This is a genomic window from Vibrio sp. YT-18 (genome assembly GCF_033337345.1).
Taxonomy (GTDB): domain Bacteria; phylum Pseudomonadota; class Gammaproteobacteria; order Enterobacterales; family Vibrionaceae; genus Vibrio; species Vibrio alginolyticus.
In genome coordinates, this window is record NZ_JAWOQO010000002.1 from 150,025 (window position 1) to 207,695 (window position 57,671).

Annotated in this window: 61 protein-coding genes, 1 tRNA gene and 1 riboswitch (2 of these 63 only partly in view); of the genes, 44 read left to right on the top strand and 18 right to left on the bottom strand. The window is 45.1% G+C overall.

Annotated elements, in window-relative coordinates:
* Nucleotides 1–122 carry the 5' end (the start) of a terminase large subunit domain-containing protein gene (locus R7M72_RS03015; RefSeq protein ID WP_042522481.1) on the bottom strand. Its footprint begins 1,666 nt before the window's first position, so only the first 122 of its 1,788 coding nucleotides appear in the window; its start codon is at nt 120–122; its stop codon lies beyond the left edge, outside the window.
* A 165-nt stretch (nt 123–287) separates the two neighbouring features.
* On the opposite strand from R7M72_RS03015, the gene R7M72_RS03020 reads away from it, so the two are divergent.
* The 26 genes from R7M72_RS03020 to R7M72_RS03145 all read left to right on the top strand — a co-directional run bounded on the left by R7M72_RS03020 (nt 288) and on the right by R7M72_RS03145 (nt 19,679).
* Nucleotides 288–1,154, top strand: coding sequence for a GPO family capsid scaffolding protein (locus tag R7M72_RS03020; protein ID WP_042522480.1), 867 nt, complete (start codon nt 288–290; stop codon nt 1,152–1,154).
* The gene (locus R7M72_RS03025) at nt 1,154–2,176 is read left to right on the top strand and encodes a phage major capsid protein, P2 family (RefSeq protein WP_042522479.1); all 1,023 of its coding nucleotides are present in this window, start codon (nt 1,154–1,156) and stop codon (nt 2,174–2,176) included. Before R7M72_RS03020 ends, R7M72_RS03025 begins: the two co-directional genes overlap by 1 nt.
* Complete coding sequence (gene gpM, locus R7M72_RS03030; protein WP_017821172.1) at nt 2,169–2,885, top strand: phage terminase small subunit; 717 nt, start codon at nt 2,169–2,171, stop codon at nt 2,883–2,885. The genes R7M72_RS03025 and gpM overlap by 8 nt, the downstream gene beginning before the upstream one ends.
* 108 nt (nt 2,886–2,993) lie before the next feature.
* The gene (locus R7M72_RS03035; protein ID WP_042522478.1) at nt 2,994–3,458 is read left to right on the top strand and encodes a head completion/stabilization protein; all 465 of its coding nucleotides are present in this window, start codon (nt 2,994–2,996) and stop codon (nt 3,456–3,458) included.
* Nucleotides 3,455–3,943: a phage tail protein gene (locus tag R7M72_RS03040; RefSeq protein WP_042522477.1), complete on the top strand. Its 489-nt coding sequence runs from the start codon at nt 3,455–3,457 to the stop codon at nt 3,941–3,943. Before R7M72_RS03035 ends, R7M72_RS03040 begins: the two co-directional genes overlap by 4 nt.
* Nucleotides 3,936–4,595 (top strand): phage virion morphogenesis protein, encoded by a 660-nt coding sequence (locus R7M72_RS03045; RefSeq protein ID WP_042522476.1) that lies wholly within the window; start codon nt 3,936–3,938, stop codon nt 4,593–4,595. The genes R7M72_RS03040 and R7M72_RS03045 overlap by 8 nt, the downstream gene beginning before the upstream one ends.
* A 2-nt stretch (nt 4,596–4,597) precedes the next feature.
* Entirely contained in the window at nt 4,598–5,728 is a 1,131-nt protein-coding gene (locus R7M72_RS03050) for a DUF2586 domain-containing protein (RefSeq protein ID WP_042522475.1), read from the top strand.
* 3 nt (nt 5,729–5,731) lie between these two features.
* On the top strand, nt 5,732–6,184 hold the full coding sequence (locus R7M72_RS03055; RefSeq protein WP_017821175.1) for a phage protein: 453 nt from the start codon (nt 5,732–5,734) through the stop codon (nt 6,182–6,184).
* 20 nt (nt 6,185–6,204) lie between these two features.
* Nucleotides 6,205–6,411 (top strand): TraR/DksA C4-type zinc finger protein, encoded by a 207-nt coding sequence (locus R7M72_RS03060; protein WP_042522474.1) that lies wholly within the window; start codon nt 6,205–6,207, stop codon nt 6,409–6,411.
* 4 nt (nt 6,412–6,415) lie between these two features.
* Nucleotides 6,416–6,625 carry an HP1 family phage holin gene (locus R7M72_RS03065; protein WP_017635442.1) on the top strand — a complete coding sequence of 70 codons (210 nt, stop codon included), beginning with the start codon at nt 6,416–6,418 and terminating at the stop codon, nt 6,623–6,625.
* Nucleotides 6,612–7,202: a lysozyme gene (locus R7M72_RS03070; RefSeq protein ID WP_042522473.1), complete on the top strand. Its 591-nt coding sequence runs from the start codon at nt 6,612–6,614 to the stop codon at nt 7,200–7,202. The genes R7M72_RS03065 and R7M72_RS03070 overlap by 14 nt, the downstream gene beginning before the upstream one ends.
* Entirely contained in the window at nt 7,177–7,518 is a 342-nt protein-coding gene (locus tag R7M72_RS03075; RefSeq protein ID WP_052764199.1) for a hypothetical protein, read from the top strand. Before R7M72_RS03070 ends, R7M72_RS03075 begins: the two co-directional genes overlap by 26 nt.
* A gap of 22 nt (nt 7,519–7,540) precedes the next feature.
* Nucleotides 7,541–7,729: a hypothetical protein gene (locus tag R7M72_RS03080; protein ID WP_017635439.1), complete on the top strand. Its 189-nt coding sequence runs from the start codon at nt 7,541–7,543 to the stop codon at nt 7,727–7,729.
* A complete protein-coding gene (locus R7M72_RS03085; protein WP_017821180.1) occupies nt 7,722–8,003 on the top strand; it encodes a putative phage tail assembly chaperone in 282 nt (93 codons plus the stop codon). The genes R7M72_RS03080 and R7M72_RS03085 overlap by 8 nt, the downstream gene beginning before the upstream one ends.
* Nucleotides 8,004–8,035: 32 nt before the next feature.
* Nucleotides 8,036–8,188, top strand: coding sequence for a DUF6890 family protein (locus tag R7M72_RS03090; RefSeq protein ID WP_017821181.1), 153 nt, complete (start codon nt 8,036–8,038; stop codon nt 8,186–8,188).
* Between the two features lie 30 nt (nt 8,189–8,218).
* On the top strand, nt 8,219–10,198 hold the full coding sequence (locus R7M72_RS03095) for a phage tail tape measure protein (RefSeq protein WP_042522472.1): 1,980 nt from the start codon (nt 8,219–8,221) through the stop codon (nt 10,196–10,198).
* Entirely contained in the window at nt 10,188–10,529 is a 342-nt protein-coding gene (locus tag R7M72_RS03100) for a DUF2590 family protein (protein WP_017635436.1), read from the top strand. Before R7M72_RS03095 ends, R7M72_RS03100 begins: the two co-directional genes overlap by 11 nt.
* Nucleotides 10,526–11,731: a baseplate J/gp47 family protein gene (locus R7M72_RS03105; RefSeq protein WP_042522471.1), complete on the top strand. Its 1,206-nt coding sequence runs from the start codon at nt 10,526–10,528 to the stop codon at nt 11,729–11,731. Before R7M72_RS03100 ends, R7M72_RS03105 begins: the two co-directional genes overlap by 4 nt.
* Nucleotides 11,724–12,320, top strand: coding sequence for a phage tail protein (locus R7M72_RS03110; protein WP_042522470.1), 597 nt, complete (start codon nt 11,724–11,726; stop codon nt 12,318–12,320). The genes R7M72_RS03105 and R7M72_RS03110 overlap by 8 nt, the downstream gene beginning before the upstream one ends.
* Nucleotides 12,321–12,326: 6 nt before the next feature.
* On the top strand, nt 12,327–14,105 hold the full coding sequence (locus R7M72_RS03115; RefSeq protein ID WP_193837611.1) for a phage tail protein: 1,779 nt from the start codon (nt 12,327–12,329) through the stop codon (nt 14,103–14,105).
* 3 nt (nt 14,106–14,108) lie between these two features.
* Nucleotides 14,109–14,510: a hypothetical protein gene (locus R7M72_RS03120; RefSeq protein WP_042522468.1), complete on the top strand. Its 402-nt coding sequence runs from the start codon at nt 14,109–14,111 to the stop codon at nt 14,508–14,510.
* Nucleotides 14,507–15,397, top strand: a complete 891-nt coding sequence (locus tag R7M72_RS03125; protein WP_042522467.1) for a hypothetical protein — start codon at nt 14,507–14,509, stop codon at nt 15,395–15,397. Before R7M72_RS03120 ends, R7M72_RS03125 begins: the two co-directional genes overlap by 4 nt.
* The gene (locus R7M72_RS03130) at nt 15,391–15,864 is read left to right on the top strand and encodes a hypothetical protein (protein WP_042522466.1); all 474 of its coding nucleotides are present in this window, start codon (nt 15,391–15,393) and stop codon (nt 15,862–15,864) included. The genes R7M72_RS03125 and R7M72_RS03130 overlap by 7 nt, the downstream gene beginning before the upstream one ends.
* On the top strand, nt 15,861–17,501 hold the full coding sequence (locus R7M72_RS03135) for a hypothetical protein (RefSeq protein WP_318056029.1): 1,641 nt from the start codon (nt 15,861–15,863) through the stop codon (nt 17,499–17,501). The genes R7M72_RS03130 and R7M72_RS03135 overlap by 4 nt, the downstream gene beginning before the upstream one ends.
* Before the next feature lie 234 nt (nt 17,502–17,735).
* Nucleotides 17,736–18,269, top strand: a complete 534-nt coding sequence (locus tag R7M72_RS03140; RefSeq protein ID WP_042522464.1) for a hypothetical protein — start codon at nt 17,736–17,738, stop codon at nt 18,267–18,269.
* A gap of 780 nt (nt 18,270–19,049) precedes the next feature.
* A complete protein-coding gene (locus R7M72_RS03145) occupies nt 19,050–19,679 on the top strand; it encodes a DsbA family protein (protein ID WP_053304219.1) in 630 nt (209 codons plus the stop codon).
* Between the two features lie 78 nt (nt 19,680–19,757).
* Here the strand turns inward: R7M72_RS03145 and R7M72_RS03150 are convergent, their stop codons facing one another.
* Nucleotides 19,758–21,083: a Na+/H+ antiporter family protein gene (locus tag R7M72_RS03150; RefSeq protein ID WP_017821192.1), complete on the bottom strand. Its 1,326-nt coding sequence runs from the start codon at nt 21,081–21,083 to the stop codon at nt 19,758–19,760.
* Between the two features lie 28 nt (nt 21,084–21,111).
* A complete protein-coding gene (rnt, locus tag R7M72_RS03155) occupies nt 21,112–21,756 on the bottom strand; it encodes a ribonuclease T (RefSeq protein ID WP_005384888.1) in 645 nt (214 codons plus the stop codon).
* A 341-nt stretch (nt 21,757–22,097) separates the two neighbouring features.
* Between rnt and motY the strand changes: the two genes are divergently transcribed.
* On the top strand, nt 22,098–22,979 hold the full coding sequence (motY, locus tag R7M72_RS03160) for a flagellar protein MotY (RefSeq protein WP_104975503.1): 882 nt from the start codon (nt 22,098–22,100) through the stop codon (nt 22,977–22,979).
* Between the two features lie 120 nt (nt 22,980–23,099).
* Here the strand turns inward: motY and R7M72_RS03165 are convergent, their stop codons facing one another.
* From R7M72_RS03165 to R7M72_RS03215, 11 genes are all read right to left on the bottom strand, one after another.
* Nucleotides 23,100–23,534: a DUF2753 domain-containing protein gene (locus R7M72_RS03165; protein WP_005384886.1), complete on the bottom strand. Its 435-nt coding sequence runs from the start codon at nt 23,532–23,534 to the stop codon at nt 23,100–23,102.
* Between the two features lie 150 nt (nt 23,535–23,684).
* On the bottom strand, nt 23,685–24,101 hold the full coding sequence (gene gloA / locus R7M72_RS03170; protein WP_005380739.1) for a lactoylglutathione lyase: 417 nt from the start codon (nt 24,099–24,101) through the stop codon (nt 23,685–23,687).
* A gap of 32 nt (nt 24,102–24,133) precedes the next feature.
* Entirely contained in the window at nt 24,134–24,775 is a 642-nt protein-coding gene (gene nth / locus R7M72_RS03175) for an endonuclease III (RefSeq protein ID WP_005380743.1), read from the bottom strand.
* Between the two features lie 64 nt (nt 24,776–24,839).
* A complete protein-coding gene (locus R7M72_RS03180) occupies nt 24,840–25,532 on the bottom strand; it encodes an electron transport complex subunit E (protein ID WP_005380745.1) in 693 nt (230 codons plus the stop codon).
* Entirely contained in the window at nt 25,532–26,164 is a 633-nt protein-coding gene (gene rsxG / locus R7M72_RS03185) for an electron transport complex subunit RsxG (RefSeq protein ID WP_193837606.1), read from the bottom strand. Before rsxG ends, R7M72_RS03180 begins: the two co-directional genes overlap by 1 nt.
* A 7-nt stretch (nt 26,165–26,171) precedes the next feature.
* Nucleotides 26,172–27,218, bottom strand: coding sequence for an electron transport complex subunit RsxD (rsxD, locus tag R7M72_RS03190; RefSeq protein WP_318056030.1), 1,047 nt, complete (start codon nt 27,216–27,218; stop codon nt 26,172–26,174).
* A complete protein-coding gene (gene rsxC, locus R7M72_RS03195; RefSeq protein WP_104979561.1) occupies nt 27,218–29,968 on the bottom strand; it encodes an electron transport complex subunit RsxC in 2,751 nt (916 codons plus the stop codon). Before rsxC ends, rsxD begins: the two co-directional genes overlap by 1 nt.
* 8 nt (nt 29,969–29,976) lie before the next feature.
* The gene (gene rsxB / locus R7M72_RS03200; RefSeq protein WP_005380760.1) at nt 29,977–30,573 is read right to left on the bottom strand and encodes an electron transport complex subunit RsxB; all 597 of its coding nucleotides are present in this window, start codon (nt 30,571–30,573) and stop codon (nt 29,977–29,979) included.
* Nucleotides 30,574–30,576: 3 nt separating this feature from the next.
* Complete coding sequence (rsxA, locus tag R7M72_RS03205; RefSeq protein ID WP_005380762.1) at nt 30,577–31,155, bottom strand: electron transport complex subunit RsxA; 579 nt, start codon at nt 31,153–31,155, stop codon at nt 30,577–30,579.
* Between the two features lie 305 nt (nt 31,156–31,460).
* On the bottom strand, nt 31,461–33,758 hold the full coding sequence (gene pflB, locus R7M72_RS03210; RefSeq protein ID WP_065274718.1) for a formate C-acetyltransferase: 2,298 nt from the start codon (nt 33,756–33,758) through the stop codon (nt 31,461–31,463).
* Between the two features lie 350 nt (nt 33,759–34,108).
* Nucleotides 34,109–34,184, bottom strand: a tRNA-Asn gene (locus R7M72_RS03215).
* 559 nt (nt 34,185–34,743) lie between these two features.
* Between R7M72_RS03215 and uvrB the strand changes: the two genes are divergently transcribed.
* The 3 genes from uvrB (at nt 34,744) to luxU (ending at nt 38,814) form a co-directional block, all read left to right on the top strand.
* The gene (uvrB, locus tag R7M72_RS03220; RefSeq protein WP_017636056.1) at nt 34,744–36,774 is read left to right on the top strand and encodes an excinuclease ABC subunit UvrB; all 2,031 of its coding nucleotides are present in this window, start codon (nt 34,744–34,746) and stop codon (nt 36,772–36,774) included.
* 292 nt (nt 36,775–37,066) lie between these two features.
* Entirely contained in the window at nt 37,067–38,473 is a 1,407-nt protein-coding gene (gene luxO / locus R7M72_RS03225) for a quorum-sensing sigma-54 dependent transcriptional regulator LuxO (protein WP_005380768.1), read from the top strand.
* A complete protein-coding gene (gene luxU, locus R7M72_RS03230; protein ID WP_213961894.1) occupies nt 38,470–38,814 on the top strand; it encodes a quorum-sensing phosphorelay protein LuxU in 345 nt (114 codons plus the stop codon). The genes luxO and luxU overlap by 4 nt, the downstream gene beginning before the upstream one ends.
* A 138-nt stretch (nt 38,815–38,952) precedes the next feature.
* Here luxU and R7M72_RS03235 read toward each other — a convergent pair whose 3' ends face one another.
* The gene (locus R7M72_RS03235; RefSeq protein ID WP_005388931.1) at nt 38,953–39,849 is read right to left on the bottom strand and encodes a YvcK family protein; all 897 of its coding nucleotides are present in this window, start codon (nt 39,847–39,849) and stop codon (nt 38,953–38,955) included.
* Nucleotides 39,850–40,024: 175 nt separating this feature from the next.
* A riboswitch (molybdenum cofactor riboswitch) is annotated at nt 40,025–40,159 on the top strand.
* Between R7M72_RS03235 and moaA the strand changes: the two genes are divergently transcribed.
* From moaA to R7M72_RS03290, 11 genes are all read left to right on the top strand, one after another.
* Nucleotides 40,148–41,137, top strand: a complete 990-nt coding sequence (gene moaA / locus R7M72_RS03240; RefSeq protein ID WP_017636052.1) for a GTP 3',8-cyclase MoaA — start codon at nt 40,148–40,150, stop codon at nt 41,135–41,137. Its footprint overlaps the riboswitch before it by 12 nt.
* Before the next feature lie 101 nt (nt 41,138–41,238).
* The gene (gene moaB / locus R7M72_RS03245; RefSeq protein ID WP_005388935.1) at nt 41,239–41,751 is read left to right on the top strand and encodes a molybdenum cofactor biosynthesis protein B; all 513 of its coding nucleotides are present in this window, start codon (nt 41,239–41,241) and stop codon (nt 41,749–41,751) included.
* A gap of 26 nt (nt 41,752–41,777) precedes the next feature.
* On the top strand, nt 41,778–42,257 hold the full coding sequence (gene moaC, locus R7M72_RS03250; protein ID WP_005388936.1) for a cyclic pyranopterin monophosphate synthase MoaC: 480 nt from the start codon (nt 41,778–41,780) through the stop codon (nt 42,255–42,257).
* On the top strand, nt 42,254–42,511 hold the full coding sequence (gene moaD / locus R7M72_RS03255; RefSeq protein ID WP_005388938.1) for a molybdopterin synthase sulfur carrier subunit: 258 nt from the start codon (nt 42,254–42,256) through the stop codon (nt 42,509–42,511). The genes moaC and moaD overlap by 4 nt, the downstream gene beginning before the upstream one ends.
* Before the next feature lies 1 nt (nt 42,512).
* Nucleotides 42,513–42,968: a molybdopterin synthase catalytic subunit MoaE gene (gene moaE, locus R7M72_RS03260; protein ID WP_017821374.1), complete on the top strand. Its 456-nt coding sequence runs from the start codon at nt 42,513–42,515 to the stop codon at nt 42,966–42,968.
* A gap of 531 nt (nt 42,969–43,499) precedes the next feature.
* A complete protein-coding gene (locus R7M72_RS03265) occupies nt 43,500–45,176 on the top strand; it encodes an ABC transporter substrate-binding protein (RefSeq protein ID WP_017633862.1) in 1,677 nt (558 codons plus the stop codon).
* Nucleotides 45,177–45,304: 128 nt separating this feature from the next.
* The gene (gene oppB, locus R7M72_RS03270; RefSeq protein ID WP_005380786.1) at nt 45,305–46,225 is read left to right on the top strand and encodes an oligopeptide ABC transporter permease OppB; all 921 of its coding nucleotides are present in this window, start codon (nt 45,305–45,307) and stop codon (nt 46,223–46,225) included.
* Nucleotides 46,226–46,240: 15 nt separating this feature from the next.
* Complete coding sequence (gene oppC, locus R7M72_RS03275; protein ID WP_017633861.1) at nt 46,241–47,143, top strand: oligopeptide ABC transporter permease OppC; 903 nt, start codon at nt 46,241–46,243, stop codon at nt 47,141–47,143.
* A gap of 27 nt (nt 47,144–47,170) precedes the next feature.
* Nucleotides 47,171–48,142 (top strand): ABC transporter ATP-binding protein, encoded by a 972-nt coding sequence (locus R7M72_RS03280; protein WP_005380792.1) that lies wholly within the window; start codon nt 47,171–47,173, stop codon nt 48,140–48,142.
* Nucleotides 48,121–49,134 carry a murein tripeptide/oligopeptide ABC transporter ATP binding protein OppF gene (gene oppF, locus R7M72_RS03285; RefSeq protein WP_315956455.1) on the top strand — a complete coding sequence of 338 codons (1,014 nt, stop codon included), beginning with the start codon at nt 48,121–48,123 and terminating at the stop codon, nt 49,132–49,134. Before R7M72_RS03280 ends, oppF begins: the two co-directional genes overlap by 22 nt.
* A 168-nt stretch (nt 49,135–49,302) precedes the next feature.
* On the top strand, nt 49,303–50,250 hold the full coding sequence (locus R7M72_RS03290) for a glutathione S-transferase family protein (RefSeq protein WP_005380796.1): 948 nt from the start codon (nt 49,303–49,305) through the stop codon (nt 50,248–50,250).
* Between the two features lie 114 nt (nt 50,251–50,364).
* On the opposite strand, the gene R7M72_RS03295 is transcribed toward R7M72_RS03290, so the two are convergent.
* The 3 genes from R7M72_RS03295 to R7M72_RS03305 all read right to left on the bottom strand — a co-directional run bounded on the left by R7M72_RS03295 (nt 50,365) and on the right by R7M72_RS03305 (nt 54,607).
* On the bottom strand, nt 50,365–50,787 hold the full coding sequence (locus R7M72_RS03295; RefSeq protein WP_005380804.1) for a hypothetical protein: 423 nt from the start codon (nt 50,785–50,787) through the stop codon (nt 50,365–50,367).
* A 342-nt stretch (nt 50,788–51,129) separates the two neighbouring features.
* Entirely contained in the window at nt 51,130–53,274 is a 2,145-nt protein-coding gene (gene pta / locus R7M72_RS03300; protein WP_005380805.1) for a phosphate acetyltransferase, read from the bottom strand.
* A gap of 136 nt (nt 53,275–53,410) precedes the next feature.
* Nucleotides 53,411–54,607, bottom strand: coding sequence for an acetate kinase (locus R7M72_RS03305; protein ID WP_005380807.1), 1,197 nt, complete (start codon nt 54,605–54,607; stop codon nt 53,411–53,413).
* A gap of 346 nt (nt 54,608–54,953) precedes the next feature.
* On the opposite strand from R7M72_RS03305, the gene yfbV reads away from it, so the two are divergent.
* The 3 genes from yfbV to R7M72_RS03320 form a co-directional block, all read left to right on the top strand.
* Nucleotides 54,954–55,406: a terminus macrodomain insulation protein YfbV gene (gene yfbV / locus R7M72_RS03310; RefSeq protein ID WP_005380809.1), complete on the top strand. Its 453-nt coding sequence runs from the start codon at nt 54,954–54,956 to the stop codon at nt 55,404–55,406.
* Nucleotides 55,407–55,736: 330 nt separating this feature from the next.
* Nucleotides 55,737–56,702 carry an ABC transporter substrate-binding protein gene (locus R7M72_RS03315; RefSeq protein WP_053349612.1) on the top strand — a complete coding sequence of 322 codons (966 nt, stop codon included), beginning with the start codon at nt 55,737–55,739 and terminating at the stop codon, nt 56,700–56,702.
* 175 nt (nt 56,703–56,877) lie between these two features.
* On the top strand, nt 56,878–57,671 hold the 5' portion of the coding sequence (locus tag R7M72_RS03320; RefSeq protein ID WP_149192470.1) for an ABC transporter permease. The gene runs 142 nt beyond the window's last position; the window shows 794 of its 936 coding nt (coding positions 1–794); its start codon is at nt 56,878–56,880; the stop codon falls past the right edge of the window.

The window sequence follows — 57,671 nt, forward strand, 5'->3', positions numbered from 1 at the left end:
TCTGCCCAGTAATAAATGATGCGCTCATTATTCAGGTTCAGTTCGGTAGCGATTTCACGTGGCGTCCAAGCTTTCAAATAGAGTGCTCGGGCGGCTTGTCGTATTTCGGGAGAATATGCCATAAGCGCATCATACGCGCCGAAAACTTGCAGATGACTAAGTAAAGTTCGGATGAATTCGGATAGTAAATGTATCCGAATTACAAGGAATTGAAGTAGCTGAAACGACACATTCAAAGGCGTATTGTTTGCTCGAACCGTATGTGATTGACAAGTTTGAGTACAAAAATGCCAAAGATTAGTGAGTGGAAAATCATCGCGACAGAAGGACCGACCGTCGACGGGCGTAAAATAACCCGTGATTGGATTGAGCAAATGGCCGCTAGTTATTCGATGGATGAGTACACCGCACTAATTTGGCCTGAGCATCGTCGATTTTACGGTTACGGTGAAAACTGGGGCCGAGTGGTTGAAGTAAAAGCGGAGGAACAAGGCGGAAAATTACGTCTGTTCGCCAAGCTAGAGCCGAATGACTATCTGCTTGAAGCCAACCGTAAAAAACAAAAACTATTCACATCTATTGAGCCAAATCCCGACTACAAGGGGGAAGGGCGTTGCTATCTAATGGGCCTAGCTGCGACTGACTCCCCAGCCTCCACAGGAACATCGCTCCTTCAATTCTCTCGTGTTCATGGGCAAACCACCGAGATCAAAGCAAGCCATTTAGAAGAGGTGGACTTTTCAGATTGCTTTACTCGCAAAGACCGCTTTTTTGCGGCATTCAATGAATTTTTCTCTTCTGACGATGAAGAGCCAGAAACGCTATCAACAGCAGAGGGCACCAACGTGACCGAAGAACAATTAAAAGTCGCACTAAAAGAGCAGTTTTCTGCTTTCAAAGGTGAGTTTAAGCAAGAACTAAAAGAAGAGTTCAATTTGCAAAACACACCCGATCAACCAGAAACACCAGAAGTAGCAACCAAAGATGCGACGGTCGAGCAGTTTTCCGCTGCGCTGGAAGAAAAGCTAAATCCGTTGTTTGAGAAAGTGAACGGACTAGAAACTAAGTTTGCTGAACTCTCACAAGAAGTCCCTGACCAGGAACCAGATCCATCAGGTGCTAGTGAATCTTTCTCATCTAAGGAGATGTTTTAATGCTGAACGCACTATCTACCAGTTATTTACAAGAGTTTTGTACAGCGACGTTATCCGCCGCAAATGCTCCGCAAGGTACACAGTCGTTTAACTTGACGCCCCCAATGGAAACTAAGCTACGTCAAGCAATTATGGAATCGGATGCTTTCCTAGGAATGGTTTCATTGCTGCCAGTTCAGCAAATCAAAGGTCAGGTTGTTGATGTTGGTGATGATGGCCTTTCGACCGGTCGATCTGGTTCGGGACGTTTTAGCGTGGAAGTGGGCCAAAGTGGTAATACCTACGAGCTTACAAAGACAGATTCAGGAGCACACATCCTTTGGGAAACTATGACGCAATGGGCAAACTCTGGCTCTAAAGGTCACTGGTTGAGCATGATGAAAAGCGCGATTTCTCGTCGTTTTGCATTGGATATGTTGCGTGTCGGTTTTAACGGTACGTCTATCGCAACTAATACGGACCCGATTAAAAATCCATTAGGCCAGGATGTAAATAAAGGTTGGCTCACGATTGTTAAAGAGAAGAGATCTAGCCAGGTACTCGCATCAGCAAAGCTTGACCCAACAGGCACTGTGACTGATTCATACAAGAATCTTGATTCACTTACGCAAGATCTAATCAACACGACGATTGCTCCCGAACATCGTCAAGACCCAGATCTCGTTGTTTTAGTTGGGTCGAATCTAGTCGCGGCTGAGCAGCACCGCTTACTTGAGGCTGCCGATAGTCCAACAGAGCATAAAGCGGCCCAAAGCCTAGCCAAGACAATTGCTGGCAAAAAGGCTTACACACCACCATTTTTCCCGGCTGATCAACTTTGGGTTACCAATACCAAGAACCTACAGATTCTGACGCAAGAAGGCACTCAGTGGCGTAAGCAGAAAAACGATGAAGATGAGCTTCGTTTCAAGCAAAACCATATCCGTATGGAAGGTTACGCTGTGGGAAATCTTAAAAAGTTCGCGGCTATCGAATCTGTTTCAGTCGTCGAATCAGCCACTGCAGAGGTGATGAATGGCTAGTCCTTTAGCAAGGCAGCGTCGTCAGCTTCTAGAAAATCAAGTCAGTCATTCTGCATCGAAGCTGAGTGCTAGTGCAAATACCGAAAGCCTGCACATCAAGCTGATCGATTTTGAAGAAGACCGCAAATATCTAAAACAGCTCAATGCTATCGAAGACAAGGTGAAACATAAGCGTGATGTTTTGGTGCCCAAGTACAAACCGTACGTGGAAGCTTACCTAGCAAAAGGCGAAGTATTCGAGAACCCAATTTTCACCAATATGGTTATCTGGTTGTTCGATGTCAACGACATGGAAACCGCGATTGATTGGTGCTTGAAAGCCATAGCGCTTGATTTACCTACACCAGATAACTTCCGACGTGACTGGCCAACCGTGTGCGCCGATGAAGTTTTAGCTTGGGCGGAAAAAGAGTCTGGCAGAGGACACTCTATCGAGCCTTATTTCAGCGCGGTTTTTGAAAAGGTTGAGAGCGAATGGCGACTACACGAAGAAGTGCATGCTAAGTGGTACCGATTTGCTGGGTTGCACTTACTTCGAAATGAAGAAGGACAACCGCAACCGACGTCTATCGGTTGTTTAGATACCTTGGAAAAGGCCTTGTTGCTACTGCAGTGTGCTCATGAGAAGTACGCCAAAATTGGGGTGAAAACCAAAATTGGTCAGGTAGAACAACGTATTCGAGCGATTAAAGACAACAAAAACTTGTAACAGCTCCTACGCCGCCGAGCCTCGGCTGGTGAGGTAAGAGTGCCAATAGGCTAACTCAATACCGTCGACCCAGTGGCTAGAGGCTCACTTATTAAAAGAGGAATAACGATGTTTACGGGATCTTCCGGTTCGGATTATCAAGCGACAGAAATCACCAATGACGGTTTTTGGCCGAACATCAATGCCGGTGATTTTGAAAAGCGTCGCGGTATTCCTGCTGCTCAAGACTCAGAACGTATTGCTATCGCTCTAGTTAATGCTGTTTCGGAAGTGAATCAGCAACTCGAAGACTTAAAAGCTAAGTATCAGGAAGAGGGGCATGCAACTGCTGGCGATGTTCCTGCTTTTCCGAAAATGAATGATAAAAACCGTGTTGTATATCAATACGAATCAGCAGTATTTGCGAGAGCCAAAGCAGATTTGCTGCCGGACATTGCAACTGTTCATACCAAGGACAAGGGCGATCACATCGCAGACAGAAGCGTAGAGGTGCGCACTGAATTACTTTCAGAAAGTCAGCGCATTATTCGAAATATGAAAGGGCTGAACCGTTCATCGGTGGATTTGCTATGAGAACGCAATACCAAGCAGGTTACAAGCTGCGTGATCTAAACGCATTTTTAATCAGCGTTGTGGGCGACAAGATAGCCAAGCGCATGGAATGTGAAATGGGCAAGGTTGAGTTGAAACTAGAAACCAAGCACATGGGCCATGGTTTTGACCTGCTGTATCAGCGTTATGTTGCTGACTTCTACTTCGACAAATTCCCTTTCAAAGAATACGACCCAGCGGTGCTGTTCGCTAATGTTGGAGCGTGGTTGATGGACAACGATTCTGACCGTTTCCGCATCGAAGACTTAGACGACCCATACGTAGACGTAGTACTGGAAGATGAGAAAAACGCCGAAGTGTTGGTCTCTGTCATGTTTGAAGAACCCGTCAAAGTGGCTGCAGACCCCGACGGGCCAATCTATTGGAATGGTCAACGCTGGAAGATTGAAGAGTACGAGATTTGGCAGGCGGAAAGGCTATCACATGTAGTTCTCCGCAATGTATGAGATACGGGCCGATAAGCGCAGTTATTTGCGAGTTAAAGAGCAATTCGAGCTGCTAAAGCTTGAGAAAAAAGCCAGAGCCCGAGTGCTGAAAGAGCTTGGTAAATACATCACTAAAACGACCAAAAAAAACATTCGAGCACAGCGTGACCCAGACGGTAAAGCGTGGTCAAAGCGCAAAAACGGCAGGCGAAAAATGCTTAGAGGTTTCACTAAGAAGCTAAAGCATTTTCAAAAAGACAATAACCGGGTTTTGGTTGTTGGTTGGCCATCAAGACGAGGAACCGTTGCACTGGCTCACCATACAGGTGAAGCAGAGGAAAGCGGATTGCAGCAGCGATTCAAGCAAGCCAAGAAAGCGAAAGAACCAAAGAAAACCGACCCGGCAACGAGAGAGCAAGCAAAAGAGTTACGCGATTTAGGTTACAGACTTCCGCCCCAAGGCAGGCAGAAGAGAGGCAAAAAGCCAACGCTCAAATTCATTACTCAGAATATGACCGTCGCTGAAGCCGCAAAACTGATTAGTGATCTGGAAAATAAAACGCCATCACGTAAGTGGGAAGTAGATCGCCCAGAACGCCGATTGATAGGCATTAGTCCGAAACGGGCAGCAATGATTATCAAGCGGGAAATGAATCGAAATAGGAGCAACTAAACATGGCATGGCCTACCGTCATTATTAACATTCTGAACATGATGCGCGGACCGATCCCGGGCGTTGAATTTCACTTTCTGTTTGTTGTGTACGGCACAGTTGCAGGAACAGAGCGCAACCTAATTATGGTGGATAACACCACGGATTTTTCAGACAGCGCGTTCGATAACATCGACCCTGTACACATGCTTACGCTAAAAGCTGCTCAGTTAAATGGGAAACAGAACTGGACTGCCGGTGTGATCGTTTTAAACCCATCAGATAGTTGGCAGGCTGCGGTTTTTAAAGCCAATGAGACATCAAGCTTTGAAGCTGTTGTGTTGGATAAGCCAAATACTGGAGCGTCCACTCTTGAAGATGCAGTCGCATTTCGCCATGAACTTAAAGCCAAGCTTGGACGAGAAGTTTTCATGATCTGTTCCTTACCAGGAATTAATGATTCCGAGGACGGTGAAACATGGGCCGAGTGGTTAGCGCAAACGGTGAATGTGCCAAAGAACATTGCAAGTGAATACATCACCGTAGTGCCACAAGTACACGAAGGAAACTCTACAGTTGGCATTTATGCAGGTCGGTTGGCCAATCAAGAAGTATCTATTGCTGACTCACCGGCACGAGTAAAAACAGGCAGCATTCTCGGCAGTATGGCATTAGCAAAAGATAAGGATGGAAAGCCATTAGAGCTAGCAACACTTAAAGCACTAGAAGCTGCTCGAATCGCTGTACCGATGTGGTATCCGGACTATCCGGGGCAATATTGGACAACTGGACGTACGCTAGATGTCCCTGGTGGTGATTATCAAGATATTCGTCACATTCGTGTCGCCATGAAAGCAGCACGTAAAGTGCGGGTACGAGCAATTGCACGAATTGCTGATCGAGAATTCAATTCCACACCAGGCAGTGAAGCCAGCGCAAAGCTGTATTTTACTCAAGACCTCCGTGAAATGGCGGTAGTGAAAAAAATTGGTGATTACGAGTTCCCTGGTGAAATCAAACCACCTCAAGACGATGACATCACCATTACATGGGTTAATAGTGAAGAAGTTGAAATTCTACTCGCAGTTAGACCTTACGAGTGCCCAGTGAAAATCACCATCGGCATCATGCTCAATCAACGACTAGGGGAGTAAACAATGAATTCTCGTTATACAGGGCGAAGCTTCGACATAAACATGCTGGGGATTTTGGTTCATGTGGAGTCGGCTACAGCAACCATCAATGATGAGTCTGCTGTTGATAAAGAGCGCGGCATTCCCACTGGATTTACTCATGGAGCTGTGAGTTGTGATGTTGAGTATGAGCTGGACTTGAACAACTTCCGTAAGCTTCAACAAAAAGCTCGCGAAGCTGGCAGTTGGCGCGGTATTAAGCCACACGACTGTATGTTCTATGCAAATACTGGCGATGATGAAGACAAAGTAGAGCTGTTTGGTGTGAAGCTTCAAATCTCAGATTTACTTAGTGTTGATCCAAACAGCAGTGATAAAACCAAGCGCAAGCTTAAAGGCTTTGTGACGAGCCCTCACTTTGTTCGCATTAATGGCATCTCATACCTAAGTAATGATGATACCCGCGGTTTGCTTTAAGCCTATCAGAGAGAGAACGAATGCCTGACTTTATCGACCATGCTAGTAGTAACGAAACCAAGTTTACTGAAATGGCAATCGCAAACCAGCTTAAACAGTCTGTGAAGACAAGCGAACGAGAGAGTGCAAAAGAATGTCTTGAGTGTGGTGACCCTATCCCTGAAGGGCGTCAGATAGCTATAGCGGGGTGCCAGTTTTGCGCCCCTTGCCAGGCTAATTTGGAGTAACGATATGAAAGATTGGTTCGACAAATTAACCAGTGGAGTTGCTTACCTTGTGTCATTGGCAGGAATGACTTTCAGCAAGCTGACATTTGAACAGTGGTATTTCATTTTATCACTAGTGATTGGCCTTGCAGCGCTGGGATTGAACTATTGGCACAAGCGAGCAATGCAACGTATTGCTAGCGAAAAAGGAGTAGCACTGAGTGAAACTGACTAAGCGCATCATTTGTTCTGTCGTCGCTGTGATCGGCTTGGTAACAGGTGGTACGGCTGTTTATGGACCTGAATTGACGCAGCCCATTGGGCAAGTTGTGGTATCGGAACGAGACTTAGGAGCGCTGCGCATCACCCCTAAAGGACTGAAGTTGATTGGTGATGCAGAGGGATGCCGGCAGAACCCTTACGTTTGTCCGGGAGGTATTCCTACGAATGGAATTGGGAATACTCATGGTGTGCCAGATACGCCAATCACATTGGAGCAAGTCGCGATCGACTGGGTGAAAAATATTCAATCGGCCGAACGATGTGTGACCAATGCAGAAAGGATTTCAGGAGCGCAAATGAGCACGGGTCAATTTGACGCATTTACCAGCTTTGTTTTCAACTTCGGGTGTACCAAGTTTCGCAAAAATAAGGACGGCTCTGACACTCGGATTTACGCAGCAATCAAACATGGCAATTATCCCAAAGCCTGCGGTCACATTACGGAGTGGGTAAAGAGTCAGGGCGTTGTACTTAAAGGACTCGTCACTCGAAGAGGATTAGAACGTGATCGCTGCATGGAAATGGATTAAGTGGATTGGTCTTGCGGTGTTGGTGACGACCATCGCGGTGCTGAAGCTGCAGCTTCATACCGTCAAAGCAGAGAAAACCACATTAAGTGAAAAGCTCACCAAGGCAGAAGCAGACAACCAAATCAACTTAACCACCATTGAATTTTTGAAGGGTGAAAGTGAGCAAGCTAACAACATGTTAGTTCAGCGGCAACGGCAACACATAGCAGCAGAGGAAAAACTCAATGCAGACCTGGCAGCACTTAAAACAGAGCTGGCAAACGTTCAGTGCCATATCCCTGCCACTGTTACTGACCGCCTGCGCGAACCCTACTGAAACCGTCGCAACGCAGGTGTTCATGAAATTGCCACCTGCTGGAATGTTGGTGCCCTGTTCAAAACCACAAGTTCAAGGGACATGGCCAGAAGTGGTTACCGACGACATTCCCAAGCTGAAAAACGCACTGACTGAGTGTGATAACCAGATTGAAGATTATTTGCAATGGCGTGCTAAGCACGAAAACAAGAAGAGAAGTAAAAATGACTAAACCTACCTTTACATCAAAACCTGTCGTAGTCGCTATCGGTGGCACTGACTTCGTATTTACGCCAACGGTACAGGATGCAAATAACTATACCAATGACATGATGCCTAACAACAAAGTCGCGCCTGCCTATACGTACTTAACGCGTACCGTGAACCCAGAGCAAAAAGATGAGCTCACTGAGTTACTTGATAGCGTTCCTGGCTTAACTATCGAGCTTTATGCCACGGTCAGTAACGCTTCTAAAGGTGGTATCGAAATCACACTAAAAAAATAACAGATAGGGCAAAGCGGATTGAAGATAATCCTTTGGAACAAGCCTTTGCCCTTCGTCGTCATTTTTTGCCGAGTGAGCCAGACGACGAAAGAAGTTTAAGTCGCGCTATCTGGCTGGACAAACACCAGTTCGAACGCGAAGAAAGAGCGGTAATGAGTGCTATCAGCCGACTGTTTAGTCATTAACAGACATAAAGAGCGAGTGAGTATTACGCGATGAGCATGGAAAAACTGTTGATGCACATAGCGTTGGTTGATCAAGTCACCAAGCCGTTGCAGGGGATTACTAAAGAAGTACAAGCTTCGATGGATGCTGGTAAGCAAGGCATGCAAAACATGGCGGCAGGTGGTGCGGGTTTAGTCGCCACGGGCTTTGCTATTCAAAATGCGCTGATGCCAGCGATTGAAATGGATAGAAAGCTAGGCGAAGTGAAGTCGTTAGGGGTTCTGGATGAGGATCTCACTAAGCTTTCAAAGACCGCACTTTGGACATCGGCACAGTACGGGAAATCCGCCACAGATATTGTCGGCGCCTCATATGATATCAAGTCAGCATTTGGTGATATTGATGGAGACAACCTTTCTGACATCACCAAAAGCTCTGCCGTTTTAGCTGCTGCGACTAAGGCTGATACAGCAACCATTACGGATTATATGGGCACCATGTATGGTGTTTTCAAAAATCAAGCTGATGAAATTGGGGTTGGAATTTGGTCCAAACAAATTGCCGGCATGACTGCGCAGTCTGTTGAAATGTTTAAGACTACAGGCGCAGGCATGAGTAGTGCTTTCACTAGCATCGGAGCGAATGCGACCAGTGCAGGAGTTGCTATCGAAGAGCAGATGGCGATTTTAGGCACCCTTCAATCAACCATGAGTGGCAGCGAAGCGGGTACCAAATACAAAGCATTCTTGGCGGGTGTGGCCAACGCTCAAGATAAGCTCAATTTGTCGTTTACCGATAGCCAAGGTCAGATGCTGCCTATGCTAGATATTCTTGAACAATTGAAAGGTAAATATGGTGACACCTTAAGTGTTGCTGAAGCGGCTGATTTGAAAAAGGCATTCGGCTCAGAAGAAGCCGTTAGCATGATTAAGTTATTAATGGCTGATACCGAAGGACTCGCAGGCAGTATTGACCAACTTGGTCAAATCGAGGGAATGTCGAAGGCCGAGCAAATGGCCAGCACTATGACAGATCAGTGGGAACGGTTAGAAGCGGCATGGTTTGCGGTTCGTGCAGCGGTATTTGGTGCGATTCTTCCTTCAATCAATTCGGTTGTAGGCAGCATGGCTGACGGCTTAATGGTGCTTGTTGGTTGGACGGACCAATTTCCTTGGCTTGCTGAAATTCTTGGTTATGTCGCTATCGCAGGCCTGTCTCTTGGCGGGGTGATTGCAACATTGTCGCTTGCCATGGGGATCGGGCAAATGATGTCTGCTGGTTGGACGGTTACCATGACGAGTTTAAATAGCATCATGAGACTACTGCGTATTAGTACGCTGGCGAGTACTGCTGCTGCATGGCTATTTAACGCCGCGCTTTGGGCCAACCCGTTAACTTGGGTTGTCGCTGGTATAGCGCTGCTTATAGGTGGTATTGCTGCGGCAATCTATTGGTGGGACGACTTAACCTCCGCGTTTAAAGATACGGCTTGGTTTGATGTTATTGCTCATGCTATCGAAGGGCTCGTTGATTTACTCAATATGATCCCAGGTGTTGATATTGAACTGGGGAGCCAAATTGAAACGCCAGAGATGACAGCGGCCGTCCAAGCTGAACACAGTACTCCTATATCACAGAACCTAACTCCGGGTGATGCATCAGAAGTTAAGCAATTAGAACTACTTCAACCTCAAATGAGTTACGAGTCTGCGATAGCGACGAACCAAGACGTTTATGGATATAAGCCAGAGCAAATGGCGCCGTTCAAAATTGCAGAAAGCCAGGTTATTTCTCAGCCAAGCATCAACGTTGAAGCTCCAAATCTAGATAATCAATCACCTCAACCGTTTATCGAATACAAAGGGAAGCGCAACGAGCCACGATTGCCTCCTCAAGTGGTGAACAATATGAAAACAACCAATCACAGTGATGCTAGTCGAGTTCGCTCTTTTGGCGACGTGTATATCACTGCCCCTAACGGAATAACACCAGACCAATTAGCCGAGTGGGATGAGCTCAATGTGGGGTAACGACTTAACAGAACGCAAGCGCTACAACGATATCAAAGTGGTCGAGGGTGGCTGGGATATGGACGCAGGCCAACAGCCTAAAGAGTGCAGTGATTTATACAGCATCGCGCAGGACATTAAGCACGCGATCATGGAATCAGGATTGGCTCGCCAATTGGTTGCAGAAAGAAACCCAGCGTTACGCGCTGATGTAATGGTGCAAATTGAGCAACTTGCTGAGAGAGATGTAAGAGTGGTACCGGGTTCAGCGACAGCAAGAGAAACAGAAACTGGTGATATCACCTTAACCGCTAAGGCTTATGAATATGGGGAACTTGAGGTGAAAGTATGAGTAAACGACCAAGTACGGATTTTGTTCAGGTGCTAAGTGAATCGGGTGTGCCAGTTACCGAAAAGGACTTTGAAACCAAACTAAAACAAGAAGTCGTGGGGGCTGGTAGTAAGGTTTCGAATGACTCCGAAATGTCACCGTTTTGGCGTTGGGTTCGCGCTGCAGTGGTCACGCCATGTGTTTGGCTGACTAGACATCTATTGGCTCAGCACGTTATGCCCAATATGTTCGTGGCAACCGCTGAGCGTTGGGCTCTGGACCTAAAAGCATGGGAGCACAATATCGCGCCGAAAGTAGCTCAAAGAGCACAAGGCTACATCACACTAACTAAAGCAAATGCTGCTGATGCGGTGACGATTGAGAAAGGGGCGGTTATTCAAACGCTACCTATAGATGGCGTTATGTATAAAGTTCAAGTTATTGAGCCTGGAATCATCGAGGCTGGTCACCTAAAGGGTAAGGTGCTTGTCGAAGCACTTGAAGCGGGCTCCGCGTTTAACTTGCCGGCGGGGTATTTCAACATTATTCCTGAAGCGATACCGGGCATTGTTGATGCGGTGAATGAACCTGACTGGCTCTCTGTACTCGGTGCTGACGCAGAGACTGATGAAGAGTTAGCGCTTCGTATTCAAAATGCCTTTACTAGCTCTGGTGAATGGCACATCGATGATGTGTATCGCTCTATCATCGCCAGCGTAGCGGGGATCCGAAGTGATAACATCTATTTTAGAAATACAGGGGACATAACCCCTGGTTCAGCAGAAGCATTGATTTTGATGGAAGTGGGACCAACCCCGCTAACCGTTCTTGAACAGCTAAATGAGCACATAATGTCTAAAGGGCATCACGGTCATGGTGATGTACTTACCTGTAAAGCCATTCCCGATACGAAACATGAGATCACGGCGGATGTCGTCTTAGCTGAGAACTTAGACAGCGCCACCAAAGTGAATGAACTTCTTGAAGTGGAAGAGAGGATTAGAGCGGCTTTTCGAGAAACAGCAGCTTATCCAGAAATGACACGCGCGAAACCTGAGCATCGTTTTAGCTTATCTTTGCTTGGTACTGAGATACATACCAACATGACGGAAGTTGAATCGGTAAGGTTTACCGTAGACGGAAAAGTCCAAAAAGACATTATCAGCAAGCTAGAACAGCCTCGCTTGAAATCACTCACAGTTAAGGAACTCGTGGATGTCTGAGTCTCGAAATTACGACCAAAGCCGACATTCCCCTCGCTTACCCGAAATTGTGATCCCATGGTGGCAGGACGGAAGAACGACGGCGGATGAAGTCAAAGAACCTCACTTTTTATCTAAAGGCGTTTTTTCATTCTTCCGGATAGTTTGGAGCAGCCTACTATTTCCGCTTCGCCAAATGGATGCGTTGACCTGTAACGAAAAAGCATTGGAATTAATGGCATGGGATAGAGATATCAAAAGGTTTGAGAGTGAGCCACTTTCACTGTTTCGAAAGCGAGTGAAATACGCAGAAGTGAACGCCAAAGACGCAGGTAGCGTAGCGGGCTTCAAGCGGATTTTTGAAAGGTTAGGCATTGGTATCGTTAAGTTCAAAGAGCGTCAAAACGAAGTTCAGTGGGACGTTTGTACTATTGAGCTAAGTGATGGCGATATCTCGCAAAACAGCAAGTTGGTTCAAGTGCTCATAGAGCAATATGGGAGAACTTGCCGTCGATATCGATTTGAAGTCGTTTATCCCATTCAGGTGCACATTCGTACGGCCTGTTTCAGCCAGAGTCAGCAGCTATTTAGTGCAAAACTAGAGGAATAATACAGTATGAGCCAGACCATTATCCCTGCTCAGTTTGAGCGCTATTTAGTGGATAAAATTACAACGGGTAGTACGACAGACATGAACGAGTTTGTGTTTGCTCATATTCCTAACTTAGACGCTGAATCACCGATTGACCGAGCCCTAGGTCTGCCTAGTGAAGCGTATATCGTGCATCGTCAAAAAGTGGACCAGGCTGCGCGACTTAATAGTAATACATTGGTGTATTCCGTCATTCTTCAGTCAACCACACCGAGTTTTAAGTTCAATGCGATTTACCTCCATGACAAGCATGTTGAGAACTCCTGTGGCTTGATCGTGTATAAGAACACGGAAACTAAAGAAGAAAACATGACCACTATTAAGTCCGTCGCGCAGGAGTACAGTGGCGCTGCAGCGATAGCAAATATTCATGTTGAACCAGGAACTTGGCAGATAGATTTTCATGGGCGCTTAATGGGCATTGATGATGATTTACGTTTGGCGAATCTTGACCATTATGGCCATTCGGCCTTTGTTCGTGGCTGCTCGGTCGTCGCTAAAGGAAAGTCAAACACGTTTGTTGTTAGTCCCGGAGTTGTTTATGTCTCAGGGTTACGTGTTGAGCTGTCAAAAAAAGAGGTGGTGGTCAGTGATGGCATCCCATGTGGCTTGTACTTAGATGTGGTACGCCAAGGCAGCGCACTCTCTCGTTGGGAAAACATAGCGACAGTAAGAAGCTCAAAAACAGAACTCAGTAATTACGTTGATGAAAATGGTCAACAGCATTACATCGCTCGACTTGCTGGCATTGACTCCCATGGCAATGTTACTGATTGGCGCGTGTGGGATGTTATCACTCAGCAACAAGCTGAAGCTGGTGAGGATGAATACCGTAGCCTATGGAGTGCAAAGCGAGTCTTTCAGTCTGTCGCGTCATACATCAACAAGAATGTTAAGAATGCCACTAAAACAGCCTCCGGTTGGATGAGTGCAAGCGATAAGAAAAAATTAGACGGGATTCAGAGTGGGGCTCAAGTCAATGTAGCAACTAACTTGAGCGTGTCTCGCAACGCCAATTCTCAAACGGTTAATAGCTCTACGGGTAAAGATGCCACTTTAAGTGCCGCAACAACATCGAGCGCCGGGGTTATGACCGCAGCAGACAAGAAGAAGCTGGATGGCATACAAGCTGGAGCGCAAGCGAATATCGCAACTAACTTGACGGCATCTCGCAACGCCACAACTCAAACGATCAAGAGTTCTACGGGTAAAGATGCGGTTTTAAGTGCGGTGACGACATCTCATGCAGGGGTAATGACGGCAGCAGATAAGAAAAAGCTCGATGGAGTTGCCACTCAAGCTACGAAAAATCAAACAGACGCATACTTAAAGAACCGAGCTAATCATACGGGCACTCAAGCTATTTCTACTATTCGAGGTTTACAAGAAGCACTCAGTAGTAAATCAAATACAAAGCGGTCAATTTTATGGAATGGAAGAGCGCCAGGTGATACGAAGCTAAAAACGTCAGAGCCTATTACGAACTTCGATTTCTTGATAGTGACAGCTGAAGGTGGTTATGCAGCGGCGTCAGGGCTAAGTCTTAGCGCGATTGTTGATGTGCAATTAGCGATGGAGCTGGGCCAGTTTTATATCATCTTGCAGAGTGATGGCAAGTACGGGTTTACCTTGACATGTAAAGAAGTTCAATCGGTTAGAGGTGGTACTTCTCTAAAATACGATGGCGTGACCGCCTATTCAGGTGAGCATTATTTGAGAAAGATTGTGGGCGTTAAGGTGTAAGGCATGGATAAAGAGAAAATATATGGATTAGTGGGAACGGGGTGTTTTCAAGTTATCGGAGGTACCCCTCCGCATGGATGGATAGAGATCCCTTCACCACCCGAGAAGCTACCCGCTGTCTTACAATCAAATGGCATATGGACATATCCAGATGCAGTTCCTGGTCAAGAAGAGCCAGCCATTTTTGCTGAAGCAGAAAATCAATGGGTGGCACATGAAATGGTTTATGTGGATAGACAAGTCACATTACATGAAGACTCCGATCCTCGTTCTACGCTAACTGCTTCAGTTTGGAGAAGCTACCGGAGAGCGCTGCGCGACTATGTAAAGGATGGTGTAGTAACGATGGCCATTCGACCACAACGCCCTACGGAGAAATCCATGACAATTGAAGGCCGCTTATGACTTGGCACTTATCCCAATTAAACTGGCCAAGTTACTCGCAGAACATTCAAACCAAGGCTGAGTCAGTGACAGACGCAGTCGGCGCCGTAATGAATGAAGCGATTAACCGGTTAACCAACCATACAAGTGATGCCAATTACGGGCGTCACTCTTTAAGTGAAGAGGCGAGCGCTTTGCTTAAGCTGCGTAGTGAACTTCAATCCTTACTTGTCTCAGGAACCGTACTTACAGTGTCGCCATATCAGTTTCAAGTGGGGACCCGTTTGGACTCGGGGTGTTACCTCAATCCTAGTACTGCAATTAAAACGTTATCTAATAAGCTGCGGGATTACGCTGATAGGTACCGACCAAATGGCCATCTTCACGGTATTGCGATAATGGTAACGGCCTCTCAATTGAATCAATTCTCTCGGCAGCTCATTGAGCTTACATCATTGTTTCCAATGCCTGAGTGGTGCCAAGTCGCTAGGCAAAGCCATGCTTTAAATACCAATGACGTTGATAAGTTCCATCAACCTGCAGCGATCGCTCTACCACGCTTTAAGCCGATGGCTTTACTCAACGCTAACCCATTACATGATGCTTTACATTGGCAAGGTGCCCAAGTAGCTACGCTAGAGTCATTAGCAGACGATGACCATCACGTAATTGACAAGTTGCAGTTACTAGCAGCGAAACGCAATAAAAAGATGGAAGAAATCAAGGCTCAGCTCAACGCCCTGAAGAACTTGAAAGGAAGTATCTATGCGTTCTCCGTGGAGGGCAATGCGGAAAGTATAGCGACACGATTGAATCAAGCGGGAACGCCCAACAATCATCAATTTACATTAGCAAGCTTATTGCTTAGCTATGAACCTATGACGTTTTTTGAGGAGCTATTATGCTAGCTCTAGATGGTGTGCCAATTAACTTAGACTCGATGACCGTTGAAATGTCTATGGAGCTTAAAGACCAGGACATGAGTGGGCAGTCTTCTGGTACCGAGGTGGCAGAGCAAGGTGACAAAGGCAAAAAGCTTACCTTTAGTGGTCGTGTTCCATTCATTCGTATAGAAACACTGACCCAACTTTATGCGTTTGCTTCAGATAAAGATGAGTCGAATGCTAGGCGTATTTATCGAATCGGCAATGACATTGCGCTCGCACTTAAAATTCGCAATGTGAAGTTCACTGGACGTATTCAAGCAAGAGAACATGAAACTCTACAGGCTTGGAATGTATCTTTTGAGCTTCGGGAGTACAACAGTGTCGCCGAGCAAAAAGAGCAGCGGATTAAAGCGCAAAGCAAGCCAGAGCAGCGAGAGAATACTCGGTTGAAACAGGCACTCATCACCGCAGAGGAGGCGACTCAATGAAGTTAGAGAAGCGTTTGTATATAAGCGGCGAAGAAGTCAAATTGGCAAGTAACATGGTGAGCTTAAAGCTTTCTTTGGGTAGTGTGGCCATCTTTGAAATTGAAGCTACACAACCCTTGAAATTATTCGAGCCGGTGCGTTTTGATATTGGATATGAAAACAAAACGTCGCCTTGGTTTGAGGGCTATGTTGATAAAATCCAATCTACAGTCAATGGCTACCAAAAAATCACAGTAAAAGAACTGACAGGTATTTTGAGTAAACGTTGGTCTCTCAGTTTAGAGCATCCAAATGCCGAGCAAGTTATTGATGCGCTCTCTCACCTTACTGGTCTCGAGTTTTATCTACCCAATAAAGAATACATGAAGACCGCGATCCCAAACTTTGTTTGCCAGGGAACGGGTTATCAATGTTTAGAGCAGGTCGCTAAGGCTTTTTCTATTCCTGACTGTGTTTGGTTTCAACATACTGACCAGGTGGTTTATTTTGGCTCCTATCAAGATAGCCATTTCAACGACAAACCAATGCCACTACCTGAAGAGTTTACGAGTCGCCAAAATGGTAACAGTGTCACCTTTGTTCCGTTTCCTATGCTTAGACCAGGTCGGGTTGTGAATGGTAAGCGAGTCAATCGGGTTGACTTAATACAGGATGATATGACGGCGTATTGGAAAGCTGAACAGTCTGAAGTCATACCTAAAAAGCGAGAAACACTACAGCATTTTCCTGAATTAGCAGCAGGCTTTCACTTGCCAAAGTTCGGGCGAGTCGAAATGGTCAGAGACAGTGCGACGGCGGGTAAAGTATCTGACCCATTTCGGCCAAGACTCTCTGTTGATGTGCAAGTTCTAGATGAGAACTTGCAACCAGATAGTAACGTACCGGTTTATCGCTCGATTCCACTGCCAGTTAACATGAGCGGACATGAGTCCGGATTGTTAGCGTATCCATTAGAAGGGACATTGGTTGAAATTGCTTTCGCTTATGGTCGAAGCGATAGACCCATCATACGTGGCGTTTATGGACGTGAATATGCGCTTCCCTCAATAGAGCCTGGTGAACAACTACAACAGCAACGTGAAGAAGTGAGTTATCGAGTCGATGCCGCAGGAAATACAACACTGCAGACTGACCAAACTCAAAATCAGAGAGCGTTTGGTAAGTTAGACCAATTTGAACGGTATAAAGGTGAGTTTGGCCAGCATCAGCATTTTGTAAATGAGCACAGCACTGAAGAAGTGAATGGTAAGAAGCTCATTGAAGCGCTTGGCGCTATTAATTTGTTGTCAGGAGATGATCTGGTGTTAGGAAGCTTGGGTAACATGCAAACGGCTACCGCTGGAGAACTGATTGAGACCATCGGAAAATTTCGCCGAAGTATTGCCGCTGAGCACCAATGGCTTCAATCACCTAAGACTTGGATAGGCTCTAAGCAAGAGAATGTGTTGATTCTTTTATCGGAGCTAATGCAGGTGGTTAAAGAATTGGCCGACACTTTAGCAACGCATACGCACAGCGGTGTAGCACCAGGACGAGCAAGCACCAAAACACCAGTCCAAGCGAATGATATTGTTGGCCATGGGGAGGATAGTATGAAATTGAAGGGAAGACTCGAACCGATAACACAAACAAGCTAGTTGCCTAACGGGTGGGGGATAACCCACTTGGACTTTAATGTTGATAGCTTAACAATTGTTATCCATATATTAATTAGGCTTATTACCTTCTTATGCCATGTTTTTGATAGACAAAATAACCATTTTGTAGGGAGATTCGCTGGAATACTCCATTAAGAATAATAACTGTTTGAAATTATTGTTATTCTCTTTCCTATTTTTGTATTTAAAGAACCATTAATTAGGGGTAAGGGGATGACAATCAGTACTCTAGTAGTTGCAGTATTTGTAGTGGTGGGTTTGTGTCTCGCTTTTAAAAAAAGCACTCAAAATAAGAAGATCTATAAAATGTTTGAGGACTGGAATTGGTGGGTAGAAATTGTCAACGAAGACCACAAACCTTGGCTCTCTGGTAAGGTGGTTAGAAAATCGAAAAATTACCAGTTTGCTATCGTTGGTTGCTTGAAGAGAGATAGTTTAGATACGGAGTTATTGAATAATCTAGAAACTAAGTTTGGGGCATTGCCGGACTTTGTACCTTGCCAGTGTCTCATTCTAGACGCTTCAACGCTTGTGCTTGGGGGAGTCGAAGATGATAAAAAAGTTGCTGAGCTTTACCACTGTATCCCAACTAAACAATCAAGTTGCGTGAAGCTAGTTATTCAAGATTCAACCATTGTTCTTCCCGAAGACGATGAAGATCTGAACCAATTTGAGCTGCTATGGAGCTGCTCTGAAATGCAGTCCGTAGGACAAGGTGATGATGAAAGCAAGTTTAAGGCATATTAGCACACATAAAGAACTTGATTTTCACACAATCAACGCAGCCATACGGCTGCGTTTTTTTATGTTGGTCTCAAACTAAAGCTACAAGTCATATGGCGATGAACGGTTATGAACTCACGGGACACACTGAGCGGATGACAAAATCCGCACTCTCCTCACCCGCCTGCGAGGTTTTTCGATCAGTTTTTTTTCAGTTTTTGTGTACTGAAATTTAGTGGGGAGAGTTCCTAGAGTGTCTCGTAGGAAACCATATATATAGCGGGGCTTGCGAGAGAACAGAGCTACTTAGAGCCTAGACTGAGAGTGTTTTGAAAATTTCAAAGATTGAAAATATTTTCAGTAAATTCCAATTTTAACGATCTGGAAAGATCAAAATGATATTTGTAAGTGCATGAAAAATAAGTACTGTTCAGAATTTTGTGAGAAATATAGATGATCAGGTGAGCGAAGATAAGATCTGATTTAGAGGGCATAGAGCCTTACTCTATAAGGCTTTAGAGCGAATTATTAAGATAAAGCAGTTTTTCAATTTATGAGACGGTATAATTAAACTCAGATGTCAAAATCACTGTGCAGTTAACGGGACAAAACCGCTGTTTACGTGTTGATGAAGAAGAGGGGAACGAGTGAGTGCTGGACCTATATTGTTATCAGGGTTACAAGCAAAACTCGTTAACTCTTAAGCAGAAACCAAGCAATAAGATTTAAATGTGTCGCCACTTTATCGCCATTTATTATTCTTGTTTCATTTAACTAATTGATTTTATAGGTTAAAAAATTAAAGTGGATATAAAGCTTTACTACGTGCATGACCCAATGTGCAGTTGGTGTTGGGGTTACAAACCAACGCTGGATAAACTAAAACAGCAACTGCCAGGTGTGATTCAGTTTGAGTATGTGGTTGGTGGTCTTGCGCCAGATACTAATTTACCGATGCCGCCCGAGATGCAACAAAAACTCGAAGGTATTTGGAAGCAGATTGAGCGCCAGTTAGGCACTAAGTTTAACTACGATTTCTGGAAGCTTTGTACGCCAGTTAGAAGCACTTACCAATCTTGTCGTGCGGTTATTGCAGCGGGCTTTCAAGATTCTTATGAGCAGATGCTAGAAGCGATTCAGCATGCGTATTACTTACGTGCGATGCCTCCTCATGAAGAAGCCACTCACTTGCAACTAGCGAGAGAAATTGGCTTGAATGTTCAGCAATTCAAGAATGATATGGACGGCTCTTTCTTAGAGGGTGTGTTCGAAGATCAATTGAGCCTTGCAAAGAGCCTAGGTGTGAACTCTTACCCTAGCTTGGTTCTTAAAATTAACGACGCTTATTTTCCGATTGCCATCGATTACCTGTCGACAGAACCAACCTTGAAGCTGATTCGTGAGCGTATTATTGACAATATGCCAGCGCAATAACCTCAGTTATGAATAACAAAAAGCCGCTCATTGAGCGGCTTTTTCGTAACTAAATGTATATCCATCCAAACAATAGTATTAAAGCACCATTGCTGCAATCCAACCAAAGATGATTAGAGGGATATTGTAATGGATAAAGGTTGGAACGACTGTTTCCCAAATGTGCTCATGTTGACCGTCGGCATTTAGACCAGATGTAGGGCCTAATGTAGAGTCAGAAGCTGGAGAGCCTGCATCACCTAACGCAGCTGCAGTACCTACCAGTGCAATCGTTGCCATCGGCGAGAAGCCGAATGCTAGCGCAAGAGGAACATAGATAGTTGCAAGGATTGGAATCGTAGAGAACGATGAACCAATGCCCATTGTTACTAATAGACCAACGATCAGCATCAGTAGTGCAGCTAGAGGCTTATTGTCACCGATGCTGGTTGATAGCGATTGTACTAGTGTTTCAACACCGCCAGTTTGCTTCATTACTGCTGCAAAACCTGCCGCTGCAATCATGATGAAGCCAATCATTGCCATCATGTGTACACCTTTAGTGAACACGTCGTGCGTCTCTTTCCATGCGATAACGCCGCCGAAAGTGAACACCATAAAGCCAGCTAGAGCACCGATAATCATTGAACCCGTGTAAAGCTGAACACCCAAAGCAGCGACAATACCAAGTGCCGCAACTAAGATGTGCTTTTTATTGATGACGTGATCGGTTTCGTCAACGACAGTCAACTCAGTTTCTTTGTAGACACGCGGTTTACGATAGCTCACAAAGATAGCCAGTAATAGACCAAACAGCATTCCTGCACCTGGCAGTAACATGGCGGTTGGGACTTGGCTTGCAACCACGTTTTCCAAACCGTTGTCATGTAGGTTCTTTAATAGAATGTTGTTTAAGAAAATACCGCCGAAACCAACAGGTAAGATCATGTAAGGTGTGATCAAACCGAAGGTAAGAACACACGCGACCAAACGTCGGTCGAGTTTAAGTTTCGCAAATACGCCCAAAAGAGGTGGAATCAAAATTGGAATAAAGGCGATATGGACCGGAATTACGTTCTGAGATGACATAGTGACAAGAACGAGCGCGACTAACACCGCGTACTTTAACCCGGTAGTTGACGCCGAGTTTTCTTTACCATTTAAGCGCTTGATAACACTTTTGGCCAGTAGATCCGTGATGCCTGATTTTGAGATGGCAACAGCGAAAGTACCTAACATGGCGTAGCTTAGCGCGATAGTTGCACCGCCACCTAGACCACTTTCAAATGCGGCAACCGTATCCCCAAGGCTCATGCCTGCGACTAGGCCGCCTACGATGGCACTAAACGTGAGGGCAACCACCACGTTTACGCGCATCAATGCTAACACGAGCATGACGCACACTGATATAACGACAGGATTCATACTTTTCCTAATATGTTGTGTTTACTTATTATTCTTCGTCGACAAGCGGCCAACCGCCGAGGGCCTTCCATTTGTTGACAATACCGCAGAATAATTCTGCTGTTTTTTGTGTATCGTAAAGCGCAGAGTGTGCTTCACGGTTATCAAATTCCATCCCGGCTGTTTTGCATGCTTTAGCGAGAACTGTTTGGCCATAAGCAAGGCCACTTAATGTAGCCGTATCAAAAGTAGCAAAGGGATGAAAAGGGACTCTTTTTAGTTTACAGCGTTCATTTGCCGCATTTACAAAACCCAAGTCGAATGCTGCGTTATGAGCAACCATAATTGCACGTGAGCAATCTGCGGCTTTTTGTTCTTTGCGAATAAGCTTATAAATTTCCTTTAGCGCCTCTTGCTCAGAAACAGCACCTCGAAGAGGGCTGAAAGGGTCACGAATACCATTGAATTCAAGCGCTTCTTTTTCTAAGTTAGCGCCTTCAAATGGTTCCACATGAAAATGAATGGTGGAGGCCGGATGCAACACGCCATGTTCGTCCATTTTCAACGTAACGGCACAGATTTCTAAAAGTGCATCAGTTTGAGCATTGAAACCAGCGGTCTCAACGTCTACTACCACAGGGAAATAACCACGAAAGCGTTTTTTCAAGGTTAGAGCTTCATTTTCTAGTGTCATGTTGGCTTATTTTTGTGTGACGAAGGCTGCATTATTGCAGATTATACCGATGAGAAAAACCGCAATTTAAGAGAAAACCGGAATTCTATTTTGCATCCAATCAATAAGTTTGTATTGCATATTATGTAGACGTTTATTCGCCATACTTTGCATCATGTAAACCGATAAAACATGAGGAAGTAAAACGCTAAGTGGCGGTTAAGGTGATTGGAACACGGTGGCTCACATTAATGGCAGTGTGACAGATAACCCTATATTGGCGAGATTTTTGCATGCCGGTTGAAGTAATTTTATTGATGCAAATTGACGGCAACAGACTGCCGTTTAAGAGACAGTATTAGATGAAGAAATGGCTGATTACCAGTGGTGTTGTATTTTCGTTGTTTAGCACAAGCAGCTTCGCTTTGATGGGCAAACGTTATGCTGCAACTCCACAGCAATCTCAATGGGAAATGGTGGTCAATACACCACTAGAATGTCAGCTTGTACACCCCATTCCAAGCTTTGGAGATGCGGTATTTTCATCTCGTGCAAATAAAAAAATCAATTTAGACTTTGAGTTAAAAATGCGTCGTCCGATGGGAGAAACACGTAACGTCAGTCTCATTTCTATGCCGCCACCTTGGCGACCAGGTGAACACGCCGATCGAATTACAAACCTAAAGTTTTTTAAACAGTTTGATGGTTATGTCGGAGGGCAAACAGCATGGGGCATGTTGTCTGAGCTGGAAAAAGGCCGTTATCCGACTTTTAGTTACCAAGATTGGCAGAGCCGAGATCAGAGAATTGAAGTCGCATTGTCATCAGTACTGTTTCAAAACAAGTACAACGCGTTTAGCGACTGTATTTCCAACTTATTGAAATACAGTTTCGAGGACATTGCTTTTACGATTTTGCACTACGAAAGACAAGGTGATCAGTTAACCAAGGCTTCTAAAAAGCGTTTATCACAAATTGCAGATTATATCCGACATAATCAAGATATCGATCTCGTGCTGGTGGCGACGTACACAGATTCAACCGATGGTAAAAGTGCGAGTCAAAGTTTATCAGAGCGACGTGCAGAGTCACTTCGTGATTACTTTCAGTCTCTAGGGCTACCGGAAGATCGAATTCAAGTGCAAGGGTACGGCAAGCGTCGTCCTATTGCAGATAACGGTTCGCCAATAGGAAAAGACAAAAACCGCCGAGTCGTGATATCTCTAGGGCGAACCCAAGTGTGATGCATATAAAAACGCCGAAGCTGAAAGCTTCGGCGTTTTTGATTTACTGACGTTGTTAATAATATTTTAGTGGTATTTTGCCAAGCACCTTTCGGTGATTCTTGCTGTATAATTTGAATGTTAGTTTAAGCGGAATTTGGCAATGACTTCGCAATTGGTTGCGGTATCTATTTTTTCAACCTGTTTGGCAATAGCCGGATTAGGGTGACGCTTCATAAAGTCTATCAACGCCTTAGTACAGCATCCTATCGAGTCGATAAAGCTTGCACACTCTTTATTTGGGCATTGTGGGATAAGTGTTAAGACTTTCTCAGAGGCCAGTTGAAGGTATTTGAGTTCATAGTCAGTATCTCCAGCCCAACGCCAGAACTGAGCTAAGTTATGACAAGAAATCACAGAAATTAATAATCGCTCGTCCGCCTCAATTTCCACACATTCGCTGATATCTTCACTCAGGCTTAGGGCTTGCTGGTAATGAAGAATGCTGCGAACAGGGTCATCTAGTTGAAGTGCCGTATCGGCTAGAAGTGTGTGTTTTTCCCATTCACTGATCATTATCGTAATCCCGCATATCGAAGTTGCGGATAAATCTAAACGATAACTATTATCAAGTAAAGAGTTTTGTTTATAAAAGGACAGGCAGATCGCAGACCTGCCTGTAATCGGAGTTCAACTTGCAGTACAAGTGATTATTAGAAGTGCCGCTTAGCCTTCAAGACCTGCTGAAGCTTGCTTGTTTTGAATAAGCTCAATCATATAACCATCTGGGTCTTTTACGAATGCAATGTGCGTGCTTCCGCCTTTTACTGGACCTGGCTCACGAGTCACATTACCGCCCGCCGCTTTGATAGCGTCGCAAGTTGTGTAGATATCATCAACACCAATGGCGATATGACCAAAAGCAGTACCTAGGTCATACTCAGTTTTACCCCAGTTGTAAGTCAGTTCGATCACTGCACCTTGGGATTCGTCACCATAACCAAGAAACGCTAGCGTGTATTCGTACTCTTTATTTTCGTTAGTACGAAGCAGCTGCATGCCCATAACTTCAGTGTAAAACTTGATGGATTTGTCTAGATCACCTACGCGAAGCATAGTGTGGAGAATTCGACCGTTTGACATTTTTTGCTCCTAGCTTTGATTTACAAATAGCGTTAGCTATCTGGGTATACTTTCTCTTTATATTCGCACAAATCTTCGATAATACAGCTACCGCAGCGAGGCTTTCTTGCTACGCACGTATAACGACCATGAAGAATGAGCCAGTGGTGCACATCGAGTTTGAACTCTTTTGGCACAACTTTTAATAGCTTTTGCTCGACATCATCAACCGTTTTGCCCATTGCAAACTTAGTACGATTCGACACGCGATAAATGTGCGTATCGACGGCAATGGTTGGCCAACCAAAAGCGGTGTTGAGCACGACGTTTGCGGTCTTGCGACCTACGCCTGGTAGCGCTTCTAACGCTGCACGATCTTCAGGAACTTCACCATTGTGTTTTTCCAACAAGATCTTACAAGTCTTGATTGTGTTTTCTGCCTTTGAGTTAAACAAACCGATGGTCTTTATGTATTCTTTTAAGCCATCGACTCCCAAATCAAGAATGCTTTGAGGTGTATTCGCTACAGGGAAAAGCTTGTCGGTGGCTTTATTGACGCTTACATCGGTTGCTTGAGCTGATAGTAATACAGCGATTAGCAGCTCAAAAGGGGAGCTCCAGTTAAGCTCAGTTTGAGGATTCGGATTGTTTTCTCGTAATCGCTCAAGAATTTCGATTCTTTTTATTTTGTTCATTGCTGACTTCCAATACCGTCTCTGCGGTTTATGAAAAAGGCTCCTATGACAGAGCCTTATCTTGTTATGCGTTAGTGACGCGAGCACGTTCTATGGTTGGTTTTTCTTCTTTTGGTTGACGTGCCTGAATTGAATTATCTATGACATTTTTGAGCGCTATCAACAGCCCAACACCGATAAATGCACCAGGTGGGAGAAGCGCTAACAGGAAGCTATTGTCAAATTGGAAAACTTGAATCCGTAGAGCTGAAGCCCAGTCTCCTAGGAGAAGGTCTGCTCCGTCGAATAGTGTGCCATTACCAATTAATTCGCGCATGGCACCTAAAACAACCAAGACGCTCGTCATACCAAGGCCCATCCACAAACCATCTAGCGCAGCGGGTGCAACATCATTTTTTGACGCGTAAGCTTCTGCTCGGCCAATAATAATACAGTTCGTTACAATCAGAGGAATAAAGATACCAAGAGACAGGTATAAACCATACGCATAGGCATTCATTAACAACTGAACGCAGGTAACGAGTGAGGCAATGATCATCACGAATACAGGTATACGGATCTCTTTTGGCACATAGTTACGAATAAGAGAAACCGTGACGTTGGATCCAACTAGCACGAGTAAGGTTGCAATACCAAGACCTAATGCATTGGTTATCGTGGAAGAAACCGCTAGCAGTGGACATAAGCCCAGCAGTTGTACGAGAGCGGGGTTATTACTCCACATACCGTTTTTCATCAGTAATTTATTCTCATTCATTACTGCTCTCCTTCACAGCCTAACGGCTGGCTAAGAATGTCTTCACGAGATTGGTTTACGTAGTTAACGGTATTTCGCACGACTTTTACGACGGCTCTTGGCGTGATCGTTGCACCAGTAAATTGATCGAAATCTCCGCCATCTTTACGAACTTTCCACGAATTCCAATTGTTTTCCGTGACTTGTTTTCCTGTAAAGCTCAGGATCCAGTCTGTGACACGAAGATCGATTTTATCGCCCAGACCAGGGGTTTCTTGGTGGTTTAGGACGCGTGTCCCCAAAATATTGCCCTGATTATCAATCCCAGTAATTACTTTTATCTCACCATTGTAGCCATCTGGCGCGATAGATTCTATTGCGATTGCTGTTGGTTCACCATTCTTCGTGGCGAGGTAGGCTGGCATCGCACGTAATGTCCCCAGATCTGGAGACGTGACCATTGTACAAGCTTGCGCGAGTGCGTTGTCATGCATGTTTTCTGGAATGACTTGATTCAAAACAGAAAGTAATTGTTTTTGCTCTTGTACCTTGATTTGGTCTTTTGTTAGGTACTGAGTAAGGGCGACTAATCCGGTTGTTGCACATGCAAATATCGCGAGTGTCAGACCATTTTTTCTAATAGCGGTTAACATGTTTACCTCAGTGACCGTAAGTTCTAGGTTTGGTGTAGTAATCGATCAGTGGCACACACATATTTGCAAGCAACACTGCAAATGCAACACCATCTGGGAAACCGCCCCAACTGCGAATGATAAAAACCAAAGCACCAATAAGCGCACCGAAGATTAAACGTCCTTTGACGGTGGTAGACGCCGAAACGGGATCGGTTGCAATAAAGAATGCGCCAAGCATGGTTGCACCAGATAACAAGTGTAAAACTGGCGACGCAGTTTCCCCTGGCGTCAGCAACGTGAACACTAGGCTAAACAGAGTCAGACTCGCAAGGAAACCTGCTGGAATATACCATTGGATGATACGCTTTTTGATCATGACTATCCCGCCAAGAAGGTAAGCAAGGTTTACCCATTGCCAACCAATACCACCTAAGCCATCAAATATTGGCTGCGACATTACTTCGCTTGGAGTGGCACCTGTAAGAATGCCAGTCTTAAATGCATCAAGTGGTGTCGCCATTGTCACACCGTCAACACCTGAGCGAACTTGCTGAAGTGATAAGCCGTCGTAATCATAGCCCGTAAAAATTAAAGAGAGTGTATCTGCAAAATTTACATGATCAGGTATGAGTGATGTCGGTGCACTCCAACTCGTCATTTGTACTGGGAAAGAGATCAACAAGACCACATAAGCGACCATTGCAGGGTTGAATAAGTTTTGACCAAGGCCACCATATAGGTGTTTAGCAATTACGATCGCGAAAATAAGTCCGATCACCATAATCCACCACGGAGACCATGGTGGAATAGCAACGGCTAATAACCAAGCGGTAACGATCGCACTGTTATCACGTAGTGCTCGCATCGGCGAACGTTTACGGAAGACCATAACTAAGGCTTCAAGTGATACAGCGACTGCGATGGCAAAAATCAGCTGAATAAGCGTTCCCCAGCCAAAGAAGTAGGTTTGAGCTACTAAACCTGGAAGTGCGCAAAGTGCCACCCATTTCATTAAGTCTGGCGTACTACGACGACTGTGGGTATGCGGTGAACTGGCAATAAAAAACGACACTACTCGTTCTCCTCAGTATTATTTTTATTAGCTTCTTGTTGCGCTTTGCGGGCCTTCGCGCGCGCAATTGCTGCGGCAACCGCGGCTTTTTTCGGATCCACTTCTGGTTCTTCAGAAGTTGCTTCTTCAACAGGCTCAGTTTGCGTTTCTTGCTTAGCTTTACGCGCTTTGGCACGTGCAATGGCAGCAGCCACGGCGGCTTTTTTCGGATCTTCGGTTTGCTCGGCAGGTGCTTCAGCTTCTTCCGCTTCAGTTGAGTCTGCTTGTTTCGCTTTACGAGCCTTCGCGCGCGCAATTGCTGCGGCAACCGCGGCTTTTTTCGGATCCACTTCTGGTTCTTCAGAAGTTGCGTCTTCAACAGGCTCAGTTTGCGTTTCTTGCTTCGCTTTACGTGCTTTGGCACGTGCAATGGCAGCTGCCACGGCGGCTTTTTTCAGATCGTCGGTTTGCTCGGCAGGTGCGTCAGCTTCTTCCGCTTCGGTTGAGTCTGCTTGCTTCGCTTTGCGCGCTTTGGCTCGAGCAATTGCAGCGGCAACTGCGGCTTTTTTCGGATCGTCGGTTTGCTCGGCAGGTGCGTCAGCTTCTTCCGCTTCGGTTGAGTCTGCTTGCTTCGCTTTGCGCGCTTTGGCTCGAGCAATTGCAGCGGCAACTGCGGCTTTTTTCGGATCGTCGGTTTGCTCGGCAGGTGCGTCAGCTTCTTCCGCTTCAGTTGAGTCTGCTTGCTTCGCTTTTCGTGCTTTGGCACGTGCAATCGCAGCAGCCACGGCGGCTTTTTTCGGATCGTCGGTTTGCTCAGTAGGTGCTTCAGCTTCTTCCGCTTCAGTTGAGTCTGCTTGCTTCGCTTTACGTGCTTTGGCACGTGCAATGGCAGCAGCAACCGCGGCTTTCTTCGGATCGCTGTCTTGCTGTGCAGACGTTTCCGATTCTACAGATTCAGTTGAATCTTCTTGTTGTGCTTTTTTCGCTTTAGCTCGGGCGATGGCGGCCGCAACTGCCGATTTTTTATCATCAGCGTTATTGTCTGGCGTTTCGCCTTGTTCTTTTTGCGCTTTACGTTCGCGAGCAAGACGTTTGCGTTCTTCGCGCAGTTTTGCCATTTCTGAGTTATCAGGTTCACTAGAGCCTGCTTTAGCTGCTGCAGCTTGTTTCGCCTTCGCTTTGGCAATGGCTGCCGCTACGGCGGGTTTTACTGCTGGCTCTGCTTTTTCTGTGGTTTCTGTCTTTTGAGCTTTCACTCGTGCGATCGCTGCTGCTATCGCATCATCGCTACCAGAAGACTTCATCTCTTTTCGGCGTTGATCGGCAGCTTTCTTGAAGCGATTTTCACGTTCTGCTTTTTCGCGTTCCATACGCGCTTTTTTCTCTTCAAAACGCAGTTTTGCTCGCTCTGCAGCTTCCGCTTCTTGTGTTCTAGTTCTAATTTCTGCTTTCGCTTGGCGGTAGTACTGTACGAGCGGAATTTCACTTGGACATACAAACGCACAAGCGCCGCACTCGATACAATCCTTTAAGTTTAATTCTTCGAGTTTGTCATACTCTTCAGCTTTTGCATGCCATTGCAGTTGTTGAGGCAGCAGCGAAGCAGGGCACGCTTCTGCACATTGGCTACAGCGAATACATTCCATCTCATACTGGTGCGGAGAGATCTCACGACGAGTCGGAGCAAGGATACAGTTTGCTGTCTTGGTAATCGGCACTTGGGAGTGAGGAAGGGTAAAGCCCATCATTGGCCCACCCATAATTAAACGCTGTAACTTCTTATCTGCTTTATAGCCAAACTCATCCAACAGTGCTTGTACTGGTGTCCCTAACAATGCCCAAACGTTGCGTGGTTGTTTGAAGGTTTTACCAGTGAGAGTCACGATGCGCTTTATCATCGGTTCACCGTCGATGACTGCGCGTTTTATAGCGTAAAGAGAACCAACATTCTGAACCAAAATACCAATATCGGCTGGAATCGCGCCACTTGGTACTTCTTTATTGGTTAAAATTTTGATCAGCTGTTTTTCACCGCCAGAAGGGTATTTAGTCGGGATAACGCGAATAACGATATCTTTGTTTATAGCCGCAGCTTCTAGCGCTTTGATTGCTTCTGGCTTGTTGTCTTCAATGCCAATAATCGTGAGCTTTGGTGTCAGGATATGTTCGACAATTTCGATACCTTGAATAAGCTCTTCGGCATGTTCTTGCATGAGCTTGTCATCAGACGTGATGTATGGCTCGCACTCTGCTGCATTAACGATAAGAATCTCGGTACGAGCAAAACCTGATTGGATTTTTTTTGCAGTAGGGAAGCCTGCGCCACCCATACCAGAAATACCAGCGAGACGAATAATATCAATCAGTGCGTCAGGGGTTTCTTGTTGGTAATCTGCGACGGGGTTTCTTTCACACCATGCATCTTTCCCATCAGGCGTGATGACTGCGCACAACTCACTTAACCCAGAAGGGTGCGCGACAGTTCGTGGCTCAATCGCGGTGAGCGTACCTGATGTTGGAGCATGCACTGGAACCGTAAAGCCGGTCTCCGATTGCGTTAATGGCTGACCTTTTAATACGTAGTCACCTTCGGCAACCAGTAGGTTACCCGCTTTACCAATGTGCTGTTTTAGCGGCAATACAATTTCTGACGGGATAGCCGCATGAGCGAGTTCAGTTTTGTTGGACTGCTTTTTATTTTCTGCCGGATGCACACCACCTGGGAAATCCCAAAGCGCGCCTGTACGAATTTGTTCAATCAAAGACAACATGTGAAACCTTACTTAATTGAATCTTTCACGTTCGCTGCATTGTCGGCAGCATCCGTAATGTTAAGTACTGGAATGGAGTGAAGTTGCCACTTCCAGCTTTCTGTGGTCGTTGCCACAGGAATCATTTCAATACAATCAGTCGGACATGGGGCAACACACAAGTCACAGCCCGTACATTCGTCTTTGATTACGGTATGGACCGCCTTTGTTCCGCCTACAATTGCATCCACCGGACACGCCTGAATACACTTAGTGCAGCCAATACACATGTCTTCATGAATAAACGCAACGGTTGGAATTTTGCTGTCGAGATCGTGCGCAGATTCTTCTGGCTCAACACCCATTAAGTCGGCGAGCTTTTCGATTGTTGCCTGGCCTCCAGGGGGACATTTGTTGATGTGGTCGCCATTTGCAATTGCTTCAGCATAAGGACGGCAACCAGGGTAGCCACATTGACCGCATTGAGTTTGCGGTAAAATGGCGTCGATTTGATCCACAATAGGGTCCGCTTCAACTTTAAAGCGAATAGAAGCAAAACCAAGTATCGCGCCGAAAATCGCAGCCAGAACCGCTAACGCGATAATCGCAATTAAAATCGTACTCATCGCTTACTTCACCAAACCTGTAAAGCCCATAAAGGCGAGTGACATTAAACCTGCTGTAATCATTGCTATTGATGCACCTTTAAAAGGTACAGGAACGTCGGCGGCGGCTATGCGCTCTCGCATGGATGCAAAAAGTATCAACACCAATGAGAAACCAACAGCGGCGCCGAAGCCGTAGATGATCGATTCAATAAAGTTATGGTTTTCATTAATGTTAAGAAGTGCCACGCCCAATACTGCGCAGTTTGTTGTGATCAGCGGTAAGAAAATGCCAAGCAAGCGATAAAGCGTCGGGCTGGTTTTGTGCACAACCATTTCGGTGAACTGCACCACAACGGCTATCACCAAAATAAAACTCATGGTTCGAAGGTACTCAATACCTAGTGGACGAAGGATGTAGCTTTCCACTAAATACGCACACACTGACGCGAGCGTTAGCACAAAAGTTGTCGCTAAGCCCATACCTATTGCTGTTTCCAGTTTTTTGGACACACCCATGAAAGGACATAGGCCCAAAAACTTCACCAGTACAAAGTTGTTCACCAGCACAGTGCCGACCAACAACAAAACATATTCGGTCATAGTTATTACGTTCTTAAAATCCGATCTTGATATTATCGTGTTTTGTGACACCAATAACAACCAGTGAACGATGTGGTTTTACATACACGATGGAAAAATAGTCGTCTATTTGATCTATTTTGATGAATCAATAAGAAATTGAATCGTTTGCTGAATGTATTGTTAGCGAGAGGATACTACCTATTAATTTTCATCTAATGTGTGATTTTAAAAAAAGCCCGCCTCTCCCAGGTAGAAAAGAGAGGCGGGCAATGTATATTTACAAGCTAATTATTTAAACTTTCTGAGTGCTTGATGGACTGTGTTTATATCTTACTCGTGAAGGTACGAGTGATGACGTCTTGCTGTTGCTCTGTCGTTAGAGAGTTAAAACGTACCGCATAACCAGACACTCGAATCGTCAACTGAGGGTATTTCTCTGGATGTTCAACCGCATCCAATAACATCTCTCGGTCTAGAACGTTGACGTTAAGGTGTTGACCACCTTCAATCGCAATGCCCTCGTTGCTTGCTTCGTGATGGAAGTAACCATCCATTAGCGCAGCTAGGTTCTTCTTCTGACTCAAGTCATCTTTACCCAATGCGTTAGGCACAATTGAGAAAGTGTAAGAAATACCATCTTTAGCGTAAGCGAACGGTAATTTAGAAACCGATGCCAGAGACGCAACCGCCCCTTTTTCATCACGACCGTGCATTGGGTTTGCACCCGGTCCAAAAGGCATACCTGCGCGACGGCCATCTGGTGTATTACCCGTTTTTTTACCGTAAACCACGTTAGATGTGATTGTTAAAATCGATTGAGTTGGCACTGCTTCGCGGTAGGTGTGCATCTTCTGAATTTTCTTCATGAAGCGCTCAACTAGATCACAAGCGATGTCATCAACACGGGCATCGTTGTTACCAAATTTTGGATAATCACCTTCGATTTTAAAATCAACGGCGATGCCATCTTCATCACGAACGGGTTTCACGGTTGCGTATTTAATTGCTGCTAAAGAGTCTGCAACAACAGACAGACCTGCAATACCACACGCCATCGTGCGGTGCACGTCGCGATCCATCAATGCCATCAGTGATGCTTCGTAGCTGTAACGGTCATGCGAATAATGGATGATGTTCAACGCTGTGACGTATTGCGTTGCTAGCCACTCCAACATATTGTCGAAACGAGGCATCAAAGCGTCAAAGTCGAGAATTTCATCTTGAACTTTGTCCACTACCGGACCCACTTGCGCTTTCGATTTTTCATCGATACCACCATTGATGGTGTAAAGCAGTGCTTTTGCAAGGTTGGCACGTGCACCAAAGAATTGCATGTGCTGACCAACAACCTGCGGGCTCACACAACAGGCAATCGCGTAGTCGTCATTGTCGAAATCAGGACGCATTAGATCGTCGTTTTCGTATTGAACCGAAGAGGTATCAATCGACACTTTTGCAGCATATTGTTTGAACGCTTCAGGCAATTGCTCTGACCAAAGAATCGTCATATTTGGTTCAGGAGCAGGGCCCATAGTATGTAGCGTATGTAAGTATCGGAATGTCGTTTTAGATACTAGTGTACGGCCATCAACACCCATACCTGCCATGGCTTCGGTTGCCCAGATTGGGTCGCCAGAAAACAATGAATCGTATTCTGGTGTGCGTAGGAAGCGAACCATGCGTAGCTTCATGATGAAGTGGTCAATCATTTCTTGCGCTTGTGATTCATCAATCAAATCGTTTGCGATATCGCGCTCTAGATAGACGTCTAGGAAAGTCGAAGTACGGCCCAGTGACATTGCTGCGCCGTTTTGCGATTTAACCGCCGCTAGGTAGCCAAAGTAGGTAAATTGGATCGCTTCTTGTGCTGTTTTTGCAGGTAGCGACATATCAATGCCGTATTTCAGACCCATTTGACGAATGTCTTCAAGTGCTTGAACTTGATCGGCTATTTCTTCGCGAAGACGAAGTGTTTTCTCAAGATCGTTGCCTTGTTCTAAGAACGTTTGTGTTGAATTGTATTGTTCTTTTTTGTCTGCTTTTAAGAAGTCGATACCGTATAGGGCGAGACGGCGATAGTCACCAATGATACGACCACGGCCATAAGCATCAGGAAGGCCCGTGATGATGCCGGATTTACGACAGGCTAGAATTTCTTTGGTGTAAAGGTCGAAACACGCTTTGTTGTGAGTTTTACGGTATTCAGTGAAGATTTTTTCAACCGTTGGATCCAATTCGCGGCCATAAACTTCGCACGAGTTTTTTACCATGCGAATCCCGCCATTGGCGATGATTGCACGTTTTAGCGGTTGATCAGTTTGTAAGCCAACGATCTTTTCCAGATCTTTGTTGATGTAGCCTGCATCGTGGGAAGTGATTGTTGAGGGCAAGTCTGTGTCAAAATCAATAGGGGCGTGTGTGCGGCTTTCTTGTTTTATGCCTTCAAGCACTTGGTTCCATAATGCTGAAGTGGATTTGCTAACCTCGGCTAAGAAAGACTCGTCTCCCTCATAGGGTGTATAGTTTTTTTGGATGAAGTCACGAGTGTTGACAGAGTTTTGCCATTCACCAGCAGTAAATCCAGCCCATGCATCTAGCATGTCAGTTGTCGGAATAGTCATAAGTAAATCCCTAAGTTATTGATAATTAGAATGGAGGCGACGAGTAGGACGGAACCATTCTTAACCCTTTTAATCGTATGGATTTATTTGGTATGAGTAAAATGAATGCTTTTCATTTTTTCAATGATTAAATTGCATTAATAATAGATTCAATTGGTTATGATTGTTTTTTGCTAGAAAAGAGACAGAATTAAATGTGTGGTACTGTGAGAACACTATCTATGACAATGTTATGAGTTCTGTAATTTGAACTTATTTCGGTGTGATTTTATGACGCCTAGATTGGCTTAGATTTCATGGCGATTAAGATACAAAAAAGCCGTGTCTTGCGACACGGCTTTTCTATAATCTGGCTCCTCCTGCTGGGCTCGAACCAGCGACCTGCGGATTAACAGTCCGTCGCTCTACCAACTGAGCTAAGGAGGAATTGCTTTGCTTGAAAGCGGGAAGAATCTTACCGAGCACTCAAACTACTGTCAACAGTAAAAAAATACATTTTTAGAAAAAAATATTGAGTTAAGGGCTTTACTTTTCTGTATGGCTTGCCAGTAAAGGCTCGAGGTTAGTTATCCACTAAATTTGTGGATAAGTATGTTGATGAGATCTGGGTAAAGAAAATTGATATGCAACTAAGTTTTTATTTAATGAATCTTTAGTCAGAGTTATGCGTAAAATAAGCAAATAAAACAGAGGTTTATCGATGTTAATCAAAAGGTATTCAAAGTGGATAAAAATCAATCTTTTGGGGATAAGAAAGTTTTAAGCTAATTTTTGGGGAAAAGTTGTGGAAACTATAATGTGAAGAATGTGTGTAGCTCTTCAACTAGGGCGAAGTACTATATCAGAGTCACTTTTGTATGGCTATAGCATTCTAGACAAACAAGAAAATTTATTAACAATGATGGTTAAATTCTCGATAGACGTAGATTTCATTAGCTAAGGTGTATATATATACAGCCAAAGCGCAGTAAAATTGAGGAAGGGTATGAGTAAAGTCTATGAATTGGTCTCCGATTATCAGCCGTCGGGCGATCAACCAGGAGCGATCAATCAGTTGCTTGAGGGGCTCGATGCTGGGCTAGCACATCAAACCTTGTTGGGGGTCACAGGCTCAGGTAAAACCTTCACACTAGCGAATGTGATTGCTCAAGCCCAACGACCTGCAATATTACTTGCGCCAAACAAAACGCTTGCTGCTCAGTTATATGGTGAGATGAAGTCATTCTTTCCTAATAATGCGGTTGAGTATTTTGTTTCTTACTACGATTACTACCAACCTGAAGCGTACGTTCCGACCACGGATACCTTTATAGAGAAAGACGCTTCAGTTAACGCGCATATAGAACAAATGCGTTTGTCTGCTACAAAAGCACTACTAGAACGTAAAGATGCCATTATTGTTGCATCGGTATCGGCTATCTATGGCTTGGGTGATCCTGAATCGTATCTACAAATGATGCTGCACCTACGTCGCGGTGATGTGATTGACCAGCGCGATATGCTACGCCGTCTTGCAGAGCTGCAATACTCACGCAATGACGTTGCATTTGAGCGTGGCCAATTCCGTGTTCGAGGTGAAGTGATTGACATCTTCCCAGCCGAATCAGACCAAGACGCTGTGCGCGTTGAGATGTTTGACGATGAGGTGGATTGCATCAGTGTGTTCGATCCATTGACAGGCGTGGTGAAACAACGAGACTTGCCGCGCTATACCATCTATCCCAAGACGCACTATGTCACGCCAAGAGATCGCATTCTTGAAGCGATTGAAAATATTAAAGTCGAACTAGAAGTGCGCAAAAAGCAGCTTCTAGATAACAACAAGCTACTGGAAGAGCAGCGAATTAGCCAGCGCACTCAATTCGATATCGAAATGATGAATGAGTTGGGCTTTTGCTCCGGTATCGAAAACTATTCTCGTTATCTCAGTGGACGCTCGGAAGGTGAGCCGCCACCAACCCTGTTTGACTACTTACCTCATGATGGCTTGTTGATCATCGATGAATCTCACGTGACAGTACCGCAGATAGGTGCCATGTATAAAGGCGACCGTTCGCGTAAAGAAACGCTGGTGGAGTTTGGTTTCCGGTTACCTTCAGCTTTGGATAATCGTCCACTGAAGTTTGAGGAGTTTGAAGCACTAGCGCCACAAACGATTTTCGTCTCTGCTACGCCCGGAAATTACGAACTAGAAAAATCGGCGGGTGATGTGGCGGATCAAGTCGTTCGTCCTACAGGCTTGCTTGACCCTGAGTTGGAAGTTCGCCCAGTAGCGACCCAAGTCGACGACCTATTGTCTGAGATCCGTATTCGCGCTGCTAAAGATGAACGAGTTCTGGTTACAACACTGACCAAACGAATGGCTGAAGATCTCACCGAATACCTTCACGAACATGATGTTAAGGTACGTTATTTACACTCAGACATTGATACTGTTGAGCGTGTGGAAATTATCCGTGACCTTCGTCTTGGGGAATTTGACGTGCTGGTGGGAATAAACTTATTGAGAGAGGGCCTGGATATGCCAGAGGTCTCGTTAGTTGCAATTTTGGATGCGGATAAAGAGGGCTTCTTGCGGTCTGAACGCTCACTCATTCAGACCATTGGTCGTGCTGCACGAAACATCGAAGGTAAGGCGATTTTATACGCTGACCGAATCACCAACTCAATGAAAAAGGCGATGGATGAAACTAACCGTCGTCGCGAGAAGCAGGAAGCGTACAACGAAGAAATGGGTATTTCGCCACAAGCGCTCAAACGAAATATCAAAGACATCATGGAACTTGGCGATATCACTAAGTCTAAACGCCAGCGTAACACTAAACAGGTACCATTATCGAAAGTGGCGGAGCCTTCGCAAACTTACGAGGCACTGTCCCCTCAGCAGCTAGAAAAAGAAATCAGTCGACTGGAGGCAGCGATGTATCAGCATGCGCAAGATTTAGAATTTGAGTTAGCGGCACAAAAGCGTGACGAGATTGAAAAACTACGAGCGCAGTTCATCGCAAATAGTTGAACAAACTTACCGATTTAACTATCCAAGCATTTTAGGTCGCTTGTAAAAAAAAAGAAGCCAATAGGCAGTCGGGTCTATTGGCTTGTTTTGTGAACATATCGTTCACTAACAACGTCAGTTGGCTAGGTGACCCGAGGGGTCACTATCGTTACAGCATGGTTTGTGCCACTTTTTAAATAATTGATATTATTTTTGAATTTTTTCCTTTGCCCATAATTTAGCTAATGTTATTTGCAAAATGCAAAGCGTAATGCGATTATTGTTTAAAACACAACAAAATAATAGCTAGGTTATGCAACAAAAACCCGAAGGCCCAAAGTCTCGTTACCTTTTAATGGTCGAGGACACCGCATCTGTTGCGGCTCTGTACCGCTCATACCTGACACCGCTTGGCATAGATATCAATATTGTCGGCACAGGTAGGGATGCCATTGAGAGCCTAAATCATCGAATTCCAGATCTTATTTTACTCGATCTCCGTCTGCCAGATATGACGGGGATGGACGTTTTACATGCCGTTAAAAAGAGTCATCCCGACGTACCTATAATTTTTATGACCGCTCACGGTTCTATCGATACCGCTGTCGAGGCCATGCGTCATGGCTCACAAGACTTTCTAATTAAACCGTGTGAAGCGGACCGTTTACGTGTCACGGTTAACAATGCAATTCGTAAAGCGACCAAGCTAAAAAATGAAGCCGATAATCCAGGCAATCAGAGCTATCAGGGGTTTATCGGCAGTAGCCAAACCATGCAGCAGGTTTACCGTACGATAGATTCAGCGGCGAGCAGTAAAGCGAGTATTTTTATCACAGGTGAAAGTGGTACTGGTAAAGAGGTATGTGCCGAGGCTATTCACGCAGCAAGTAAACGTGGTGACAAACCTTTTATTGCAATTAACTGTGCTGCAATTCCAAAAGATTTGATTGAGAGTGAACTGTTTGGTCACGTAAAAGGGGCCTTTACTGGCGCTGCGAATGATCGTCAAGGGGCAGCTGAGTTAGCGGATGGCGGCACACTTTTTCTAGATGAGCTTTGTGAGATGGACTTGGATTTACAAACCAAGTTGCTACGATTTATTCAAACGGGCACATTCCAAAAAGTGGGTTCCTCAAAAATGAAGAGCGTGGATGTGCGCTTTGTTTGTGCCACTAACCGTGATCCCTGGAAAGAGGTACAAGAAGGTCGATTCCGTGAAGATTTGTACTATCGTTTGTATGTCATTCCTTTGCATTTACCGCCTTTACGCGAACGAGGCGAAGATGTTATTGAAATTGCATACTCACTGCTAGGTTACATGTCACACGAAGAAGGAAAAAGCTTCATACGTTTTGCGCCTGATGTCATCGAGCGATTCAACAGCTATGAGTGGCCGGGTAACGTTCGTCAGTTACAAAACGTGCTACGCAATATCGTTGTTCTAAACAACGGTAAAGAGATTACGTTGGACATGTTACCGCCACCGTTGAATCAACCGCTTGACCGTCCGTCGTCTGTGGCTAAATTAATTGAGCCGAAAGCGATGACCGCATCTGAGATTATGCCATTATGGATGACGGAAAAAATGGCAATCGAGCAAGCGATTGAAGCATGTGATGGCAATATTCCTCGAGCGGCGGGATACCTTGATGTCAGTCCGTCGACGATTTACCGCAAGTTACAGGCATGGAACGGCAAGGAAGAGCGGCAAAAAGTATGAGTGTAAATGTATTAAATCAGCAAAAAATAGATGAACTGTCGATGGAAATTGGCAGTGACAACGTACCTGTACTGTTCGATATCTTCCTAGGAGAAATGGATACCTATATCGAGAACTTATCCCAACTGCAGGGGGCAGAGCGATTAGCTTACTCAAAAGAAATCAGCCACGCGTTGAAAAGTAGTGCTGCGAGCTTTGGGGCAGATCGCCTTTGTGAACTGGCGATGTCCATAGACAAAAAAGCGAAAGCCGGTGAGTTGAGTGCGGAGTCTGAGGAGTTAGAGGTTATGTTCGATCTTTTGCACGAAACTCGAGATGCTTATCGCTCTTGGCGACAGTAACTATTTATTCCTATTAACCATTTTTTCTTAGTAAACATCTGTTCTTACTGGATGCCTGAACTAAAACCCTTCGATGACAGAAGGGTTTTCATTATCAATAAACACCTTAAAAGAGGGCGCTAGCCAGGTAACGTGCTCTTAAATAGAAAGTTGTAGCTGATTTTCAATCGCTAGTTTGAGCTTGTTTCTATCGTGACGCCAGTCTCGGTTAGAGGAGGCGAGTGACTCCGTCACTACATTCCATTGACTTAAGACGTCTTGCTCGGTTTTCTCTGCTAGAACCACGTCTATTTTTCTTCCTTGACAGGCACGTTCACACCATTCTAATTTTTGAGCCATCGTCATTCGTCCCGCTGGGCCGTATTCTGGACTCAGGTTAGCAACAAAAATGACTTTTGCTTTTGTGTTTGCTGCAATCGCTTTGCCGAGTTCAGGCAGCAATAAAGGAGGCATGATACTAGTTAAAAAACTGCCAGGGCCAAGAATAATCGCGTCCGCTTCCGCCAAAGCTGTGATGGCTTCTTTGGTAGCAGGCACTTCTGGTGAAAGATCCAAACGTCGCAAGTCTGCTTTCATTTCGTCGACATTTGTTTCTCCCGTAACCCACTTCCCATCTACGGATAACGCGGAAAGATCCGAAGGGTGTTCGGACATAGGAAGGATGTTAACGTCGACTTTTAACATATTGCGAATCAGATTAATGGCATCTAAAGGTCTGACCGATAAGTTATCGAGTGCAGTAAGCATCAAATTACCAAGATTATGACCATCAAGTTCGCCAGTGCCTTTGAAGCGATATTCAAACATCATAGAACTGATCGAAGGCTCTGTAATGAGCTGATTAATACAGTTACGTGTGTCTCCCCAAGCGATTCCTCCTTGGCAGTGACGAATTCTTCCTGTTGAACCACCATTGTCAGTCGTGGCAACAATCCCAGTTGCATTGCTGCCAAAATCTCGTAATGCGGCCAGCATTCGACCTAAGCCATGACCACCGCCAACAGCGACCACTTTTTTATCTGTGTAGATATTCATTATGTTCTTCTAATAATCTAATAAAAAACGGCTACAATTTATCTTAAGGAGTGTCTTAAAGGTACTCACTTAGCGGTAAATTGTGTCTCTAGAGAGTTTTTTATCACTCAAGTCTGGATTCCATTACAAATATTAAGTATTTTACACCGCAAAGCTATCAGAGATTTCATATCTCTGGTTGCCATAACTCCGAGCTCACTATTGCTAAGTCCTTGGATAAGCGTTTTGAGCCAGTGGCATACTGTCACAAGGGCATGATTGGAAATGGCCATGCCTCCCGTGTTTGGAAAGGTGTTCCGTGGCGCAACAATTCGAAGACAAATTTCATCGTAAGTTTTATTACTTGCGTCTGTCTGTGACCGACGTATGTAATTTCAAATGTACCTATTGCCTTCCTGATGGCTATAAGCCTTCGGGCAATAAAAACTCGTCTTTTTTATCTCTCCCTGAAATCAAACGGGTCGTAAAAGCATTCGCTGATTGTGGCACGTCAAAAGTGCGCATCACTGGTGGTGAGCCTAGCTTACGCAAAGATTTTACCGACATTATCCATTCAGTAGCGGCGACGCCTGGCATTCAAAAAGTTGCAACGACAACCAATGGCTATCGCATGGCAAAACAAGTCGCAGATTGGCGTGAAGCGGGTTTAACCCACATTAATGTCAGTGTGGATAGCCTTGACCCGCGTATGTTTCATCAAATCACAGGTGAAAATAAGTTTACTGAAGTCATGAATGGTATCGAACGTGCGTTCGAGGTCGGTTATGAGCAAGTAAAAGTTAATGTGGTGTTGATGAAAGATCTGAACCATCACGAGCTGCCAGCGTTTCTTAACTGGATAAAAGATCGTCCAATCCAACTGCGTTTCATTGAGTTGATGCAAACGGGTGAGATGGATGAGCTATTTAATAAGCACCATGTATCCGGAGTGGCAATTCGTAACCAGCTAATTGCAAATGGTTGGTTGCTGAAAGTGCGCTCGCATAATGATGGTCCTGCGCAAGTATTTGTTCATCCTGATTACAAGGGTGAAATAGGTCTTATCATGCCTTATGAAAAAGACTTTTGTGAAAGCTGCAACCGACTGCGCGTTTCGGCGATGGGTAAGCTGCACCTATGTCTGTTTGGAGACCACGGTGTAGAATTGCGTGATCTTTTGGAACGTGATGAGCAAGAGAGTGAGCTTATTGAACGTATCCAGGCGCAGTTACAAACCAAGTCGGTAAGCCATTTCTTGCATGATGGCAATACTGGTATGACGCCACACCTCGCGTCTATCGGCGGCTAACTTCATTCAATTTTTAGAGCGAGTTCACTGATAAGCTGGCTCTAACTTTTTCCGAATCGATACCAAGCGTATCAAAGCTAATTAAGAGAATAGGTGAACAAATGGGTCACGCTGAAAGCAAATTCCAACCTGCAAATATTGCCGTTCTAACGGTATCTGACACTCGTACTGAAGAAAACGATACCTCTGGTCGTTACCTTGCTGAACATGCTCAAGAAGCGGGTCACAACGTAGTAGACAAGCAAATTGTTATTGATGACATGTACAAGATCCGCGCGATTGTTTCTCAATGGATTGCTGATGAAAGCGTACAAGCGATCATGATTACTGGCGGTACAGGTTTCACCTCACGTGATAGCACGCCAGAAGCACTTAAGCCTCTATTTGATAAAGAAGTTGAAGGTTTTGGTGAGTTGTTCCGTATGGTGTCGTACGAAGAGATCGGTACGTCTACGATTCAGTCTCGTGCGATTGCTGGTTTTGCTAACCACACCGTGATCTTCGCAATGCCAGGTTCAACTGGTGCGTGCCGCACAGGCTGGACAAAAATTATTAAACAGCAGTTGGATGCAAGTCATCGCCCTTGTAACTTCATGCCACACCTATCTGTATAACCTTTCCTAAAAGCGAAGGAAAAACAATGACCCAATTTACACATATCAATGCTTCTGGCGAAGCAAACATGGTTGACGTGTCAGCAAAAACGGAGACGGTTCGTGAAGCTCGTGCTGAAGCATTTGTTCACATGGCCCCAGAAACACTTCAACTGATTGTCTCTGGCCAGCACCATAAAGGTGATGTATTTGCGACGGCTCGTATTGCTGGTATTCAAGCTGCGAAGAAAACCTGGGATTTGATTCCACTTTGTCATCCGCTACTACTCTCTAAAGTTGAAGTTCAACTGGAAGCTATCGAAACAGAAAACAAAGTTCGCATCGAATCAGTATGTAAACTTGCGGGTAAAACTGGTGTGGAAATGGAAGCGCTCACGGCAGCTTCCGTTGCTGCTCTAACGATTTACGATATGTGTAAAGCAGTACAAAAAGACATGGTCATTGGTCAAGTTCGTCTACTAGAGAAAACGGGTGGTAAATCTGGTCACTTTAAGGTGGAATCATGATTAAAGTACTTTTCTTTGCTCAAACTCGCGAGCTGATTGGCATCGACAGTGTCGAGTTAGACGGGCCGTTTGAAACGGTTGAATCAATTCGTGCACATCTAGTGGAAGAAGGCACTAAGAAAGATGGCAAGTGGGATTTAGCGCTCGAGCCAGGAAAGCTACTTGCTGCAGTGAACCAATCCATCGTCCCTTTGGATACACAAGTAAAAGCAGGTGACGAAGTTGCGTTTTTCCCGCCGGTAACTGGGGGTTAAGATGGATTCTCGTGTATCTGTGCAAATTGAAGACTTTTCGGTTGAGCAAGAATATCAACGTTTATCTGAAGGGACGGCTGCCGGCGCTGTCGTTACATTCGTTGGTAAAGTTCGAGATATGAACCTTGGGGATAATGTCATTGGTTTACATCTAGAGCACTATCCGGGGATGACAGAGAAGAGCTTGAGCGACATTTGTGATCAAGCTGAGTCTCGCTGGCCACTATTAGGTGTACGCGTGATTCATCGCGTCGGAGACATGGATAGCGGTGATCAAATTGTATTTGTGGGCGTTTCCAGTGCGCACCGCGGCGCGGCATTTGATGCGTGCGAGTTCATCATGGATTATCTGAAAACCCAAGCTCCATTTTGGAAAAAAGAGCGTACGACGAATGAAGATCGTTGGGTTGAGTCGCGCGACACCGATCATCAAGCTGCACAGCGTTGGGAAAAATAGAACTAACCCGCATTCTAGTGAAAAAAGCTAAGTGCTAATGGTACTTAGCTTTTTTTGTATTTATCTTCATTGTATTGCTCACTTTGTTTCAATATTTCCTATCTTTTGTCTGGTGATATTCTTCACAATAAAAGTTTTTTGCCCAATATATAAACAATTATTTGTTAGACTTGATTTGTCATAAATGTTAAATGATGTGTAAATATCTAGCATAAGATGCTAGTAAATGGTTTAAACTCAGATTAATCGAAAGTTTCGCCTGTTAAATGTCGCTTCTGGTCTTTATTTGGCTGGTGAATGCTTTGGGGTTAGAGTTTACTGCTAGATATGTGTGGTTTAGTCAGCATTATTGGTTTTTTTGCTACATTTTTATGGCAAATTACTTCAATGATTGCTAATGTGTGCCGCAGTCTTTGTAAGGTTTTAGACTTTTGTGCTCAGAAAGTGCACTAAAAAAATCTAAAACTCTGACCGTTCCAGGCCCTTACAAAGAAGTCATGGATGCTAACGAAAAAATTTGGAGTTTTACGCATGTATAAGAATAAAATCACGCGCGCTTTATTTATTGGTGCTGGTCTTTCTCTCGCTCTAGCTGGTTGTGGTGAAAAGCCTGCGGAGAAACAAGCTGCTGAGCCTGCTCCGGCTCCAGCCCCTGAAGCTAAATCTGATTCTAAAGAGCCAAAACTTGCTGCTGTTCAAGAATTGGTGCGTGGTAACGGTACAGAAGTTGCGACAATAGACCCTCATAAATCTCAAGGTGTTCCAGAATCCCACGTGATTCGCGATCTTCTTGAAGGCCTTGTAAACCAAGATGCGGACGGTAACACTATCCCTGGTGTTGCAGAATCTTGGGAAACTGAAGACAACAAAACATACACTTTCCACTTACGTGAAGACGCAAAATGGTCAAACGGTGATCCTGTCACTGCAGGTGATTTCGTTTACAGCTTCCAACGCGCAGTCGATCCAGCAACCGCCTCTCCATATGCTTGGTACATGGAATACACCAAGATGAAGAACGCAAAAGACATTGTTGCGGGTAAAAAAGATAAGAGCGAGTTAGGTGTTAAAGCGGTTGACGATCACACGTTAGTGGTTGAGTTAGATACTGCAGTACCATATTTTGTAATGATGATGGGCCACACGACAGTGAAACCTGTTCATCAAGCAACTGTTGAAAAGTTCGGCGATCAATGGACGAAGCCAGAGAACTTTGTAGGTAACGGTGCTTATGTTGTTGACAACTGGGTTGTAAACGAGCGTTTGGTTCTAAAACGTAACGAACAGTACTGGGACAACGAAAACACGACGCTTGACCAGGTTACTTTCCTACCAATCGAGAACCAAGTAGCGGAAATGAACCGCTTCCTAGCGGGTGAAATCGACTTCACGAACGAGCTGCCTACAGAGCACTTCAAGCGTCTGAAGAAAGAGCACCCACAAGAAGTGTCGGTAACCGGTAACTTATGTACTTACTACTACATCTTCAATACGAAGAAAAAGCCGTTTGATGATGTTCGTGTGCGTAAAGCGATTTCTTATGCGATTGACCGTAACATTGTGACCGATGCGATTTTAGGTCAAGGTCAAAAGCCAGCTTACTTCCTAACACCTGAAATTACGGCAGGTTTCAACCCAGAAATTCCTGCATACGGCAAAATGACGCAAGAAGAGCGTAACGCAGAAGCTGCGCGTCTATTGGAAGAAGCGGGTTACGGCGCAGACAACCCTCTTGAATTTAACCTTCTATACAATACATCAGAGAACCACAAGAAACTTGCGGTTGCACTGGGTTCAATGTGGAAGAAGACACTTGGTCTAGACGTTACGCTAGAAAACCAAGAGTGGAAAACTTACCTATCTACCAAAGATTCTGGCAACTTTGAGGTTGCTCGTGCAGGTTGGTGTGGCGACTACAACGAAGCTTCATCTTTCCTAACGCTGATGATGAGTAATAACACTACTGGTGGTATTCACTACGACAGCAAAGAGTACGATGCGATCATGAACAAAGCATTTGCTTCAACTTCTGACGAAGAGCGCCAAGCACTTTACCTAGAAGCAGAGAAGTTGATGGCAAAAGATATGCCAATCGCACCTATCTACCAGTACGTGAAATCACGTCTACTATCACCGAAAGTTGGTGGCTTCCCAGTAAATAACGCGGAAGACAAGATTTACTCTAAAGATCTCTACATCACAGAGTAATTCGTAACTCGATAGAACTATAAAAATGAGGCCCTACATGTGAGAAATTGCATGTAGCGCCTATCTTTAGTCCAAAAGAATTGGACGACTTCTTTAATTTAACTGTCACAGACTGAAAGAGTGAGTTTATGCTTAAATTCATCGCAAAAAGGATATTTGAGGCGATCCCAACAATGTTGGTTTTGATCACCGTATCTTTCTTTCTTATGCGCTTTGCACCGGGAAACCCTTTCTCGACAGAGCGTCCATTGCCACCCGAAGTAATGGCAAATATCGAAGCTAAATATGGCTTGGATAAACCTGTATTTGAACAATACACCACGTATTTGACCAATGTTATCCAAGGCGATTTCGGACCGTCATTTAAATACCTTGATTACTCAGTAAACGAGCTGATCGCGGTTGCCTTACCTGTTTCGGCTAAAGTGGGCTTCATCGCCTTTATCTTTACTTTGATAATGGGGGTTACCGTCGGTACCATTGCTGCGCTCAAGCAAAATACTTGGATTGATTACACCATTATGTCGACTGCGATGCTTGGTGTCGTAATGCCATCCTTCGTATTAGCGCCTGCGCTTATCTACATATTCTCGCTTCACTGGAATATCTTCCCTGCGGGCGGTTGGCAAGATGGTAGCTGGCAGTATTTAGTGCTTCCTGTTATTGGTATGTCGCTACTGTATGTTGCTACCTTTGCTCGTATTACGCGTGGTTCGATGATCGAAACCCTAAACAGTAACTTTATTCGTACGGCACGTGCTAAAGGTCTAAGTTACCGTTATATCATTATCAAACACGCTCTTAAGCCGGCACTTCTCCCTGTTGTTTCTTACATGGGTCCAGCTTTCGTAGGTATCATCACCGGTTCCGTTGTTATCGAAACCATTTTTGGTCTGCCTGGTATTGGTAAACTATTCGTTAACGCTGCGTTTAACCGTGACTACTCGCTAGTAATGGGGGTAACCATTCTGATTGGTTTCCTATTCATTCTATTCAACGCGATTGTAGATATTTTACTTGCAATGATTGACCCGAAAATTCGCTACTAACAGGGACGTTTGGTTATGTTAACGAAAAAAGAAAACCTAGAAGCGATTGAGAAATTCTCCGAAAACTTGGAGATTGAAGGTCGCAGTCTTTGGCAAGATGCTCGTATCCGTTTCATGCGCAACAAAGCGGCGATGGTGAGCTTATTCCTTCTTGTTCTAATGACGTTGGCCGTTATTATCCTGCCAATGATCGCACCGTACACATTTGATGATACTGACTGGTACGCGATGCACGTTGCACCGAATGCTGACCATTGGTTTGGTACTGACAGCTTAGGCCGTGATTTATACGTGCGTACGCTAATTGGAGGTCGTATTTCGTTGATGGTAGGTGTTATGGGTGCATTTGTAGCGGTACTGATTGGTACGCTCTACGGCGCAGCATCTGGTTTCATCGGCGGTAAAGTTGACCGCGTAATGATGCGTATTCTAGAAATTTTATACGCGGTACCGTTTATGTTCCTGGTGATTGTACTGGTAACATTCTTCGGTCGTAACATCATGCTGATCTTCGTTGCGATTGGTGCTATCGCATGGCTAGATATGGCGCGTATCGTACGTGGTCAGACTCTTAGTCTACGTAGCAAGGAGTTTATCGAAGCGGCACATGTGTGTGGTGTAAGCAACTGGAAAATCATTACTCGTCATATCGTACCTAACGTACTGGGTATTGTAGCGGTATACTCTACGCTGCTTATCCCAAGTATGATTCTAACGGAATCATTCCTATCATTCCTTGGTCTTGGTGTTCAGGAACCAATGACAAGTTGGGGCGCTCTTCTACAAGAAGGTGCACAGACAATGGAAGTAGCAATCTGGCAGCTGGCATTCCCAGCAGTGTTCATGGTTGTGACGCTATTCTGCTTCAACTACGTTGGTGACGGCCTGCGCGATGCGCTGGATCCAAAAGACAGATAATTAAAAGATAAGATTAAGGAAGCAATGATGAGCTTATTAGATGTCAAAGATCTGCGCGTCGAATTCACCACGCAAGATGGTATCGTAACCGCAGTAAACGATTTGAACTTCTCTCTCAACCAAGGCGAAACCTTAGGTATCGTTGGAGAGTCGGGATCAGGTAAATCTCAAACCGTATTCGCAATCATGGGCCTTTTGGCTAAGAACGGTATTATTTCTGGTAGCGCAAAGTTTGAAGGCAAAGAAATCCTAAACTTACCAGAAAAAGAACTGAACAAAGTGCGTGCGGAACAGATCGCAATGATCTTCCAAGACCCAATGACATCACTGAACCCTTACATGAAAGTGAGTGATCAGTTGATGGAAGTGCTTATGCTGCACAAAGGCATGGGCAAAGCGGAAGCATTTGAAGAATCAGTACGCATGCTGGAAGCGGTAAAAATCCCTGAAGCGCGTAAGCGTATCACGATGTACCCGCATGAGTTTTCAGGCGGTATGCGTCAGCGTGTAATGATCGCGATGGCGTTGTTATGTCGTCCTAAACTGCTTATTGCCGATGAGCCAACAACAGCACTTGATGTGACGGTACAAGCACAGATCATGGACTTGTTGAATGAGCTGAAATCTGAGTTCAACACAGCGATCATCATGATCACGCACGACCTTGGTGTGGTTGCAGGTTCGTGTGACAAGGTGCTGGTGATGTATGCAGGCCGTACTATGGAGTACGGTAACGTAAACGAAATTTTCTACAATCCAAGCCATCCTTATGCGGAGGGGCTGCTGAAGGCGATTCCTCGCCTCGATACTGAGGGTGAAATTCTGCCGACCATTCCTGGTAATCCACCAAACTTGCTTCGTCTACCGCCGGGCTGCCCTTATCAAGAGCGCTGTCACCGTGTGATGGATCGTTGTAAGCGCGAGGCGCCAATTCTGACACCATTTGGTGATGGTCGTCAGCGTGCATGTTTTTCTGAATGGGAGGCTTGGAACAAATGAACGCAGTAGACAAAAAACTAATTCTGAACATTTCTGAGCTGAAAGTTCACTTCAGCATTGCCTCAAAGTCGGCATGGCCGTGGTCAAAGCCTTCGAGCCTGAAAGCGGTAGATGGCGTGAATGTTCGACTATACGAAGGGGAAACGCTTGGTGTAGTAGGTGAATCAGGTTGTGGTAAATCGACGTTTGCTCGTGCCATCATTGGTCTGGTTGAAGCTACTGACGGCCAAGTAGTGTGGTTGGGTCAAGACCTTACTAAAATGAAAAGCGTTCAGCGCCGTGAGACGCGTAAAGAAATTCAGATGATTTTCCAAGACCCATTGGCATCGCTGAATCCGCGTATGACTGTTGGTGATATCATTGCTGAACCTCTTGAGACATTCTATCCAGAACTGTCTAAGCAGGAAGTGAAAGATCGCGTTAAAGAGATGATGGCGAAAGTTGGCCTATTACCTAACGTGATTAACCGTTACCCACACGAGTTCTCGGGTGGTCAGTGTCAGCGTATCGGGATAGCGCGTGCGCTTATCCTTAAGCCTAAGATGATCATTTGTGACGAGCCAGTATCGGCGCTTGATGTATCTATTCAAGCTCAGGTGGTTAACCTACTTAAAGAGATTCAAAAAGAGTTAGGGCTTTCTCTGGTATTCATTGCGCATGACTTGTCTGTCGTTAAACACATTTCAGATCGCGTTTTAGTTATGTATTTAGGTAATGCCGTGGAACTTGGCGAGGCCGAGGCTCTGTTTGCTGATCCTAAGCACCCATATACGCGTGCGCTGATGTCTGCGGTTCCGATCCCGGACCCGGATATTGAGCGCAATAAGAAAATCCAAATGCTAGAGGGTGATCTTCCTTCACCTATCAACCCACCGTCGGGTTGTGTATTCCGCACTCGTTGCCCACAAGCAACCGAAGAGTGTGCGAAGACAAAGCCAACCATTTTAGGTAATGACGTTCACGCGGTATCTTGTTTACACGTTAGTGTATAAATTCAGCCTGTGACGGGCTTAAGCGCGACACCTTCATCGGGTCGCGCTTTTTTTTATGTGTCTGATTTATACATTCGAATTTCTTGAACATGATGTCCTAAGTTCGATGATTCTCTGTTTGATAGGAAACGCTAATATAGACACAAACAGAACGAGAGGAGAGCAATCATGGGTAAGTTGGTTGAAGGTGTTTGGCAAGATGTCTGGTATGACACAAAATCAAATGGTGGCAAATTTGTGCGCGAAGATGCCGGATTCCGTAACTGGGTTAAAAACGACCCTGATGCGGAGTTTACACCAGAGTCCGGTCGATACCATTTGTATGTCTCTCTTGCTTGTCCGTGGGCACATCGAACCCTCATTTTCCGCAAGCTGAAAGGTTTAGAACCACATATTGATGTCACGGTCGTTTGCCCTGATATGCTCAGCCAAGGTTGGCAAATGGGGCTTCCTGAGCCATTGTTTGGTCACACGCGCATGTATCAAATTTACACGCAGGCCAAACCCGATTACACGGGCCGCGTAACCGTGCCTGTACTTTGGGATAAAAAGACCAATACTATTGTGTCAAACGAGTCGTCAGAGATCATTCGCATGTTCAATTCGGAATTCAATGCGTTAACAGGGAATCACGACGACTACTATCCAGATCATCTAAAACACGTTATTGATGAGTGGAACGATTTTGTTTATCCGAATGTCAACAACGGAGTGTATCGTTGTGGCTTCGCGACTACACAAGAGGCGTATGAAGAAGCGTTTGATTCTTTGTTTAATGCGTTAGATAAAATCGATGCTCACTTAGCGACGCATCGTTACTTAGCAGGGAACACAATTACTGAGGCTGATTGGCGTTTGTTTACGACTCTTATTCGTTTTGATGCGGTGTATGTGGGGCATTTCAAGTGTAACAAGCAGCGCATCGCAGACTACGAAAATATACAAGGCTACTTAAAAGAGTTGTATCAAGTTGAAGGCGTTGAAGACACGACGGATTTCTATCACATTAAACGCCACTACTACTTCAGCCACACTGGGATTAATCCGACGCAAGTTGTACCAAAAGGGCCTGATTTAGACCTAAATACTCCTCATGGAAGAGAAAGGATTGGCTAGTTTGCTGCTTCCATCGCAAATGAAAAAGTACTTAACGGTTAGCAATGCCGTTAAGTACTTTTGTGTCATCTAAATACCGGGAGTAGGAAGTTTACTTTTTCATTCATCGCCACCTTACTTAGCGCGTACGATGTCCATCACTAGCTTTCCGTCCACTTTTACAGGACCGTCCTCTTTAGCGCCGAGCGTATACTCAAACACACCAGTCTTCATGCCACCTTTCTCTCCGTGGACCATTAACATCAGCATATCGCCTGATTCTACTGGTTCCATCAAAATTGCATTTACGTTTTCATTCTTTCCCATTTTTAACGGAGCGTAGCCGATAACAGGACCAGGCTTCATTGATTCGTCTGTTCGGTGGACAACCATCCACCCATTGTCATCAGCATGAGCCATTTCAGCGGTCACCGTTCCTCCGGACATATCTTGATCGACGCCTTTAATACTCGGGGCGGAAAAGCTGAATGAAGAAAAACTAATCAGAAACGCAGCTAAACCAAACTTTATCAGTGATGTATTGATGAAATCCTTCATATATATTCCTTAGCAGTCAATGAGTTTGTGCATTGCAGTAGCTTTTACGTATTTCCTAGCAAAAAAGTTTAGCTAAAACGTAAATAATGTCGATAAATTGAACAGGGACCGTGCTGCTTTGGAGCCAATGCATTTTGGGGAGTGGGTCAATCGGTGTAAGAACAAGCACGAGCAATGTCGATTAGGTATGGAGGGCGATAGGGAGAAAAGCTTTGTGCACCAGTAATTATAGGTTGTGCAGTGATTGGTATAAAAAATAAATAAGTGTTCTGGCCAGCAATAGAAAAAGCCCTCGACGAATCGAGGGCTTTGTATCTATATCCAACTAGATGTAAGAAGCTATTATTTAGCTTCTTGGTCTGCTTGGATAGCTGTTAGAGCGATGGTGTACACGATGTCGTCTACTAGCGCGCCACGAGACAAGTCGTTTACAGGCTTACGCATACCTTGCAGCATTGGACCGATAGATACTAGGTCAGCTGAACGTTGTACCGCTTTGTAAGTTGTGTTACCCGTGTTTAGGTCTGGGAATACAAATACTGTCGCTTTACCTGCAACTGGAGAGTTTGGTGCTTTAGAAGCAGCAACGTTTTCCATAATAGCAGCGTCGTACTGTAGAGGACCGTCAATGATAAGATCAGGACGTTTCTCTTGAGCCAGTTTTGTTGCTTCACGTACTTTATCAACGTCTGCACCCTTACCAGATTCACCAGTAGAGTAAGAGATCATTGCAACGCGTGGTTCGATACCGAATGCTGCTGCAGAGTCGGCAGATTGGATAGCGATTTCAGCAAGCTGTTCAGCAGTTGGATCTGGGTTGATTGCACAGTCACCGTAAACCAGTACTTGATCAGGCAGAAGCATGAAGAATACTGAAGATACGATAGACGCATTTGGTGCCGTCTTGATGATTTGGAACGGAGGAACGATAGTGTTCGCCGTAGTGTGAACAGCACCAGAAACTAGGCCGTCAACTTCGTCGTTCTCAAGCATCATTGTGCCTAGGAATACTGAATCTTGTAGCTTCTCACGAGCCACAACTTCAGTCATGCCTTTCGCACCGCGCAACTCAACTAGGCGAGCAACGTAGTTTTCACGAACAGCATCTGCATCGATGATGGTTACACCAGTACCTAGCTCAACGCCTTGTTGAGCCGCTACGCGACGGATTTCATCTGGGTTACCTAGAAGTACACAGTCTGCAATGCCGCGTTCAGCACAGATTGCCGCTGCTTTAACTGTGCGTGGTTCGTCACCTTCTGGAAGAACGATACGCTTACCTGCTTTACGAGCAAGTTCAGTTAGCTGGTAACGGAACGCTGGTGGGCTTAGACGACGAGACTTCTGAGTGCCTTCAGTCATAGACTCGATCCAGTTACCGTCGATGTGGCCAGCAACGTGTTCGTTGATGAACTCGATACGCTCTTTATCGTCTGCAGGTACTTCGATGCTGAAGCTCTGTAGGTTTAGAGACGTTTGCCAAGTGTTACCTTGTGCTTTGAAGATAGGTAGACCAGTGTCGAATGCTGGTTTACATAGGCCTTCGATTTCGCTAGGGATATCGTAACCGCCAGTTAGCAGTACTGCACCAATATCCACACCGTTCATTGCAGCAAGAGAAGCAGCAACGATAACATCAGGACGGTCTGCAGAAGTAACAAGTAGAGAACCCGGTTTGAAGTGCTCAATCATGTTTGGCAGAGAACGTGCACAGAAAGTGATGCTCTTGATGCGACGAGTGTTGATGTCACCTTCGTTGATGATATCTGCTTTCAGGTGTTTAGCCATGTCGATTGCACGAGTCGCAATCAGATCAATGCTCCATGGCACACAACCTAGTACACGAATTGGAGAAGTGTTGAAAATTTCCATCACTTTCAATTCGTTTTGTTTCGCGCTGTCTGCATCGTCAAAGATTTCAGATAGGTCAGGGCGAGTACGGCCAGCTTCGTCAACAGGAGCGTTTAGCTTGTTGATGATAACACCAGAGATGTTTTTGTTTTTAGTGCCGCCGAAGTTAGAACATGCTACTTCGATACGCTCTTTCAGTTGCGCAGGGTTATCTGTACCTGGAGTCGCAACTAGCACGATTTCTGCACCAAGTGTTGCCGCGATTTCCGCGTTTACTTGGTTTGCAAATGGGTGCTTACGAGTAGGTACAAGACCTTCGATTAGCGTAACGTCTGCGTCTTTGTTGATTTGGTTGTAACGTTCAACAACGGTTTCTAGCAGCTCGTCCATGTTGTCGTTACCGATTAGGCTTTCAGCAACAGACATCGCCATTGGTTCACCGATCTTCATATCGCTGTTACGACCAACGATAGTTGAAGTCAGATCTGGCTGATCACCACCTGAACGTGGCTGACAGATTGGCTTGTAGAAAGAAACTTTAACGCCTTTACGCTCCATAGCGCGAAGAACACCCATGCTAACGCTTGTTAGGCCAACGCCTGCGCTAGTAGGGATAAGCATAATAGTACGAGACATTCGTAGAGTACCTTTAGCTATTTGGGGGATAAAAGCTCAACTCTTATTCCATGAAGCTCGAAGAATAGGAGTTGAGCCCCTAAGAAATTCGTTTGAATGAAAATCTGGCTAGCCGAGTGGCTAGCCAGGAATTCAATTAAAGACCTGTCAGGCGAGCAGTGTCTTCAGCGATGACTAGCTCTTCGTTAGTAGAGATAACCATTGCAGGGATACGGCTGTTTTCAGTCGTGATAACGCCTTCGCCGCCGAAGCGAGCTTTAAGGTTAGCTTCGCTATCTACTTCGATACCGAAGATGCCAAGACGGTTTAGAACCATTTCACGGATAGGGCCAGAGTTCTCGCCGATACCGCCAGTGAAAGTGATTGCGTCTAGACGGCCTTCCATTGAAGCAGTGTAGCCAGCAACGTATTTAGCTAGACGGTGGCAGAACACGTCCATTGCGCGTGTTGCTTCTTCTTTTTGACCGTAGTTGTCTTCAACGAAACGACAGTCAGAAGTCACTTCAGTTAGACCTTGAAGACCAGACTCTTTAGTTAGCATCGTGTTGATTTGATCAACAGAGTAACCTAGAGCGTCGTGTAGGTGGAAGACGATAGCAGGGTCGATGTCGCCACAGCGAGTACCCATTACCAGACCTTCAAGTGGAGTAAGACCCATAGAAGTGTCTACAGATTGACCGTTCTTGATCGCACATACAGATGCGCCGTTACCTAGGTGACAGTTGATGATGTTTACTTCTTCAACTGGTTTGTTTAGTAGGCCTGCAACTTCACGAGTGATGAACAAGTGAGAAGTACCGTGCATGCCGTAACGACGGATACCGTGTTCTTTGTATAGGTTGTATGGAAGAGCGTATAGGTAAGACTCTTCAGGCATAGTTTGGTGGAACGCAGTGTCAAATACAGCAACGTTTTTCAGCTCTGGGAAGTTTTTCTTAGCCGCTTCGATACCGATGATGTGAGCAGGGTTATGAAGAGGTGCAAATGTTGCAGCGTCTTGAATACCTTTTAGAACTTCATCAGTAATTAGTGCAGATTGAGTGAACTGCTCGCCGCCGTGAACGATACGGTGACCGATTGCGCCTAGGTTAGCTTTAAGCTCTGGCTTAGAAGCAAGAATAGTTTCTACCATAAACGCTAGTGCTTCTTCGTGAGCTGCACCATTGCCTAGTTGAGCTTCGTGCTTGCCATCAAGTTTCCACTTGATGCGAGCTTCAGGAAGGTGAAGACACTCAGCAAGACCTGACAAGTGCTCGTCGCCGTTCTCGGCATCAACAACGGCAAATTTAAGAGAAGAACTACCGCAGTTTAAAACTAAAACTAGCTTAGACATGTATGACTACCTGTTATTCGTCTGATAAAAAATCAGTTAAAGAATGAAAAATTAATCACAAGAATAGCCGATACCCAGAAGGCTGCGTACTAATCCTGGTCAAAAATTGTTCTAATTCCATATAAAGAAATAGTGATGAACCCTTCCATCACTATGATGCGATCCGTGCAGATAGATATCTCGGAGTTGCTTAAATTGTAAATAACAGCAACAATGAGATTGAGGGTCTGCAAAGGATAGCGATAATAAGCAATGATAACAAAAAAAATTTGAAAGAATATTAACTTTCATCAATTTTTTGTACCTTCAGTTGAAATGTTCAACTATTTTTTAGTGAGAGAACGGTATGAGTAATAAAGTCGGATTGATCCATAGCCTGAAAGATGGCCAGAATTACATGGAGATCTGGCCGGTTCGTAAAGAGCTAAGCGCCATATTTCCGGAACAGCGTATCATTAAGGCGACTCGCTTTGGCATTAAAGTCATGCCAGCTGTTGCTGCGATCAGCGTACTCACTCAAATGGCATTCAACAATTACCACGCTTTACCTCAATCCATTGTTGTCGCCTTGTTTGCGATTAGCTTGCCACTTCAAGGCATTTGGTGGCTTGGGGCTCGATCCAACACGAAATTGCCGCCTTCTTTGGCCTCTTGGTATCGGGAGTTGCATCAAAAAATTGTGGAAACAGGTTTTGCATTAGAGCCTGTCAAAGCTCGCCCTCGTTACAAAGAGCTTGCGATAATACTGAACCGAGCGTTTCGCCAGCTCGATAAATCGTCATTAGAGCGTTGGTTCTAATTTAAATTGTTTGAAATGGAGTGTGCACTGGCCGCTCCATTTTTGATCCTGCCTCTATTACCTACTTTGACGGTCGTTGATGAAGCGAGCGAAGCTTTGTTTACCAAAGATTCTTTCCGGATGAAGAAGTCCCCCCGATCACAAATGTTACTTTAGTGTTAAATCTTTCTTTTCTTTACTAAGACTTAGTAGTAATAATAAAAACAAGATGCGCAAGAAGTGCACAGTTATATGAACACAACAATACCGCCTTCAAACATTTGAATTCACGAGTCGATACACATATTGAAAGCTCGTGAAACAAGGACGAAGTCACATCAAGGAGTTATGATGAAAACGAAACGTTTATTAGCCACTGCCGTTCTATCAGCTACTGCTATTTTCTCTTCTACCAATGTACTGGCCGCCACTGCAACTGTCGCAGTTTCACAGATTGTCGAACACCCGGCGTTAGACGCGACGCGCCAAGGGTTACTTGATGGTTTGAAAGCGAAAGGCTACGAAGAAGGCAAAAATCTAGAATTTGATTATAAGACCGCACAGGGTAATCCAGCGATTGCGGTGCAAATTGCCCGTCAGTACGTCGGTGAAAATCCTGATGTGTTAGTTGGCATCGCGACACCTTCGGCACAAGCCTTGGTGTCGGCTACTCGCTCTATTCCTGTTGTCTTTACTGCGGTAACAGATCCGGTTGGTGCGAAATTGGTTAAGTCGATGGAACAACCAGGCAAAAACGTAACTGGCCTGTCTGATCTTTCACCCGTTGCTCAGCATGTCGATCTCATCCAAGAAATTCTTCCTCAGGTGAAAAGCATCGGGGTTGTATTTAATCCCGGTGAAGCTAATGCCGTGACTTTAGTTGAATTACTAAAAGAAAGCGCAAAAGCAAAAGGCATACAAGTGGTTGAAGCGACCGCACTAAAAAGTGCTGATGTTCAGTCTGCGACTCAAGCGATTGCAGCGAAATCAGACATTCTTTACGCCCCAACAGACAATACAGTTGCAAGTGCGATTGAAGGAATGATTGTGGCAGCGAATCAAGCGAAGAAACCTGTATTTGGTGGCGCGACGTCGTATGTCGAAAAAGGTGCAATTGCAGGCTTAGGTTTTGACTACTACCAGGTTGGTGTACAAACCGCGGATTACGTGGCGGCGATTCTTGATGGTCAAGAACCAGGCAAGCTGGATGTAAAAGTCGCGACGGGCTCTGACCTTGTAATTAATGAAAGCGCAGCATCTAAGCTCGGTATCAAGCTGCCAAATTCTGTGGTTGAACGTGCGACAAGCATGCAATAAGTAACGCTTTTTGGGGGTTAAGCCTGTCACGTTGGTTGGTAGACGCTTGCCCCAAAATTGATACTCGCCGGATTTCTCGTGTAGAGCATTCTGCTAGAGAAGAAGGGGAGTATACGTTAGAAGTCTTAAGTTCAGGTTGGTATTAGCCAGCCTGAGCATGCAGAAAGGAGCAGTTATGTCTGCATTTGCTTTTTTTGGTGCACTCGAAATTGGCTTGATTTATGGCCTAGTCGCTCTGGGTGTGTATCTTACGTTCCGTGTTCTCGATTTCCCCGATTTGAGTGTGGATGGTAGCTTTCCAATGGGAGCGGCGGTGGCTGCAACGGCGATTGTCGCAGGTATTAATCCTTGGCTTGCGACAATAATGGCGATGATAGCTGGTAGTATGACGGGGTGGGTAACCGCTTTTCTGGCTGTTCGGTGTGGTATTTTACACCTGTTAGCTTCCATTCTTACCATGATCGCTGCATTTTCAATTAATATTCGTATTATGGGCAAACCTAATATGGCGTTGCTTGGAGAGGATACGATTCTCACTCCGTTTGAAGCATTGGGCGATGCGATGTTTATTCGCCCTCTGGTTGTTGGGGTCTTAGTTCTTCTGTCCGCTTTCTTTGTCATTCGCCTGCTGAACAGCGACTTTGGTCTTGGTTTACGAGCCACGGGTGTGAATGCGCGTATGGTTTCTGCGCAAGGGGCGAGCACTGGCTTTTATACCTACTTTGGCTTGGCTTTATCCAACGGGTTTGTGGGATTCGCAGGCGCGTTGTTTGCACAAACGAACAGCTTTGCGGATGTGACCTCTGGCGTGGGCACCATTGTCGTTGGTTTGGCAGCTGTGATTTTGGGGCAGACCCTTATTCCCGGGCGCAAGATTTGGGTTGCGGTATTTGCGGTCATCATCGGTTCGGTACTTTATCGCCTTGCAGTGGCTTTCGCTTTGAGCTCTGGCATGTTTGGTTTACAAGC

Coding starts and splice junctions, on each gene's coding strand:
- R7M72_RS03020 (WP_042522480.1), top strand. CDS start 288: ATGCCAAAGATTAGTGAGTGGAAAATCATCGCGACAGAAGGACCGACC.
- R7M72_RS03025 (WP_042522479.1), top strand. CDS start 1,154: ATGCTGAACGCACTATCTACCAGTTATTTACAAGAGTTTTGTACAGCG.
- gpM (WP_017821172.1), top strand. CDS start 2,169: ATGGCTAGTCCTTTAGCAAGGCAGCGTCGTCAGCTTCTAGAAAATCAA.
- R7M72_RS03035 (WP_042522478.1), top strand. CDS start 2,994: ATGTTTACGGGATCTTCCGGTTCGGATTATCAAGCGACAGAAATCACC.
- R7M72_RS03040 (WP_042522477.1), top strand. CDS start 3,455: ATGAGAACGCAATACCAAGCAGGTTACAAGCTGCGTGATCTAAACGCA.
- R7M72_RS03045 (WP_042522476.1), top strand. CDS start 3,936: ATGTATGAGATACGGGCCGATAAGCGCAGTTATTTGCGAGTTAAAGAG.
- R7M72_RS03050 (WP_042522475.1), top strand. CDS start 4,598: ATGGCATGGCCTACCGTCATTATTAACATTCTGAACATGATGCGCGGA.
- R7M72_RS03055 (WP_017821175.1), top strand. CDS start 5,732: ATGAATTCTCGTTATACAGGGCGAAGCTTCGACATAAACATGCTGGGG.
- R7M72_RS03060 (WP_042522474.1), top strand. CDS start 6,205: ATGCCTGACTTTATCGACCATGCTAGTAGTAACGAAACCAAGTTTACT.
- R7M72_RS03065 (WP_017635442.1), top strand. CDS start 6,416: ATGAAAGATTGGTTCGACAAATTAACCAGTGGAGTTGCTTACCTTGTG.
- R7M72_RS03080 (WP_017635439.1), top strand. CDS start 7,541: ATGAAATTGCCACCTGCTGGAATGTTGGTGCCCTGTTCAAAACCACAA.
- R7M72_RS03085 (WP_017821180.1), top strand. CDS start 7,722: ATGACTAAACCTACCTTTACATCAAAACCTGTCGTAGTCGCTATCGGT.
- R7M72_RS03095 (WP_042522472.1), top strand. CDS start 8,219: ATGAGCATGGAAAAACTGTTGATGCACATAGCGTTGGTTGATCAAGTC.
- R7M72_RS03100 (WP_017635436.1), top strand. CDS start 10,188: ATGTGGGGTAACGACTTAACAGAACGCAAGCGCTACAACGATATCAAA.
- R7M72_RS03105 (WP_042522471.1), top strand. CDS start 10,526: ATGAGTAAACGACCAAGTACGGATTTTGTTCAGGTGCTAAGTGAATCG.
- R7M72_RS03110 (WP_042522470.1), top strand. CDS start 11,724: ATGTCTGAGTCTCGAAATTACGACCAAAGCCGACATTCCCCTCGCTTA.
- R7M72_RS03115 (WP_193837611.1), top strand. CDS start 12,327: ATGAGCCAGACCATTATCCCTGCTCAGTTTGAGCGCTATTTAGTGGAT.
- R7M72_RS03120 (WP_042522468.1), top strand. CDS start 14,109: ATGGATAAAGAGAAAATATATGGATTAGTGGGAACGGGGTGTTTTCAA.
- R7M72_RS03125 (WP_042522467.1), top strand. CDS start 14,507: ATGACTTGGCACTTATCCCAATTAAACTGGCCAAGTTACTCGCAGAAC.
- R7M72_RS03130 (WP_042522466.1), top strand. CDS start 15,391: ATGCTAGCTCTAGATGGTGTGCCAATTAACTTAGACTCGATGACCGTT.
- R7M72_RS03135 (WP_318056029.1), top strand. CDS start 15,861: ATGAAGTTAGAGAAGCGTTTGTATATAAGCGGCGAAGAAGTCAAATTG.
- R7M72_RS03140 (WP_042522464.1), top strand. CDS start 17,736: ATGACAATCAGTACTCTAGTAGTTGCAGTATTTGTAGTGGTGGGTTTG.
- R7M72_RS03150 (WP_017821192.1), bottom strand. CDS start 21,083: ATGAATCCTGTCGTTATATCAGTGTGCGTCATGCTCGTGTTAGCATTG.
- rnt (WP_005384888.1), bottom strand. CDS start 21,756: ATGACACTAGAAAATGAAGCTCTAACCTTGAAAAAACGCTTTCGTGGT.
- motY (WP_104975503.1), top strand. CDS start 22,098: ATGAAGAAATGGCTGATTACCAGTGGTGTTGTATTTTCGTTGTTTAGC.
- R7M72_RS03165 (WP_005384886.1), bottom strand. CDS start 23,534: ATGATCAGTGAATGGGAAAAACACACACTTCTAGCCGATACGGCACTT.
- gloA (WP_005380739.1), bottom strand. CDS start 24,101: ATGTCAAACGGTCGAATTCTCCACACTATGCTTCGCGTAGGTGATCTA.
- nth (WP_005380743.1), bottom strand. CDS start 24,775: ATGAACAAAATAAAAAGAATCGAAATTCTTGAGCGATTACGAGAAAAC.
- R7M72_RS03180 (WP_005380745.1), bottom strand. CDS start 25,532: ATGAATGAGAATAAATTACTGATGAAAAACGGTATGTGGAGTAATAAC.
- rsxG (WP_193837606.1), bottom strand. CDS start 26,164: ATGTTAACCGCTATTAGAAAAAATGGTCTGACACTCGCGATATTTGCA.
- rsxC (WP_104979561.1), bottom strand. CDS start 29,968: ATGTTGTCTTTGATTGAACAAATTCGTACAGGCGCGCTTTGGGATTTC.
- rsxB (WP_005380760.1), bottom strand. CDS start 30,573: ATGAGTACGATTTTAATTGCGATTATCGCGTTAGCGGTTCTGGCTGCG.
- rsxA (WP_005380762.1), bottom strand. CDS start 31,155: ATGACCGAATATGTTTTGTTGTTGGTCGGCACTGTGCTGGTGAACAAC.
- pflB (WP_065274718.1), bottom strand. CDS start 33,758: ATGACTATTCCGACAACTGACATGCTAGATGCATGGGCTGGATTTACT.
- uvrB (WP_017636056.1), top strand. CDS start 34,744: ATGAGTAAAGTCTATGAATTGGTCTCCGATTATCAGCCGTCGGGCGAT.
- luxO (WP_005380768.1), top strand. CDS start 37,067: ATGCAACAAAAACCCGAAGGCCCAAAGTCTCGTTACCTTTTAATGGTC.
- luxU (WP_213961894.1), top strand. CDS start 38,470: ATGAGTGTAAATGTATTAAATCAGCAAAAAATAGATGAACTGTCGATG.
- R7M72_RS03235 (WP_005388931.1), bottom strand. CDS start 39,849: ATGAATATCTACACAGATAAAAAAGTGGTCGCTGTTGGCGGTGGTCAT.
- moaB (WP_005388935.1), top strand. CDS start 41,239: ATGGGTCACGCTGAAAGCAAATTCCAACCTGCAAATATTGCCGTTCTA.
- moaC (WP_005388936.1), top strand. CDS start 41,778: ATGACCCAATTTACACATATCAATGCTTCTGGCGAAGCAAACATGGTT.
- moaD (WP_005388938.1), top strand. CDS start 42,254: ATGATTAAAGTACTTTTCTTTGCTCAAACTCGCGAGCTGATTGGCATC.
- moaE (WP_017821374.1), top strand. CDS start 42,513: ATGGATTCTCGTGTATCTGTGCAAATTGAAGACTTTTCGGTTGAGCAA.
- R7M72_RS03265 (WP_017633862.1), top strand. CDS start 43,500: ATGTATAAGAATAAAATCACGCGCGCTTTATTTATTGGTGCTGGTCTT.
- oppB (WP_005380786.1), top strand. CDS start 45,305: ATGCTTAAATTCATCGCAAAAAGGATATTTGAGGCGATCCCAACAATG.
- oppC (WP_017633861.1), top strand. CDS start 46,241: ATGTTAACGAAAAAAGAAAACCTAGAAGCGATTGAGAAATTCTCCGAA.
- R7M72_RS03280 (WP_005380792.1), top strand. CDS start 47,171: ATGAGCTTATTAGATGTCAAAGATCTGCGCGTCGAATTCACCACGCAA.
- oppF (WP_315956455.1), top strand. CDS start 48,121: ATGGGAGGCTTGGAACAAATGAACGCAGTAGACAAAAAACTAATTCTG.
- R7M72_RS03290 (WP_005380796.1), top strand. CDS start 49,303: ATGGGTAAGTTGGTTGAAGGTGTTTGGCAAGATGTCTGGTATGACACA.
- R7M72_RS03295 (WP_005380804.1), bottom strand. CDS start 50,787: ATGAAGGATTTCATCAATACATCACTGATAAAGTTTGGTTTAGCTGCG.
- pta (WP_005380805.1), bottom strand. CDS start 53,274: ATGTCTCGTACTATTATGCTTATCCCTACTAGCGCAGGCGTTGGCCTA.
- R7M72_RS03305 (WP_005380807.1), bottom strand. CDS start 54,607: ATGTCTAAGCTAGTTTTAGTTTTAAACTGCGGTAGTTCTTCTCTTAAA.
- yfbV (WP_005380809.1), top strand. CDS start 54,954: ATGAGTAATAAAGTCGGATTGATCCATAGCCTGAAAGATGGCCAGAAT.
- R7M72_RS03315 (WP_053349612.1), top strand. CDS start 55,737: ATGAAAACGAAACGTTTATTAGCCACTGCCGTTCTATCAGCTACTGCT.